The 50,198-nt window shown below is 70.6% G+C and carries 52 protein-coding genes and 1 pseudogene (1 of these 53 running past the window's edge); 31 read left to right on the top strand and 22 right to left on the bottom strand.

Annotated features, from left to right (window positions below; all coding sequences use genetic code 11):
• Together AB0C38_RS25370 and AB0C38_RS25365 are read left to right on the top strand one after the other, a co-directional pair.
• The coding region (locus tag AB0C38_RS25370) for a fasciclin domain-containing protein (protein WP_360677589.1) at positions 1-300 on the top strand (300 nt) is incomplete at its 5' end.
• Between the two features lie 403 nt (positions 301-703).
• Positions 704-1,870 carry a SpoIIE family protein phosphatase gene (locus tag AB0C38_RS25365; RefSeq protein WP_360677587.1) on the top strand — a complete coding sequence of 389 codons (1,167 nt, stop codon included), beginning with the start codon at positions 704-706 and terminating at the stop codon, positions 1,868-1,870.
• A 64-nt stretch (positions 1,871-1,934) separates the two neighbouring features.
• On the opposite strand, the gene AB0C38_RS25360 is transcribed toward AB0C38_RS25365, so the two are convergent.
• Entirely contained in the window at positions 1,935-2,894 is a 960-nt protein-coding gene (locus AB0C38_RS25360; RefSeq protein ID WP_360677585.1) for a ferritin-like domain-containing protein, read from the bottom strand.
• A 307-nt stretch (positions 2,895-3,201) separates the two neighbouring features.
• On the opposite strand from AB0C38_RS25360, the gene AB0C38_RS25355 reads away from it, so the two are divergent.
• From AB0C38_RS25355 to AB0C38_RS25345, 3 genes are all read left to right on the top strand, one after another.
• On the top strand, positions 3,202-4,107 hold the full coding sequence (locus AB0C38_RS25355; protein ID WP_360677583.1) for a hypothetical protein: 906 nt from the start codon (positions 3,202-3,204) through the stop codon (positions 4,105-4,107).
• A 55-nt stretch (positions 4,108-4,162) separates the two neighbouring features.
• A complete protein-coding gene (locus AB0C38_RS25350) occupies positions 4,163-5,875 on the top strand; it encodes a hypothetical protein (protein ID WP_360677581.1) in 1,713 nt (570 codons plus the stop codon).
• Positions 5,876-6,000: 125 nt separating this feature from the next.
• Positions 6,001-6,324, top strand: coding sequence for a hypothetical protein (locus AB0C38_RS25345; protein ID WP_360677579.1), 324 nt, complete (start codon positions 6,001-6,003; stop codon positions 6,322-6,324).
• Positions 6,325-6,388: 64 nt separating this feature from the next.
• Here AB0C38_RS25345 and AB0C38_RS25340 read toward each other — a convergent pair whose 3' ends face one another.
• Both AB0C38_RS25340 and AB0C38_RS25335 read right to left on the bottom strand, forming a co-directional pair.
• Positions 6,389-6,787 (bottom strand): ATP-binding protein, encoded by a 399-nt coding sequence (locus AB0C38_RS25340; RefSeq protein ID WP_360677576.1) that lies wholly within the window; start codon positions 6,785-6,787, stop codon positions 6,389-6,391.
• 187 nt (positions 6,788-6,974) lie between these two features.
• The gene (locus tag AB0C38_RS25335; protein WP_360677574.1) at positions 6,975-7,634 is read right to left on the bottom strand and encodes a TetR family transcriptional regulator; all 660 of its coding nucleotides are present in this window, start codon (positions 7,632-7,634) and stop codon (positions 6,975-6,977) included.
• A 139-nt stretch (positions 7,635-7,773) separates the two neighbouring features.
• Here AB0C38_RS25335 and AB0C38_RS25330 point away from each other — a divergent pair, with 139 nt between their 5' ends.
• The 5 genes and pseudogenes from AB0C38_RS25330 to AB0C38_RS25310 all read left to right on the top strand — a co-directional run.
• Complete coding sequence (locus AB0C38_RS25330; protein ID WP_360677572.1) at positions 7,774-8,532, top strand: SDR family oxidoreductase; 759 nt, start codon at positions 7,774-7,776, stop codon at positions 8,530-8,532.
• Positions 8,533-8,555: 23 nt separating this feature from the next.
• The gene (locus tag AB0C38_RS25325) at positions 8,556-9,734 is read left to right on the top strand and encodes an NAD(P)/FAD-dependent oxidoreductase (RefSeq protein ID WP_360677570.1); all 1,179 of its coding nucleotides are present in this window, start codon (positions 8,556-8,558) and stop codon (positions 9,732-9,734) included.
• Positions 9,731-10,258, top strand: coding sequence for a VOC family protein (locus AB0C38_RS25320; RefSeq protein ID WP_360677568.1), 528 nt, complete (start codon positions 9,731-9,733; stop codon positions 10,256-10,258). Before AB0C38_RS25325 ends, AB0C38_RS25320 begins: the two co-directional genes overlap by 4 nt.
• A gap of 4 nt (positions 10,259-10,262) precedes the next feature.
• On the top strand, positions 10,263-11,303 hold the full coding sequence (locus AB0C38_RS25315) for an alpha/beta hydrolase (RefSeq protein WP_360677566.1): 1,041 nt from the start codon (positions 10,263-10,265) through the stop codon (positions 11,301-11,303).
• 300 nt (positions 11,304-11,603) lie between these two features.
• Positions 11,604-11,852 (top strand): annotated as a pseudogene (locus AB0C38_RS25310) (alpha/beta hydrolase); the annotation flags it as partial.
• Between the two features lies 1 nt (position 11,853).
• Here the strand turns inward: AB0C38_RS25310 and AB0C38_RS25305 are convergent.
• Positions 11,854-14,562 (bottom strand): hypothetical protein, encoded by a 2,709-nt coding sequence (locus AB0C38_RS25305; protein WP_360677564.1) that lies wholly within the window; start codon positions 14,560-14,562, stop codon positions 11,854-11,856.
• 351 nt (positions 14,563-14,913) lie between these two features.
• On the opposite strand from AB0C38_RS25305, the gene AB0C38_RS25300 reads away from it, so the two are divergent.
• Positions 14,914-15,159, top strand: a complete 246-nt coding sequence (locus AB0C38_RS25300; RefSeq protein ID WP_360677562.1) for a hypothetical protein — start codon at positions 14,914-14,916, stop codon at positions 15,157-15,159.
• 21 nt (positions 15,160-15,180) lie between these two features.
• Here AB0C38_RS25300 and AB0C38_RS25295 read toward each other — a convergent pair whose 3' ends face one another.
• Positions 15,181-16,095, bottom strand: coding sequence for an AraC family transcriptional regulator (locus AB0C38_RS25295; RefSeq protein ID WP_360677560.1), 915 nt, complete (start codon positions 16,093-16,095; stop codon positions 15,181-15,183).
• A gap of 83 nt (positions 16,096-16,178) precedes the next feature.
• Between AB0C38_RS25295 and AB0C38_RS25290 the strand changes: the two genes are divergently transcribed.
• Both AB0C38_RS25290 and AB0C38_RS25285 read left to right on the top strand, forming a co-directional pair.
• Entirely contained in the window at positions 16,179-17,042 is an 864-nt protein-coding gene (locus AB0C38_RS25290; protein ID WP_360677558.1) for an NADP-dependent oxidoreductase, read from the top strand.
• A 75-nt stretch (positions 17,043-17,117) separates the two neighbouring features.
• Entirely contained in the window at positions 17,118-20,822 is a 3,705-nt protein-coding gene (locus tag AB0C38_RS25285) for a S8 family serine peptidase (protein WP_360677556.1), read from the top strand.
• Here AB0C38_RS25285 and AB0C38_RS25280 read toward each other — a convergent pair.
• The gene (locus tag AB0C38_RS25280; protein ID WP_360677554.1) at positions 20,809-21,843 is read right to left on the bottom strand and encodes a helix-turn-helix domain-containing protein; all 1,035 of its coding nucleotides are present in this window, start codon (positions 21,841-21,843) and stop codon (positions 20,809-20,811) included. The two genes, AB0C38_RS25285 and AB0C38_RS25280, sit on opposite strands and share 14 nt — an antisense overlap.
• A gap of 144 nt (positions 21,844-21,987) precedes the next feature.
• Between AB0C38_RS25280 and AB0C38_RS25275 the strand changes: the two genes are divergently transcribed.
• Both AB0C38_RS25275 and AB0C38_RS25270 read left to right on the top strand, forming a co-directional pair.
• Entirely contained in the window at positions 21,988-22,788 is an 801-nt protein-coding gene (locus AB0C38_RS25275) for an alpha/beta fold hydrolase (protein WP_360677552.1), read from the top strand.
• A gap of 14 nt (positions 22,789-22,802) precedes the next feature.
• Positions 22,803-23,588, top strand: coding sequence for a MerR family transcriptional regulator (locus AB0C38_RS25270; RefSeq protein WP_360677550.1), 786 nt, complete (start codon positions 22,803-22,805; stop codon positions 23,586-23,588).
• 17 nt (positions 23,589-23,605) lie between these two features.
• On the opposite strand, the gene AB0C38_RS25265 is transcribed toward AB0C38_RS25270, so the two are convergent.
• From AB0C38_RS25265 to AB0C38_RS25250, 4 genes are read right to left on the bottom strand one after another with little or no spacing between them, the layout of a single operon-like run.
• Complete coding sequence (locus AB0C38_RS25265; RefSeq protein ID WP_360677548.1) at positions 23,606-24,754, bottom strand: FAD-binding oxidoreductase; 1,149 nt, start codon at positions 24,752-24,754, stop codon at positions 23,606-23,608.
• A gap of 16 nt (positions 24,755-24,770) precedes the next feature.
• Positions 24,771-25,535, bottom strand: coding sequence for an amino acid ABC transporter ATP-binding protein (locus AB0C38_RS25260; protein ID WP_360677546.1), 765 nt, complete (start codon positions 25,533-25,535; stop codon positions 24,771-24,773).
• The gene (locus AB0C38_RS25255) at positions 25,532-26,377 is read right to left on the bottom strand and encodes an amino acid ABC transporter permease (RefSeq protein ID WP_360677544.1); all 846 of its coding nucleotides are present in this window, start codon (positions 26,375-26,377) and stop codon (positions 25,532-25,534) included. Before AB0C38_RS25255 ends, AB0C38_RS25260 begins: the two co-directional genes overlap by 4 nt.
• Positions 26,378-26,379: 2 nt before the next feature.
• Positions 26,380-27,276 carry a transporter substrate-binding domain-containing protein gene (locus tag AB0C38_RS25250; RefSeq protein WP_360677542.1) on the bottom strand — a complete coding sequence of 299 codons (897 nt, stop codon included), beginning with the start codon at positions 27,274-27,276 and terminating at the stop codon, positions 26,380-26,382.
• Positions 27,277-27,348: 72 nt separating this feature from the next.
• On the opposite strand from AB0C38_RS25250, the gene AB0C38_RS25245 reads away from it, so the two are divergent.
• Together AB0C38_RS25245 and AB0C38_RS25240 are read left to right on the top strand one after the other, a co-directional pair.
• A complete protein-coding gene (locus tag AB0C38_RS25245; RefSeq protein WP_360677540.1) occupies positions 27,349-28,281 on the top strand; it encodes a MurR/RpiR family transcriptional regulator in 933 nt (310 codons plus the stop codon).
• 149 nt (positions 28,282-28,430) lie between these two features.
• Entirely contained in the window at positions 28,431-29,576 is a 1,146-nt protein-coding gene (locus AB0C38_RS25240; RefSeq protein WP_360677538.1) for a M48 family metalloprotease, read from the top strand.
• Positions 29,577-29,809: 233 nt separating this feature from the next.
• On the opposite strand, the gene AB0C38_RS25235 is transcribed toward AB0C38_RS25240, so the two are convergent.
• The 3 genes from AB0C38_RS25235 to AB0C38_RS25225 all read right to left on the bottom strand — a co-directional run bounded on the left by AB0C38_RS25235 (position 29,810) and on the right by AB0C38_RS25225 (position 31,347).
• Positions 29,810-30,076, bottom strand: coding sequence for a hypothetical protein (locus AB0C38_RS25235; protein ID WP_360677536.1), 267 nt, complete (start codon positions 30,074-30,076; stop codon positions 29,810-29,812).
• A gap of 142 nt (positions 30,077-30,218) precedes the next feature.
• Positions 30,219-30,680 carry a hypothetical protein gene (locus AB0C38_RS25230; protein ID WP_360677534.1) on the bottom strand — a complete coding sequence of 154 codons (462 nt, stop codon included), beginning with the start codon at positions 30,678-30,680 and terminating at the stop codon, positions 30,219-30,221.
• An 85-nt stretch (positions 30,681-30,765) separates the two neighbouring features.
• Positions 30,766-31,347, bottom strand: a complete 582-nt coding sequence (locus tag AB0C38_RS25225; protein ID WP_360677532.1) for a TetR/AcrR family transcriptional regulator — start codon at positions 31,345-31,347, stop codon at positions 30,766-30,768.
• 57 nt (positions 31,348-31,404) lie between these two features.
• On the opposite strand from AB0C38_RS25225, the gene AB0C38_RS25220 reads away from it, so the two are divergent.
• The 4 genes from AB0C38_RS25220 (at position 31,405) to AB0C38_RS25205 (ending at position 35,029) form a co-directional block, all read left to right on the top strand.
• The gene (locus tag AB0C38_RS25220; protein WP_360677530.1) at positions 31,405-32,046 is read left to right on the top strand and encodes an NAD(P)H-binding protein; all 642 of its coding nucleotides are present in this window, start codon (positions 31,405-31,407) and stop codon (positions 32,044-32,046) included.
• Positions 32,043-32,969, top strand: a complete 927-nt coding sequence (locus AB0C38_RS25215; RefSeq protein ID WP_360677528.1) for an SDR family NAD(P)-dependent oxidoreductase — start codon at positions 32,043-32,045, stop codon at positions 32,967-32,969. Before AB0C38_RS25220 ends, AB0C38_RS25215 begins: the two co-directional genes overlap by 4 nt.
• 36 nt (positions 32,970-33,005) lie before the next feature.
• The gene (locus AB0C38_RS25210; RefSeq protein ID WP_360677526.1) at positions 33,006-33,782 is read left to right on the top strand and encodes a helix-turn-helix transcriptional regulator; all 777 of its coding nucleotides are present in this window, start codon (positions 33,006-33,008) and stop codon (positions 33,780-33,782) included.
• A 101-nt stretch (positions 33,783-33,883) separates the two neighbouring features.
• A complete protein-coding gene (locus AB0C38_RS25205; RefSeq protein ID WP_360677524.1) occupies positions 33,884-35,029 on the top strand; it encodes a 4-hydroxybenzoate 3-monooxygenase in 1,146 nt (381 codons plus the stop codon).
• Between the two features lie 3 nt (positions 35,030-35,032).
• Here AB0C38_RS25205 and AB0C38_RS25200 read toward each other — a convergent pair whose 3' ends face one another.
• The 3 genes from AB0C38_RS25200 to AB0C38_RS25190 are packed head-to-tail and all read right to left on the bottom strand — an operon-like array spanning position 35,033 to position 37,590.
• Entirely contained in the window at positions 35,033-35,842 is an 810-nt protein-coding gene (locus AB0C38_RS25200) for an ABC transporter permease (protein ID WP_360677522.1), read from the bottom strand.
• Positions 35,839-36,570 carry an ABC transporter permease subunit gene (locus AB0C38_RS25195; protein WP_360677520.1) on the bottom strand — a complete coding sequence of 244 codons (732 nt, stop codon included), beginning with the start codon at positions 36,568-36,570 and terminating at the stop codon, positions 35,839-35,841. The genes AB0C38_RS25200 and AB0C38_RS25195 overlap by 4 nt, the downstream gene beginning before the upstream one ends.
• A gap of 30 nt (positions 36,571-36,600) precedes the next feature.
• On the bottom strand, positions 36,601-37,590 hold the full coding sequence (locus tag AB0C38_RS25190) for an ABC transporter substrate-binding protein (RefSeq protein WP_360677517.1): 990 nt from the start codon (positions 37,588-37,590) through the stop codon (positions 36,601-36,603).
• A 102-nt stretch (positions 37,591-37,692) separates the two neighbouring features.
• Here AB0C38_RS25190 and AB0C38_RS25185 point away from each other — a divergent pair, with 102 nt between their 5' ends.
• Complete coding sequence (locus AB0C38_RS25185) at positions 37,693-38,403, top strand: methyltransferase domain-containing protein (protein WP_360677515.1); 711 nt, start codon at positions 37,693-37,695, stop codon at positions 38,401-38,403.
• Here AB0C38_RS25185 and AB0C38_RS25180 read toward each other — a convergent pair.
• Complete coding sequence (locus AB0C38_RS25180; RefSeq protein WP_360677513.1) at positions 38,400-38,855, bottom strand: VOC family protein; 456 nt, start codon at positions 38,853-38,855, stop codon at positions 38,400-38,402. The genes AB0C38_RS25185 and AB0C38_RS25180 overlap by 4 nt on opposite strands.
• Before the next feature lie 128 nt (positions 38,856-38,983).
• Complete coding sequence (locus AB0C38_RS25175) at positions 38,984-39,265, bottom strand: class I SAM-dependent methyltransferase (protein WP_360677511.1); 282 nt, start codon at positions 39,263-39,265, stop codon at positions 38,984-38,986.
• Positions 39,266-39,431: 166 nt separating this feature from the next.
• Between AB0C38_RS25175 and AB0C38_RS25170 the strand changes: the two genes are divergently transcribed.
• The 3 genes from AB0C38_RS25170 (at position 39,432) to AB0C38_RS25160 (ending at position 41,033) form a co-directional block, all read left to right on the top strand.
• Entirely contained in the window at positions 39,432-40,382 is a 951-nt protein-coding gene (locus tag AB0C38_RS25170; protein ID WP_360677509.1) for a PucR family transcriptional regulator, read from the top strand.
• Positions 40,334-40,576 carry a helix-turn-helix domain-containing protein gene (locus AB0C38_RS25165; protein ID WP_360677507.1) on the top strand — a complete coding sequence of 81 codons (243 nt, stop codon included), beginning with the start codon at positions 40,334-40,336 and terminating at the stop codon, positions 40,574-40,576. Before AB0C38_RS25170 ends, AB0C38_RS25165 begins: the two co-directional genes overlap by 49 nt.
• 130 nt (positions 40,577-40,706) lie before the next feature.
• The gene (locus AB0C38_RS25160) at positions 40,707-41,033 is read left to right on the top strand and encodes a peptidase inhibitor family I36 protein (protein ID WP_360677505.1); all 327 of its coding nucleotides are present in this window, start codon (positions 40,707-40,709) and stop codon (positions 41,031-41,033) included.
• Positions 41,034-41,042: 9 nt separating this feature from the next.
• Here AB0C38_RS25160 and AB0C38_RS25155 read toward each other — a convergent pair whose 3' ends face one another.
• Positions 41,043-41,321: a hypothetical protein gene (locus AB0C38_RS25155; RefSeq protein ID WP_360677503.1), complete on the bottom strand. Its 279-nt coding sequence runs from the start codon at positions 41,319-41,321 to the stop codon at positions 41,043-41,045.
• 108 nt (positions 41,322-41,429) lie between these two features.
• Here AB0C38_RS25155 and AB0C38_RS25150 point away from each other — a divergent pair, with 108 nt between their 5' ends.
• Together AB0C38_RS25150 and AB0C38_RS25145 are read left to right on the top strand one after the other, a co-directional pair.
• The gene (locus AB0C38_RS25150) at positions 41,430-42,032 is read left to right on the top strand and encodes a TetR/AcrR family transcriptional regulator (protein WP_360677501.1); all 603 of its coding nucleotides are present in this window, start codon (positions 41,430-41,432) and stop codon (positions 42,030-42,032) included.
• Positions 42,033-42,188: 156 nt separating this feature from the next.
• Positions 42,189-42,986, top strand: a complete 798-nt coding sequence (locus AB0C38_RS25145; protein ID WP_360677499.1) for an endonuclease — start codon at positions 42,189-42,191, stop codon at positions 42,984-42,986.
• A gap of 135 nt (positions 42,987-43,121) precedes the next feature.
• Here AB0C38_RS25145 and AB0C38_RS25140 read toward each other — a convergent pair whose 3' ends face one another.
• Positions 43,122-43,727, bottom strand: a complete 606-nt coding sequence (locus tag AB0C38_RS25140) for a helix-turn-helix domain-containing protein (protein WP_360677497.1) — start codon at positions 43,725-43,727, stop codon at positions 43,122-43,124.
• A gap of 95 nt (positions 43,728-43,822) precedes the next feature.
• Between AB0C38_RS25140 and AB0C38_RS25135 the strand changes: the two genes are divergently transcribed.
• Positions 43,823-44,440, top strand: coding sequence for a stage II sporulation protein M (locus AB0C38_RS25135; RefSeq protein ID WP_360677495.1), 618 nt, complete (start codon positions 43,823-43,825; stop codon positions 44,438-44,440).
• Between the two features lie 22 nt (positions 44,441-44,462).
• Complete coding sequence (locus AB0C38_RS25130) at positions 44,463-45,116, top strand: hypothetical protein (protein ID WP_360677493.1); 654 nt, start codon at positions 44,463-44,465, stop codon at positions 45,114-45,116.
• Between the two features lie 8 nt (positions 45,117-45,124).
• On the opposite strand, the gene AB0C38_RS25125 is transcribed toward AB0C38_RS25130, so the two are convergent.
• The gene (locus AB0C38_RS25125; protein ID WP_360677491.1) at positions 45,125-45,514 is read right to left on the bottom strand and encodes a helix-turn-helix domain-containing protein; all 390 of its coding nucleotides are present in this window, start codon (positions 45,512-45,514) and stop codon (positions 45,125-45,127) included.
• Positions 45,515-45,566: 52 nt separating this feature from the next.
• Between AB0C38_RS25125 and AB0C38_RS25120 the strand changes: the two genes are divergently transcribed.
• Positions 45,567-46,124 (top strand): hypothetical protein, encoded by a 558-nt coding sequence (locus AB0C38_RS25120; protein ID WP_360677489.1) that lies wholly within the window; start codon positions 45,567-45,569, stop codon positions 46,122-46,124.
• A gap of 18 nt (positions 46,125-46,142) precedes the next feature.
• Here AB0C38_RS25120 and AB0C38_RS25115 read toward each other — a convergent pair whose 3' ends face one another.
• Positions 46,143-48,221, bottom strand: coding sequence for a PQQ-dependent sugar dehydrogenase (locus AB0C38_RS25115; RefSeq protein WP_360677487.1), 2,079 nt, complete (start codon positions 48,219-48,221; stop codon positions 46,143-46,145).
• A gap of 172 nt (positions 48,222-48,393) precedes the next feature.
• On the opposite strand from AB0C38_RS25115, the gene AB0C38_RS25110 reads away from it, so the two are divergent.
• Positions 48,394-50,198, top strand: partial view of a glycoside hydrolase family 2 TIM barrel-domain containing protein gene (locus AB0C38_RS25110; RefSeq protein WP_360677485.1) — the 5' portion only. 994 nt of this gene lie beyond the right edge of the window; only the first 1,805 of its 2,799 coding nucleotides appear in the window; its start codon is at positions 48,394-48,396; its stop codon lies off the right edge, out of view.

The raw sequence follows: 50,198 nt of genomic DNA, 5'->3' as shown, positions 1-50,198 counted from the left end.
CCGGCGGACCCGGCGTTCGCGGCGTTGGGTGACGCGAAGTTCACCGAGCTGGCGGGTAAGCCGGCGGAGCTGTCGCCGATCCTGCAGTACCACGTGGTCGGCAAGCGTTATGACGCCAAGGGGCTGGCTGCGGCGGGTTCGCTGGAGTCGTTGAACACCGCGGGTGGGCCGCTGAAGATCGAGGGGACCGGTGACAACATGACGGTCAACGGCGCGAAGATCCTGTGCGGCAACATCCCCACGAAGAACGCGACGGTCTTCGTGATCGACAAGGTGCTGACCCCCGGCACCAACAAGTAACACCGACCTCCGGGTCATCGAGCCCTCCCTTGCGGGTGACCCGGTAGCAGCTGCCGCCGCGGCTCCACGATCGCTGGAGCCGCGGCGGCTGTGTCGCATCCACGGAGGTTCCCGGGCGGGACCTCCGTGGCTCCGGTCCGGCGGCGGGTAGCAGGGAGATCCGCCGCCGGGGGACGCCCTCAGCGGCGGCGTCCCGCCGGCCGCCGTCACCGCTGGTTCACTCCATGGTCGTGGCGGCGGCCGGCTTCTCCCCGTGCCCGGGTCTGGTGACTCCGGATCCCCGCGGCATAGAGTTTCCCCAGCCGGATCGCCGTCAGCGGCGAGTGCTCGTGCGAGAGGGGGCTCGATGCGGGTGATCGCTCCTCCGATCGGTTCCGCGCGGCTATCCGTGCCTTCGCCGCCCTTGACGGTCGACCGGCTGTCGGTGCTGCTGGTCGAAGACGACGACGGGGACGCGCTGCTGGTCGAGGAGATGCTCGCCGACCTCCCCGCCGAGGCCGAGCGGATCACGCTGCTGCGGGTGGCGACGCTGGCCGCCGCGCTGCCCCACATCGCGGGCGTCGACTGCGTGCTGCTCGACCTGCAGCTGCCCGACGCGTCCGGCCTGAGCGCCCTCACGACGTTGCGGCAGCGCAGCCCGGCGAGCGCCATCGTGGTCCTGACCGGGCAGAACGACACCGCCACCGGCGTGGCCGCGGTCGCCGCCGGCGCCCAGGACTACCTCGGCAAGGACCAGGTCGACGGCCCGCTGCTGATGCGTGCGATGCGGTACGCCTGGGAACGGCGAAGGGCCGAGGACGCGGAACAGCGGCTCATGGAGCAGCAGCTGTTCGCGGGGGAGAACGCGCGTCTCGAACGCGGCCTGCTGCCCACCCCGCTGCTCGGTGACGGCGACCTGGGCCTGGCGGTCCGCTACCGCCCGGGCCGGGACGGCGCGCTGCTGGGCGGCGACTTCTACGACACCGTCGAGCAGGCTGACGGCACCGTCGAGGTGATCATCGGGGACGTCTGCGGCCACGGCCCGGACGAAGCCGCGCTGGGCGTGGCGCTGCGGATCGCGTGGCGGGCCCTGGTGCTCGCCGGGCTGCCGGCGGTCGACGTCCTGACCACGGTCGAGCGGGTCCTGGTCAACGAGCAGATCGAGCCGCTGTTCGCCACGGCCTGCATGCTCACCGTCGCCCCGGACCGGGCATCCGCGCGGATGGTGCTCGCCGGGCACCCGCCGCCGTTGCTGCTCCCGCGAGCCGGACCGGCCACGTTCCTGCCGTCGGACGCGCTGGGCCCGCCGCTGGGCATCCCGCTACGCAGGCCGCGCCGGCAGGCCGAAGTCACCCTGGCACCGGGCTGGTCCCTGCTGCTCTACACCGACGGGATCTTCGAAGGCCGCTCCGGCGCGAGCGAGCGGCTCGGCCGCGCGCGGATGGCCGCGCTGGCGGAAGGGCTCCTTGTCGGGCCGGGTGACCGCGGCGAGGCGCTGGACGCCCTGATCGGCCGCGTCCAGCAGCTGAACGACGGCCCGCTGGACGACGACGTCGCGCTGGTTCTGCTCACCCGGAAGCCTGAGCTTTGACCTCCTGGCCCGAGACCCCGGGTACCGGGCCGCCCGAGGACGGTCCGGTACCCGCGATCGGAGCTCAGTTGGCGGCGCTGGTGTTCACTTCGCCGTTGACGCCCTTGGGGAAGAAGCCGCCGGACGTGGCGGCCTTGTTCGTCAGGTAGACGATGTTGAGGACCTGGCCGGGCGAGCGGCTGTAGGCGATGCCGTTCGCGTCGGTGGGCACGATGTTGGCGTTGCCGTGGCTGTCGACGACGCCCTGGTCGTCGTCGGCGGGGCCGTCGAGGCTGTCGCGGGCGGCCGACAGCTTGACCGTGGCCTTGGCGTCGCCGCGCAGGTAGAGGGCGCTGCGGATGTTGGCGGCGTGGTACGCCTCGACGGCGAGGATGCCGGCGGCGGCTTCGAGGTAGGTCTTGTTGGTGATCAGCGGGGCGGCACCCTTGTAGGCCGTCACGCCGACGTCTTCGAACAGGAACGCCGCCAGCAGGAAGTTCTCCTCGCAGGAGAACGCGTCGAAGCTCTGACCGCGTTTGACCAGGCCCGCGGCCTGGGCCGCGGCGGTGAAGCTGGACTGCAGGTCGATCGCCGGGCGGCTGACCGCGGCCGAGCCCAGCGCCGAGCGCAGGAACTGGACGTGGGCCTTCTCGTCGCCGGCGATCTCCTGGGCGTACTGCTTGGCGGCCTTGGTCTGGAACCGGACGGCGCGCCCGCCGGTGACGCCGCCGCGCGTGCCCGTGCCGGTCGTCATGGCGTCGGCGAGGCCCTTGCCGGTGACGGCGTGCAGGTAGAACTCGGCTTCGAGGTACTCGAGGTTGAGCGCGAAGTTCAAGACGGCGCCGTCACTGACCCCGCCCGGGGCGGCCGCGGCGGCGGGTCGTGCGGTGGCCGCGGCGGCGGGCCCGGCGACGAGACCGCCGAGGGCGCCGGCGCCGACGACACCCAGGCCGGTCATGCCGGCTGCCTTGAGGAAACGGCGGCGGTCCTGGTCGTTTTCGGCACTGCGGTTGATCATCGCTGCGGCATAGCGTTTGCCAAACACGGACGAACTCCTCCCCGCCCGCGCGCGTACGGCGGGCGACACCCACTCGACGGGTCTTCCCGCGGTGGGACGGATCCTTCGTGGACCTTTCCCTTTCGGGGCTGTCCCCGCCGCGGATGGGGGTGATCCACCGTGTGGGTGTCAGGTGGGCTTCGAGGCAGGAAAATTCGGCGGTTTACCCGCTACTCAGTGGTAGCAAACCCGTTAGAGGGAAAGAAAAAACTTCGATCTACACCCAATCCGGTGATGGTCTTCGCCTCGAAACCCCACTGACGGTGAAGTCCAGACCCGAAGGGGGGTGAGATGGATGGATACTTCCCAGACGGACTCCGCGCTGGTCCGGCACCCACTGGTACTCCGGGTGCTCGTCGTGGCCGGCGCGTTGTTCGGATTCACCCTGCTGGCGCTGGCCGTGTCGGGGGCCGCGAACGCTTCCGAAGGTTCGCCCCCGCCCGATCGGTCCGGCCTGCTCGATCGAGCAGGGCAAACCGTGCACGGCGTGCTCGAACCCGTCGAACCGGTGCTGAAGCCGGTCACAGGCACTGTGCACGCGGTGACCTCGCAGGTGGCTCCGGTGGTGAAGCCGGTGACGAGCGGGCTCGAGCCCGTGCTCGCGCCGCTGACCCGACCGGTGCTGCGCACGGCGGAGCCGGTGCTGTCGGCCTTGCGGCCGGTCACCGAGCCCGTTTTGCACGCGCTGTCGCCGGTGACCTCGCCGGTCCTGCAGGCCACGGCCCCGGTGACCAAGCCGGTGGTGCGGGCGATCGGGGCCGAGAACGTGGCTCCGGCGCTGACCGGGCAACCGGCCGAGCCCGCGCCTCGCGGAGACACCAGTGCCCCGCCTGTGGCGGCGGCACCGGTCGAGCGGATCGCTCAAGCCGGCTGGAACGCTCCGGCCGTCGTCAAGCAGGGTGACGCTCAGCGTCGTCAGGACGCTCAGGCCGGTTCCCGGCACATCGCCGGGGAAGCGGTTCCGGATTCGGCCGGCGTTGCCGGTCCGATGTCCGGATCCGGCGGCGGCGGACTGCCCGCCGACGTGTCCGGCATGAGCGGTTCGATGTCGGCGGGTTCCGGCGGTCAGCACGGTGGCGAGTACGCCGTGACCGCGGCCGGGACCGGCGAGCCGGGGACCGATCGATCCTGGCGGGCGCCACCCGCGGGCTCGTGGTCGTTGCACTGGCTGCAGTTCTACGGCAACGACCATCCGAGCTGACGTTCCCTTTCCACCCTCAAAATCCACAATGGACAGAGAGTAGGAAAGGGAAGTCATGCACAAGTACGTGCGACGCGGCCTGACCGCCGCATTCATCTCCGGCGGGTTCGTCCTGCTGGGATCAGCGGTGGCCAGTGCGGACACCGGGAACTCGGGCCCGCTGGGCGGGCTCGGCACCACGCTGCACTCGGTCGTGTCCGGCACCGCCACCGGCGGTAACGGCGGGACCTCGGGCGACGGCGGGAACGCGAACAGCAGCAACACCGCTGTCAGCGGGAACTCCGGCAACTCGGGCAACTCCGGCTCCACCGGCGGCAACAGCGCCTACGGCGTCTGCGTGCTGGCCAAGTGCACCACCTCGGTGTCCTCGGGCAACTCCGGGAACACGGGCGCGACCGGCTCGACCGGGAACGCCTCGAACACCAGCACCACCACCGGTGGCCACTCCGGGAACGCCGGCGACGGCGGCTCCGGGACGGCGGCGGCGTCGGGCAAGAACACCGCGGACTCGCGGGGCGCCCGCGGCGTCGGCAAGGTGCTCGGAACCGTCACGGGCACGGCGACGGGTGGTAAGGGTGGCAACTCCGGCGACGCCGGGAACGCCACCAGCGGCAACTCCGCGGTGTCGGGCAACTCCGGCAACTCGGGGAACTCCGGGTCCACCGGGGGCAACAGCGCCTACGGCCTCTGCCTGCTGGCGCAGTGCAGCACCACCGTGTCCTCGGGCGACTCCGGGAACACCGGCGCCACCGGCTCGACCGGTGACGCGACCAACACCAGCACGACCACCGGCGGGAACTCCGGCAACGCGGGCAACGGTGGCGACGCCACCGCGGCCGGCACCACCTGGAACTCCGCGAAGAACAACGGTGGGCACGGCTGGGGCTGGAACCGGCACGACCAGGGCGGCAAGACGGGCGTCCTGGGCTCGGTCACCGGCACCGCCACGGGTGGCAACGGTGGCAACTCCGGCGACGCCGGGAACGCCACCAGTCACGACAACGCGGTGACGGGCAACTCCGGCAACTCGGGTGACTCGGGTTCCACCGGTGGCAACTCCGCCATCGTGTGGACCGTGGGTGGCCAGGACAACGGCCGTGGACACCACCGCGGCTGTGGCTGGAACAACGGTGGCTGGAAGCACGAGAGCGGCACGAAGTCGGCCACCACGGTGACTTCGGGCAACTCGGGTGACACCGGCGCCACCGGCTCGACCGGTGACGCGTGGAACTCCAGCAGCACCACCGGCGGGAACTCCGGCTGGGCGGGCAACGGCGGCGACGCCACCGTCGTCAGCACCGGTCACAACTCCGCCACGAACAACGGTGGGCACCACGGGAACCAGGGCGGCAAGAGCAGCGTCCTGGGCCAGGTCACCGGCACCGCGACCGGCGGCAAGGGCGGCAACTCCGGCGACGCCGGGAACGCCACCAGCGACAACAACGCGGTGAGCGGCACGTCCGGCACCTCGGGTGACTCGGGCTCGACCGGCGGCAACACCGCCGTCACGTCGACCCGCGGGCACGAGCAGCAGGGCCGCCACCACGGTCACCGGAACAACGGTGGCTGGAAGCACGAAGGCACGAAGTCGGCCACCACGGTGACTTCGGGCAACTCGGGTGACACCGGCGCCACCGGCTGGACCGGCGACGCGGGCAACACCAGCAGCACCACCGGCGGGAACTCCGGCTGGGCGGGCAACGGCGGCGACGCCGGCGTCATCGCCACGGGCTGGAACACCGTCGCGCACAGCCCGCACACCGTCTGACGGTCAAGGGGTAGGAGAGCGGGGGCACCGATTCGGTGCCCCCGCTTTTCGTTGCGGATGTCCCACCGGACCGGCCGTCCACAGTGGTCAGTCGACGTAACCCTCAGGTAAGGATCATCGGCGACGTGACGTGGGACACTCGGTGGGCAACCGAAACCGGGCGCGACACCATGGACCGGGACTACGCGAAGCCGTTGGACGTGGCCGCCTTGGCCAGGGTCGCGCACGTCTCGCCGGTGCATTTCATCCGGACCTTCCGCGCGACGTTCGGGAAACCCCGCATCGTTGCCTGCAACGCCGGCGAGTGGAGCGGGCCCGCGACATCGTCGGCGAGCCGCCGACGGCGTACCGGCGGCGGACGTGCCGACCTGTTTCGCCATGGCCTGGACGCGGCCGAGGAGCTGACCGGGACGATGGACGAGGCGCTCGACTTCTACGTCGGCAAGTGACCCGTTCGGCAACAGCATCCGGTTCAACCAGCCGCTGTCCGGTTCCTGAAACGGCCATCCGGGGTTACGCGGTTCCTCGAACCGCGCGGTCGAGAGCAAGCTCCGCCCAGACGGTCTTGCCGTCGAGGCGTTGCTGCTGGCCCCAGGCGATGCTGCCCTGCTCGACGAGCGACATGCCGCGCCCGCCACCGGACGTCGGTGGCCGGTGGCGGGCTGCCTTGGTGCAACCGTCGTCGATTTCGATCCGCAACGACCGGCGGCTGCGGCGCAGGCGGACCCGGACGGGCGGGGCCGCGTGGCGGAGAGCGTTGGAGACGAGTTCGTCGAGAACCATCACGACATCGGTGAGGCGATCGGCTGTCAGGTCGGCCAGGAGCGCTCGTGCCCAGCCGCGGACCCTCGCCAGCTCCGTCAAGTCGGCCTTGACGGCGGTTTCGCCGCCACCGGCGTCACTGAGGTTCACGATCGCTCTCCTCAGAAAGAAACGGTTGCGAACCAGGAGGATTCCCTGATCCGGCCGGTCTCAACCGCCCGTGCCGGCCGGCTGTAGCCGAGTCGACTGAAAATCGTCCGGACCGGGGTCCGCCGTGACTTCCCGCATCAACCGGGTGGGGGACCTGGGCGCACCGCTGGTTGCCCGGCGCGGTAACTCAGCCTGCGCGCTTGGCGTAGTCGGCGATGCCCTCGCCGGTCATCTTCCGCGCCACGCCCAGCCAGTCGCTGAAGGCCTTGCGCCGGCGGTTCTCGGGGTGTGCTCCGATGTAGGCCGCCACTTCGGGCGAGGCCATGGTGCGGTAGATCGTCACGAGCTGCGCCGCGGCGATGCGGGGGCGGGGTGCGTACGGGGGCTCGCCGGTCTCCTCGGCGAGTTCGGCGGCGACAGCCAGTTCGAAGTGTTCCCACATCAACCGCATCCGCGCCTGGAGCCCGGCGCTGTCGCCGACCGTGCGGTGCAGGCGGTCCAGCTCGGTGACCGCACCGTCGGGGCTGGTGGTCATCGCCTCGCCGAGCATGTCCGCCACGGCGTCGAGCGGGGTGTGGCCGGCGGGCCGGTTCCGGATGCGCTCCACCAGGGTGCCCAGCACCTCGTCTTCGCCGTGGAAGACCAGGTCCTCCTTGGTGGGGAAGTAGACGAAGACGGTCTTGGCAGCCACGTTGGCCGCGTCGGCGATCTCGGCGACGGTGACCTTGTCGAAGCCTCGCTCGGCGAACATCTCCTCGGCCGCGCCGATCAGGGCTTGGCGGGTGAGCAGCTTCTTGCGCTCTCGCAGGCTCAGCCGCGTGCCGTCCCCGTCCTGATCGTCGCTCACGCGGGCCAGGGTACACCGCGACTCTCACGATGACGTTCGTGTGTCTTGGACTACATGTCACTCTCTAAAAAAGGTAACTGACTTACATTAGTTTCTCAGTGGCGCTATGGTGGCGGGGAAGCCAAGGGAGGAACACGTGATGGCACAGGACGGGAACGGCCGGGTCGCGGTGGTGACCGGGGGAAGCAGCGGGATCGGTCTCGCGACCGCCGTAGAGCTGGCGAAGGACGGGTACGCGCTGGTGATCGCCGGCCGCGACGCCGGCAAGCTGGCGGCGGCCGCGGACCGGATCGGCGGGAGCGGGCCGGTGCACACGGTGGCCGCGGATCTCGCGACCCTGGCCGGGGTCGAGCAGCTTGCCGAGCAGGTCCGGGCCCGGTACGAGCAGGTCGACCTGCTGTTCGCGAACGCCGGCCGGTCCGACGCCCCGCCTCTGCTCGACACCCGTGAGCAGGACTTCGACCTGATGATGGGCACCAACGTCAAGAGCGTGTTCTTCGCCGTGGTCAAGCTGCTGCCGCTGCTGCGCCGTGGTGGTTCGGTGGTGGTGACCAGCTCGGTCTCCGAAGCCAAGGGCCGTCCCGGCGACCCGTTGTACTCGGCCGGCAAGGCCGCGGTGCGCAGCCTCGTCCGCACGCTCGCGCTGGACGAAGAGGTGCTGGGACGAGGCGTGCGGGTCAACGCGGTCACGCCCGGGTGCATCGCGACGCCGCTGACCGCGCAAACGGACCCGGCGATGCAAACGGCGATCGACGACTACGTCACCAGCACCGTACCGCTGGCCCGCTGGGGGCAGCCGGAGGACGTCGCACACGCGGTCGTCTTCCTCGCAGGCGAAAACGCCCAGTACATCACCGGCTCGGAAATCGTCGTCGACGGCGGCCTCGCCCAGATCTGACCACAAAGGACAGGAGATCGACCATGAGTGAGTTTTCTTCGGCCGAGCAGGCTGTCCGCGCCGCCGGCATCGTCATCCTCGGCGGTGGCCCGGCCGGGCTCGCGGCGGCCCGGTTGCTGCACCAGCGCGGGCTGGCGCCGCGCGTTCTCGAACGGGACGCGAGCCCGCACGCCCGATCCCAGGGCGGCAGCCTCGATCTCGCCGAGCAGGGTGGGCAGCTGGCCCTGCGGGAGATGGGGCTCGGCGAGAAGTTCGACGAGCTGGCCCGGCCGCTGGGGCAGCGGCTGTGCCTGATGGACCCGGACGGGACCGTCCGGCTCGACGTGGACGAGTCAGCCGACGAGTACCGGCCCGAGATCGACCGGGTCCAGCTGCGGCAGCTGCTGATCGACTCCCTGCCGCCGGAGACGATCAGCTGGGGCGCCGAGGTCGGCGGCGTCACGCCGCTGCCCGGCGGCCGGCACCGCGTGCGCCTCGCCGACGGCACGCACGTCGACGCCGATCTGGTCATCGCCGCCGACGGGATCCGTTCCCACGCCCGCCGGCTGGTCACCACCGAGCAGCCGGCCTACAGCGGCATCACCTTCATCCACGGTGACCTCCACGACCCGGGACCAGAGTCGTTCGTCGCCCGGCACACCGGCGAGGGCATCCTGCACGCCCTCGGCGACAACAAGGCGATCCTCGCCCAGCGGGCCGCCGACCGCTCGGTGCGCGTCTACTTCGCGGTCCGCACCGCCGAGGACCCGACCCGGACCCAGGGCGACCGGTTCGGCAACTCCGCCGCGGTCCGGGAGCAGCTGCGCGAGACCTTCGCCGGCTGGAGCTCGGACCTGCTGAGCGTGCTCGACGAGATCGACAGCGACTTCGCCTACTGGCCCCTCTACGGGATGCCCGTGCGCCAGCAGTGGGCACCCCACTCCGGGGTCACCCTGCTCGGCGACGCGGCCCACGTGATGCCGCCGTTCGGTGGGGAGGGCGTGAACATGGCCCTGCTCGACGCCGTGACTCTCGTCCACGCTTTGTTCTCCCCGCGGCACCTCACGATCGATGACGCGATCGCGGCGTTCGAGCAGACCATGCTCGACCGCATGGCCGGAGCGATTCTCGACACGAACGCGGGTGGCGAACTGCTGCTGAGCCCGGCGGGGACTGCGCCCCTCATGAGCCACTTCATCGCTGCGGAGGCAAAGCCGGCATGAGCACACCGGGAGTCACGATCAGCCAGGTCGCCATCGTCGTCCACGACCTGGAGGCCACGATGGCCGCCTACCACCGGATCTTCGGCTGGGGGCCGTGGCAGGTCATCGACTACACCAAGCTGCCGCACCACGGCACGACAGTGCGCGGCACACCCACGGACTACACCATGCGGACCGCGGTCGCCGACGTCGGCGGCATCCAGTTCGAGATCGTCGAACCCGGCCCGGGCGCCAGCCAGTACCGCGAGTTCCTCGACTCGAAGGGCGAAGGGCTGCACCACATCCTGCTCGAAACTCCGGATGGACAGGCGGCGACGATGAACGAACTCCTGCGTGCCCAGGGCATCCCGGTGCTGATGGGCGGTGCCATCGGAAACCTGCTCGACTACGCCTACCACGACGCGGCCGACGAGCTGAAGGTCACGATCGAAACCACTGACGTCCACCCCGGCGGCGACGTCGGCATCCTCACGCACGCCATGTCCGAGTACCCGCCCTCGCACGGCGTCGACCCCGAGGAGTGAAACCGTGACCTCCCAGCACATTTCCGTCGGGTCCCGCCTGGGTGCCCGGCTCCTGCGCGGCTCGTTCCCGCTGCTCGGTTCCGTGCCGAAGGAACTGCGGAACCTCAGCCCCGACGTCGGGGACCCGGCCGAGATCCACGTCCCGACCCGGCACGGGGACGTCCGCTGCCTCGTCTACCGGCCGCCGCGGGCCGGCGAGGACACTGCGCCGGTGTACGTCGAGTTCCACGGCGGTGCCTTCATCGTCCGCGCGCCGGAGCAGGACGATCACCTCTGCCGCTACCTCGCCGCCCACACCGGCGCCGTGGTGCTCAGCGTCGACTACGACACGGCTCCCTCGGTGCGTTACCCCGTCGCCGAGCAGCAGGCCTACGACGTCGCCGAATGGGCCGCGACCCACGGTGACGAGCACGGCTGGGACGGCGAGCGCCTCGCGGCCGGCGGGATGAGCGCCGGCTCCAAGCTGGCGATCAACGTGTGCCAGCAGGCGCGGGAAAGTGGCGTCTTCCGCCCCGTCGCCCTGGTGAGCGGGTACGGGGCCATGGACATGACACTGACGCCACCGGACCGCACGTCGCCGAAGAAGCACCCGGCCGTCGCGCCGTGGCTGCTGAACCTGATGTACGCGACCTATTTCCCGGACGTCCCGCGCCGGCGCGAGTGCCTCGCCTCGCCGTCGCTCGATGATGATCTGGCCGGCTTCCCGCCGACGCTGATCATGACCGCGGAGCTGGACGTCATGGCCGCCGAAAGTGACCGTTTCGCGGCGAAGCTGAGCTCGGCCGGGGTCACGGTGACGCACGAGCGGTTTCCCGGCGTCGACCACGGGTTCACCCACGACAAGCCGGTCGAAGTCGCCGTCGCCGCACTCGATGCGGTGGTGGCCCACCTGCGGACGGCGTTCGCGCCGGTCATCCTGGCCGGGTCAACGTCGGCCGACCGTCCCGACCATGGCTTCTCGTCGCCCGACGTGGTTGGCGAGGACGTTCAGCAAGAACACCTCTCCGGCGAGGGTCAGCAAGCCGATGAGTGCGGTGGTCAGTGAACCGCGCATCATGAATGCCGTGTGCGACACGAGGATGCCGCCGAAGAGCCAGATCCGGTGCCGGTCGCTCCAGCCGGCCGCCGCTCGCCAGCGCAGCACCAGCAAGCCGAACGGTACCGCGGTCATGGCGGCGATGAACAGCCGGGTACCCGGGGTCCTGGGGCGCGGAAATGAGGTAGCGGAGCCCCAGAACACCCACGATCGCCAGTACGCGATCCTCTTGGTCGAGCCGCCTTCTCACGCGAAAAGGTAACCGGTCCCGGCGCCTGTCCCGAGCCGGCGGAGTTCAGAGCCAGCCGTTGGTCTCGGCCAGCCGACCGGGGCCGGCCACGGTCGGTGATGCTGCAGAACCTCCGCGACCCGGCCACGCCCCTGCCCGGAGCGCTCCGGCTCCGCGCGGCGCTCGGCGACCGCGCCCGGTTGGTGACGGCCGACCTGAGCGGTCACGTGGCCTACCTCAACGGCGCGAACCGGTGCGGCAACCAGGCGGTGAGCGACTACCTCGCGACCGGCCGCCGCCCGGCCCACGACACGTTCTGCCCGGCCTGAGTCAGGTGACGCGGAAGGCGTCGATCATGCCGACGGACGTGCTGCGGTTGACGATCCGGACCGTGTGCTGCCCCGAGGCGAGGCCGCTCTTCTGCCAGACGACCTGCTGCACCTGCCGGGCGCCGTCGGCGTGCAGGTCGACCGTCGCCTGGAACGTGTTGTCCAGGTAGACGTCGACCGTGCCCATGTCGCCGTTGCGTTCCGACAGGTACTGGAGGCTCGTTCCGGTGAAGGTGTAGTTCGCCGTGGCGCCGACGGTCGTCGAGTGGTGGGTGTCGTCGTTGTAGTCGCCGTAGCCGCGGTTGGTGGTCGGGAACCAGTTGCTGTCGTAACCGACGTCGGTGTCGTTGACGAGGCCGCCGCCGTTCGCGTCGAGGCCGAGGGTGGAGGCCGTGCCGCTCAGCGTTTTGGCGCCCTGGTTCGGGCTGCCCGTCAGCCGGGTGGTCGAGTAGGACGTCAGCGGTTTCGCGGTGCGTTCGACGATGTACGTGGCGCCCGAGGTGGTCGGGACGTCGAACTCCGCGGCGGTGGTGGTCAGGACGATCGTGTTGTCCGACGCGCGCCGCACGCGCACCTGCTGTCCGCTCCACGGGTTGACGAGGTGGGCGGTCGCGCCCCACTGGCTGCGCAGGCCGACGTACTTCGTCTCGTTCGCCTCGCGCTCGGAGCTGACGAGGAAACCGTTCTTCGCCAGCAGCGTGAACTTGCCGACGAACGACGAGTTCGCCGGTGCCGCCGGGAAGACGCGGATCTTGTCGTTGTAGGACTGCAGCAGGGCTTCGTTCATCGCGGAGAGGTTGACGCCGTGGTATTCGAAGACACCGTTGGTGTTGCTCGTGAACCCGTTCGGGTAGTTCTGGTACTGCTGCAGCATCCGCTTCAGGCCGGTGAAGGTCTGGTCGCCGAGGCCGAGCCGCGCGGCCTGCACGGCGTCATTGGCCCAGACGTTGCCGTAGGGGAACGGCCGGCTGTTCCACGTGGTCAGCGCGGTCTGGTAGTCGGCGGCGCCGATCCCGGTGACGTTGTACGGCCAGATCAGCTCCGACGCGACGTTCTCGCCGTTGCGGGTCTGGGAAAGCGGCGGCTGGTGCGGCTGGTAAGCGCCGTTCTGCTGCGGGTAGGCGACGAGGTTGCCGAGGACCCGCTGCCACTCCGTGCGCAGGTTTGCGTCGGCGCCGAGCTGCTGGGAGACCTGGATGGCGATGGGGAAGACGCTGCGCACGGCGGCGAGGTCGGTGATGGCGTTCGGGACGTTCCAGTACGTCTCGTGCGCGTTCGAGTTTGCCATGGAGTACTTGCCGTTGCTGTCGACCGAAAGCATCCGCGAGTAGAACTTGGCGGTCTCCCGGAGGAACGGGTACGCGACGTTGCGCAGGTAGTTGTCGTCGTTGGTGTAGCGGTACTGCAGGTACATGTTGTACGCGGCTTCGTACCCGGTGGACAGGATGTTCTTGGTGTAGTCGCTGTTCACCGTGCCGCGGGCGTTGCCGTCCCAGCCCATGGTTTCCGGCACCCACAACCCGTCCACGCCGTAGCGCGTCTGCGTGTACGACTTCAGCGCGGTGTAGTTGCGGCTGTAGAGGTTGTTGAAGGTGGTCATCAGGTCGACGTGGTTCGAGGCGAGGAACGAGTTGTAGACGTCGCGCTGGTTCCAGTACCAGTAGGCGTTGCTCCACTTCGTCTGGTCGCCGGTCGCGCGGAAGACGCCGTTGATGAAGTGGTACGGGTAGTTGCCGTAACCGCCGGCGGCGATCAGGTAGGTCGAGAGGTAGTAGACGTTCTCGAGGTAGTCGGCGTCCCCGCCGAGCCCGCCGTACTGGACGAAGGACTTGTTCCAGAAGCTGTGCCACCAGTTCCGGTAGGCGGTGTAGGTGTTCTGGTAGCCGGTGGCCTTGACCGCGTTCAGGGCGTTCTTGGCCTGGCCGACCGAGTTGTTGCCGGCGGCGTTGAGCCGGGTGCTCGCGGTGAACCACACGGTGTAGCTCGAGGTCGGGGTGATGCTGAGGCGCACCCGGCTGTTGTTCACGACGGAGGCGCTGTAGTTCGCGCCCTCGACGGTCGCGGCGAGGGTGTAGCCGAACTTCTGCGGGTCGGCCTGGCCGCGGCTGATCCCGGCGCCGGACGCGTCGGCGTAGCTCGACACCTGGCGCCAGGTGGTGATGTCGGGGACGTCGCCGCTGTTGCCGAGGTTCGCGACGTCCCACAGCGAGAGCTCCAGGGTCACGCTGCCGACCCCGCCGCGGGTGTCGTCGACGTGGATGCCCATGACCTCGGAGCCGGGCTGGCCCATGACGGTGACGGTGCGGTTGCTGTCGTACTTCGTGGTCAGCGTCCCGTCGTAGAGCGACAGCCGCTGCTGGTAGGCGCTGTACCCGGAGTCCATCGCGGGCGTGGTGGCCAGGTTGACCAGGCCGGCGCCGAAGGCGGTCTGCTGCGAGGCGTCGACGTTCGACACCTGCATGGTCAGGCCGTTCTGCTGCCAGGCCATCGCCCCGGTGCGGCCGTTGCCGACGGTCAGCCCGTAGTTCGGGTTGGTGTTCGGCCGGTTGTAGACGATGTCGTGCTTGGCCAGGTAGCCGGCGTAGTCCACGTCGAGCCGCCCGGCGGCGGGGGAGAAGGCGGCATCGCCCGGGGCGGCGAGCGCCGGGGAGGCGACGGTGAGGGCGGCACCCAGCAGCACCGCGACGGGGAGCAGGCGGATCGACCTCATGGAGCACCTTCCACGGTGAGGGTGTCGGGTCGGACGGGGCCGTGCTGGTCCGGTGGTCGAGGCTGCCGCTGCGGTAGGCGCCGGACGTTCTCCGTCAGACGTATGATGAATGATCGAGTTTTTACTCGGCAGTCGCGCGGGGACTCTGGTTATTCCCTATTGGGGCACCGCGAACCAGTTGTAGCAGACTTGTGACTCCTGGTAAAGAACTGATGTTTAGACCTTTACGGGCGGCTCTGCGGATGCCCTCATGGTCGAAAGGTCTGTTTTGTCTGTATGGTGACGAGTATCGCCGCTCTCCGCTACCTCGTGATCACGCGGGGTCGCTCGAGCTGAACAGAAAGGCACTTGATGAGCCTGTTCGACATGATCAAGGACAAGGCCACCGAACTGCTGGGCGGTGCGAGCGAGAAGGTCAGCGAAGTGACCGGCATCGACTTGCCGGTCGGTGACGCTGCCGGTCAGGTCTCCGAGTCCGCCGCCGGCTTGACCGAGTCCGGGCAGAACGTCGTCGACACGGCGAGCGCGCAGGGGACGGAAGCCCTCGGTGCCATGGGCCCGGTCGGCGACGCGATCGATCCGAACGCCCGGAGCTGAGCGAAGGAGCGCGCGCCCGGTTCAGGCCCGCCGGAGCCGGCCGGGTGCTACGCCGTGGTGTCGTTTGAAGGCCTTGGCGAAGGCGAATTCCGAGGTGTAGCCGCTCTTTCCCGCGATCACGCGCAGCGGGGCGTCCGTGTCGCGCAGCAGCCGGGCCGCGAGGGTCAGCCGCCACCAGGTCAGGTAGGTGAGGGGTGGCCGGCCGACCTTCTCGGTGAACCTGCGTGCGAACGGCGCCCGGGACAGCCCCGCCCGGGCCGCGAGGCTCGCGACCGTCCACGGGTGGGCCGGGTCGCTGTGGATCGCGTGCAACGCGGCGGTGATCGCGGGGTCGCGCAACGCGGCGGCCCAGCCGGTCTCGGCGGTCGAGGCGCGCTCGTCGAACCAGGCTCGCAGGATGTACAGCAGCAGCGCGTCCAGCAGGGCCGGGATCAGCGCGTCCGTGCCGAGCCGCGGGCGTTCCAGCTCCGCGCAGAGCAGTTCGACCACGGCCCGCAGATCACGGTCCAGCCGGGCGGGCAGGTGCACGACTTCGGGCAGGCTCGACAGCAACGGGTGCGTCCGCGCCGGATCCAGCCGGTACGCGCCGCAGAGCGTCACGGTCTTCGGGCCCGTGCCCGTCGCCGGTCGGTCCGCGTACCGCTCGGCGAACGCGGGATCGTCCGGGTCGCACGCTTGCGTGTCGATCGGCGTCGCCGGGCTGTCGGCCAGTGCGTGACCCTGTCCGTGGGGCAGGAAGACCACGTCGCCGGCGGTCAGCGGCACCGGTTCCGCGTCCGCCCGGATGAGCCAGCAGGTCCCGTGCACGACGACCTGGAACCCCGCGGCACCCGGCACCGGCGCGAACCACTGCGCCCAGGGCGCGTTCCACTCCACCCGGGCCGAGCGCGGCTCGCCCGTGCGCATCACGGCGAGCACGTCGCTCAAGACATCCATGGTCTCTCCCGCGAGACGATCGAACAGAAAAAGAGGACTCACGCGCATGGAGCGTCTCCCGGTTCGATCCTAGGGTGCTTTTCATGAGAAGCGCACGGATCCACCGTCACGGCAGTCCCTCCGTCATCCGGATCGACGACGTCCCGCGGCCGGTCCCCGGCGACGGTGAGGTCTCGGTCGAGGTCGCGGCGACGTCGTTCAACCCGACCGAAACCGCCCTGCGGTCCGGCGTCCTGCGGTCCGTGTTCCCGATCGAACTGCCCGCCACCCTCGGCTGGGACGTCGCGGGCACGGTGGCCGGCCGCCCGGTCATCGGCTGGCTCGAGCGGGGAGCGGCCGCGGAGTACGCCGTCGCGCCGGCCGGGCGGCTCGTCCCGGCCCCCACCGGCATCCCGCTCGCCGACGCCGCGGCCATCCCGCTCGCCGGGCTCACCGCGTGGCAGGTCGTCTTCCCGCACGTCTCCGCCGGGCAGCGCGTCCTGGTCAACGGCGCCGGCGGCGGGATCGGCGGGTTCGCCGTCCAATTCGCGAAACGCGCCGGCGCCCACGTCATCGCCACCGCGAGCGCGCGCAGCGCCGACGCCGTCCGGCGGCACGGCGCCGACGAGATCATCGACTACACCAGCGAGTCCGTCGCGTCCGCGGTCGAGCCCGTCGACGTGCTGATCCACCTGGTCGGCGCGCCGCCGCCGTGGACCCCGCCCGTCCGGCGGTCCGGCGCGATCATCTCAGCGGCGGCGCCCGTGCCCGCGCCGCCCGGGGTGACTTCGACGCACGTGGTCGTCCGCTACGACCCCGCCCAGCTGACCGAACTGGTGAACCTCGTGGACGCGGGCGTCGTGACCGTCGACGTCACCGAGACGCACACCCTCGACGGGCTCGCCGACGTGCACCGCCGGAGCGAGGCGGGCGACCTCCGCGGGAAGGTCGTGATCCTGGCCCGGTGACGAAGATGCGACGTGTCGTGATTCGGACGCGGCCGCCCTAGTGACGGATGAGGGCTGCGGCGCGAGCCTGGTGCGATGCACTGGAGATCACGTGTTCTGGTCCTGGCCTGCGCCGGCACCCTGGCCGCGGGCACCGCCGGAGTCGCGGACGCGGCCCCCGGCCCGGAAGCGGCGCCGTCACCCGCGGGCGTCGAACGTCATTCGGTCACCCTGCTCACCGGGGACGTCGTCCAGGTCGAACGGCAGCCCGGCGGCAAGCAGGCCGCCACCATCCAGCCCGCGCCGGGCCGGGAGAAGATCCGGTTCCACCAGCAGGAGATCGACGGCCACCTGAGCGTCTTCCCCGAGGACGTCACGCCGCGGCTGGGCTCGAAGCAGGTGGACCGGACCCTGTTCGACGTCACCGAGCTGATCGCCGAAGGGTACGCCGACGAGCAGTCGGCGACCCTCCCGCTGATCCTCACCTACCGCAAGGGCGCGGACCTTCGCACCGCCGAGGCCGCCCCGGCGGCGGCCGAACTGGGCGTGACGCTGACCAGCGTCAACGGCCGTTCCGCGCGGGCCAGCAAGGCGAACGCCACCGCGTTCTGGACTTCGTCGGCGGGCAACGCGATCGAGCGGATCTCCTTGGACCGCAAGGTTCGCGCCTCCCTCGACCGCAGCGTCCCGCAGATCGGTGCTCCCGAGGCGTGGGCCGCGGGCTACGACGGCACCGGCACCACGGTCGCGGTGCTCGACACCGGTTACGACCCCACGCATCCCGACCTGGCCGGTCGCGTGCAGGAGGCGGTCAACTTCACGACCAGCCCCGACACCACCGACCACTTCGGCCACGGCACGCACGTCGCCTCGACGATCGCGGGCTCCGGCGCCGCGTCGGGCGGCCGGCTCAAGGGCGCCGCGCCGGGCGCGAAACTGCTCGTCGGCAAGGTGCTCGACGACGACGGCTTCGGCTACGAGTCCTGGGTCCTCGCCGGGATGGAGTGGGCGGCGCACTCCGGCGCCAAGGCGGTCAACATGAGCCTCGGCGGCGGCCCGACCGACGGCACCGACGAGCTCAGCCTCGGTCTCGAAGCGCTCAGCGCGCAGACCGGCACGCTCTTCGTGGTGGCCGGCGGCAACGACGGCGAACTGGGCGCGTACACGATCGGCTCGCCGGGCACCGCCGAAGCCGCGCTGACCGTCGGCGCGGTCGGCCGTGACGAGAGCCTGGCGTCGTTCTCCAGCCGCGGCCCGCGGTTGGGGGACAACGCCGTCAAGCCCGACATCACCGCGCCCGGCGTCGGCATCGTCGCCGCGCGCGCCGCGGGAACCGCCATGGGCGACGTCGTCGACGACCACTACACCGCCGCCTCCGGCACCTCGATGGCGACGCCACACGTCGCCGGCGCGGTGGCGATCCTCGCCCAGCAGCACCCGGACTGGACGGGCAGCCGGCTGAAGGACGCGTTGTCCAGCACTTCGCTGACCGCCAACGGACTCTCGGTGTTCGAGCAGGGCGGCGGTCGCGTCGACGTGGCGCGCGCGGTGAAGCAGAAGGTCTTCGCCACGGGCACGCTCAACCTCGGCGCGGTCGAGGACGGCCGGGCACCGGTGTCCAAAGTGGTCACCTACACCAACGCCGGCACCACGCCGGTCTCGCTGAAGGTCGCCCTCGACGCCAAGTCCCTCGCCGGCGTCCCCGCCGCCGACGGGATCCGGATCGACAAATCCACTGTGGACGTCCCGGCCGGTGGCCAGGCCACCGTCACGATCACCGGCGACCCGGCGAAACTGGCGGCGGGCACCTACAGCGGCCGGCTCACCGCGACCGCGGCCGGGGTGGTCGTCCACACCGCGCTCGGCGCGGACAAGACCGCGCCGAAGCACAAGGTCACGCTCACCGCACTCGACCTGCAAGGCAAACCGGCCCTCGTGCCGTGGCTGCTGATGTACGGCGAGGACTACCGCTTCGACGTGAACACCGCGATGGCGGGCAGCATGACCACCGAGCTCGGCGCGGGCGTGTACTACCTGACCGCACAGGTCAACGGCGTCGAGAGCAGTGACTACGTCTACCAGGTCGTCCAGCCGGAGATCCGGGTCACCGGCGACACGACCATCGTGCTGGACGCCCGCAAGGCGGTGAAGGTGGAGATCGAGACCCCGAAACCGTCGGAACAGGCCGGGATCTTCAGCTACTACACCTACCGGGAGCTCGGCTCGCGCAAGATCGCGAACTACGCCATGCAGTTCGACTACACCCGCGAACTCCGGGTCACCCCGACGCCGAAGGTGACGACCGGGGCCTTCGAGTTCGGCTCGCGCTGGTCGCGGATCGCGCCGCCGTTGACGGCGAACGTCCTGGGCGGCCGTGATCCGCTCACGACCCGCTACCTCGCCGGCTCGCCCAAACTGGACGGCTGGCGGCTGCTGCAAGCCGTCTCCGCGGGGGCGGGCAAACCGGCGGACTTCAAGAAGGCGAACGTGCGCGGGAAGGCCGCGATCGTCGACCCGGACCCGGCGGATTACAACCGCGACGAGGTCTCCCGCGCCGCCGCGGAGGCCGGGGCGGCGATGGTCTTCATCACCGTGCCGGACGGCTGGGGCACCGCCTCGGTGCCGTCGGTCAGCGCGGCGCCGAACCTGGCGATCCCGACCGTCCAGCTCGACCGCGACGAAGGGCTGGCCCTCCTCGCCAAGATCAAGCGCTTCCCGACTTTCCTGACCCTGCAGGGGATCGCGGTCAGCCCGTACCTCTACGACGTGGTGCAGACCGAGCACGACCGGATCCCGGAGAAGCTCGTCCACCGGGTCACCGCGGCGAACACCGCGACCGTCACCACCCATTACCGCCAGACCGGCAGCGGCGGTGAGGCCAAGGAACAGCGGTTCGCGTGGAAGCCGTGGCAGGACTTCGCCGTCAACGAGTACCAGCGGTACGTGACGACGCCCTCGACCCGGGAGGAGTACGTCAGCTCCGGGGACGTCCAGTGGCAGCACCGGGTCAAGCACGGCCTGGTCTGGGACGAGATGTCGCCGCTCGACGGCGGCATGACCGCGGCACCGCGCACCTACACGGGCACGGAAAACCTGACCGAGGACTGGTTCGCCCCGGTCGTGCGGCCCGCCATCCCGCGGGGCGTGCCCGGCATGGACTCGACCCGTGAGGGCGACAACCTGCACATTCAAATCCCGGAGTTCGTCGACAGCCAGGCCGGGCACTACGGCTTCAACGAAGGCGACGACCAGGCCGCCCCGGCCACCACGTCGGCGAAGCTGTTCCGCGACGGCAAACTCGTGTCGGAGCAGCCGTACGCGTTCGGCACCTTCCCCGCCGGCGCGGACCCGGCGACCTACCGGCTCGACCTGGCGGTGCGGCGCGATTCGCCGGAGTGGCTGTTCGGCACCGGCACGCAGACGTCGTGGACGTTCCGCTCGGCCCGATCGGCGGCACCGGCGCTGCTTCCGTTGCTGCAGCTGGACTACGCGGTGGACGCCGACGCCGGCAACCGGCTCCCGGCCGGGCGCAAGGCGAAGATCGGCCTGACCGCGCGGTTCCAGGACGGGATGGCCGCGCCGGACGTGCGGTCGATGAAGGCCTGGGCGTCCTACGACGACGGCAAGACCTGGCGCGCGGTCGACGTCAAGCGCACCGGGAAGTCCTACGAGGCCACGATCGACCACCCGTCGCTCGGCGCCACGAACAAGTACGTCGCGGTGCGGGTGCAGGCCACCGACAACGCGGGCAACTCCGTCGACCAGACGGTGATCCGGGCGTACGGGCTCAGCCAGAAATAGCGTCGCTCAAGGGCCCCGGGTGCCTTCCGCCGTCACGCGGCAGGAGGCGTCCGGGGCTCGGCTCGTCCAGCCAGCCGAGCTGGCTCGCCTGCCAGGCCAGCTGCATCCGGGTGCGGACGTTGACCCGGCGCATCAGGTCCTGCAGGCGCCGCTGGACGGTCCGGTAGCTGACGTCGAGCTGCGTCGCGATCGACTTGTCGCTGACCCCGCCGATGAGCAGGGACAACAGCCGTCGCTCGTCCGGATCGAGATGACTGGTGGGCGCGGTGTCGCCGATCCGCAGCGGCGACGCGCGTTCCCAGTAGACCTCGAACAACGCGACCAGCGCGGACAGCAGGCTGCTTTCCCGGACGAGCGCGGCGGTGGGCTCGCCCGTGCTGTCGTGGCTGACCAGCGGGCACAGCGCCACCGAACGGTCGGAGATGGCCAGGCGCACCGGCAGCTTCGAGATCGAGCGGGCGATCTCACCGCCCTCGATGCCTTCGAGGACGTTGACGATCCGGCCGGGTTCTTCGAGCAGGCCGGTCTCGTAGATCACGCGGTAGGTCACGCCCCGGGCCTGCGCCAGCGCCTCCTCGACGTTCTCCGACGCCGCCATCGCGACGTTGCCCTCCAGGCAGAACCACAGGGACTCTTCGCGGGCCCCGCGCTGGATGCTGAGGGCCTGCCGGCGGATCGCGTCCACGCCGGTGATGACCTCGACGAGCTGCGCGGAGTCCCGCCGCCGCGCGCTGCCGCGGTACTCCTCGGCGAGCTGGGTCACCGCGGCCCGGGCGGCCTCCAGCTGCTCCTGGCCGTGCACCAGCAGCGGGCCGAGCGAGACGTCCGGCGGTGCGGACACGTAGTGTTCGTCGATCCTGCTGACGAGCCCCTTCGCCAGCAGGACGTCCAGGATCGGGTCCACGTCGCCGCGGCTCACGCCCGCCTTGCCCGCGATCTCGCCGGGAGCGGTCCGGTACCCGCCGACGATCGCGCGGTAGACCCGTTCTTCGTCGGGGGTCATGCCCAGCGCTTCCAGCACAATGCCTCCTGGCCACGCGTGGCGAAGGGTGTCCCATCGGCGCTGACGGCTTGAGCACAACGTACAACGCGGGGGCAAACGGGTGAACGGGTCAGGCCGCCTCCGCCTTGACCTTGACCCGAGGTCAGGGTCGACGCTGGCCGCATGACCAGTTCAGCCACGACATCCGGGGCCCGCACGGTGCCGGTCGACGACACAGTCCTCGCGGTGACCGACACCGGTGGCTCCGGCCGTCCGGTCCTCTACCTCAACGGCGCCTACGCCAGCCGGCGGTCTTGGCGCCGCGTCATCACCGAGCTCGGCCCCGGCTGGCGGCACGTCACCTACGACGAGCGGGCCCGCGGCGCGTCGAAACGGTCCGCGGACTATTCCTTCGAGGCGTGCCTTCGCGACGTCGACGCGGTCGTCGAAGCGACGGGCGTGGACCGGCCGCTGCTGGTCGGCTGGTCCTACGGCGCGGCCCTCGCCGTGCACTGGGCCCAGCGGCACCCGGACCGCGTCTCGGGGGTCGTCCCGGTCGACGGCGGCGTCCCGTGGGGACTGACCGGCGAGGAGAACCGGGAACGGATCCGGCTCGCGTTCCACAAGATGCGGTTCTTCCTGCCGCTCGCCCGTCCGCTGGGCCTGGCCGCCGCCATGACCGCCGCCGAGCACGCCGAGGTGGGCATCGAGATCAACGAGGTCTGCGCGGCCATCGAGCCGGTCCTGGACGGCCTGACCTGCCCGGTGCGCTACGTCCTGGCCACGGGGGCGAACCTCGGGGGCGGCCGGGAGGAGATGGAGCGGATGCGGGCCTCCCTGGATCCGCTGCTGCGCCGGAAACCGAACTTCCGGGTCAGCGCGAAGGTGGCGAGCAACCACACGCAGATCGTGCGCAAGGACTTCCGGGCCATCGCCGCGGCCGTGCGGGAAGCCGCCGCGGCTGGTGGCCGGGAAGCCCGCTGAGGCAGGCTGGGCCGATGATGATCGGAGTCACGATCGGGCAGGCGGCGGCGTTCGCCGGGGTCACGGTCAAGACGGTCCGCCACTACCACAAGCTCGGCCTGGTGGCGGAGCCCGAGCGTGACAGCTCGGGCTACCGGCGGTACGGATCGGCCGCGCTGTCCCGGCTGGTGGGGGTCCGGGCGCTGGCCGCCGCCGGGGTGCCGCTGGCCGAAATCGGTCGCTTGCCCGACTCCGGCACCGCGTCGTTCGCCGCCTCGCTCGCCGACGTCGAGCGGCACCTCACCGACCGGATCGACGAGCTGACCGCGCAACGGGACACGTTGCGCCGGCTCGCCCGCGGTGACCACGCCCTGCTCCCCGCGCGTGCGGTGGCGCTGCTGGAAGGCATGCCCGGCCTCGGCTTCAGCGCGGACGACGTGACCGCCGCCCAGGAGTCCTTCGTCCTGGCCAAAGTCCTGGTGCCGGAAGGCTTCGACGACTACCTGGACAACGTCGAAAGCGCCCTGAAGGACCCTCGGTTCCTCGCCTTGGTGCAGCGCTCCGCCGAAGTGGGGGGCTGGGAACCGGACGATCCCCGGGTCGCCGAACTGGCCGCCGACCTGGCCGGCCACTACCTCGCCCACCCCGCGCAGCTGAAGATCGTGACCGGCCTGCAGGCTCGCACCGAGACAGCGACCCGCTACCGGCTGATCGCCCACCACAGCGAAGGGCCGGGCACGGCCGCGGCCCGTCTCGCCGCACTCGTGGAGGCCAAGCTCCGGGCCGCCGGGGTCCAGCTTCCCCGGCCGGGCTCACCGTGAGGTGCCGTCACTGGGCATCACACCCGGCCCACGCCCAGCCGGTCGAAGGTGAAGGGCCGCAGCGCTTCCGGGCGCTCTCCGTCGAGGGCCCAGTCCGCCAGCGCCTCGCCGACCGCCGGGGCCGGCGCGAACCCGTGGCCGCTCCACCCGGTGGCGGCGAACACCGAGCGGCGGCCGGGCACGGTGTCGATCACCGGGATCAGGTCGATGGTGCTGGTGTCGGCGCGGCTGTTGTCGACGGCGAGCACCTCGGCGCCGCCCAGGGCCGGGATGGTCGCCGCCACGTCGGCCAGGCTGGCCCGCAGGACCTCCGGATCGGGGGTGCCGACGCCGCTCGCCGCGTCCCAGCCGCCCGGCCGCCCGCCGGAGAGCATCACCTGGCCCTCGTCGGTCAGCTTCACCGAAAGCGAGCGCCGGGTGTGGCCGACCTGGTGGTTGAGGGCAAAGCCTTTCGGCGGCGCGACGAACGTGACCTGCGTGGCCTTCTCCCACACCGGCAGGCTCAGGCCGAACGACTCCGCGAGCAACCGCGGCACCGCGCGGTTGGCCGCGAGGACCACCCCGCGGGTGACGCGCAGTTCGTCGCCCTCGGCCAGGCGCAGCGTGACCGAGCCGTCGGGGTGCGGGACCAGCCCGGTGACCGCGGTGTGCTCGAGGACGCGGGCGCCCAGTTCGCCGGCGGCCTTGGCGAACGCCCTCGTCGTCGCCGGGTGGTCGCCCGTGCCGTCTTCGGGGGTGAAGAGCGCGACCCGGATGTCGCCGGCCAGGCCCGGCTGCCGGTCGTCCAGCTCTTCGCGGCCGACGATCGAACACGGGATCCCGGCCGCCTGCTGCGCCTGCGCCCGGGCGGGCAGGCTCTGCCAGCCCGAAACGCCGGCGACCTCGACGTCGTAGACGCTGAGGAGGCCGTTGCGCCGGTAGCCCGTCGGCGCCCCGAGCGCCGAGTCCAGCTCCGGCCAGAGCTCCATCGCGCGCCGCACCAGCGGCAGTTCCCGCAGGTCCCGGCCGCCGGCGCGGACCCCCCGGCGACCGGGGCCGCCCGACGCGCCGGACGCGAGCTCGTCCGCTTCCAGCAGAACGGCCTCCGCGCCGCGGCGGGCGAGGTTCCACGCGGTGGCGGTGCCCACGACACCACCTCCGATGACGGCGTACTCGACGGATCGCACGTGCGTTTCCTCCCTTTCAGCTGACCCGCTCGAGGAAACGGCGGGTGCGGTCCTCGCGCGGGGCGTCGAGGACCTGGCTTGCCGGTCCGCGTTCGACGATCCGGCCCTGGTCCATGAAGACGATCGTGTCCGCGACCTGGCGGGCGAACCCCATTTCGTGCGTGACGATGACCATGGTCAGGTCGTCCTCGGCCAGGTCGCGCAGGACGTCGAGGACCTCGCCGACCAGCTCGGGGTCCAGTGCGCTGGTGGGCTCGTCGAACAGCATGAGCTTCGGTTTCATGCACAGGGCGCGGGCGATGGCGACGCGCTGCTGCTGTCCGCCCGACAGCTGCGCCGGGTAGCTCGCGTGCTTGTCGGACAACCCCACCTTCGCCAGCAGTTCTTCGGCGCGCTCGACGGCCTCGCGCCGCGGCACGCCGAGGACGCGGACCGGCGCCTCGATCAGGTTCTGCACCACCGTGAAGTGGGAGAACAGGTTGAACTGCTGGAACACCATCCCGATGTCCCGGCGGGCGCGGCGGGCTTGGCGCGGCGTCGCCTCCTGCAGGTCGTCGCCGGCCCACCGGTAGCCGACCAGGCCGCCGTCCACGAGGATCGAGCCCGCCTGGATCTTCTCCAGGTTGTTGATGCAGCGCAGCAACGTGCTCTTCCCGGACCCCGAAGGTCCGATCAGGCAGACGACCTCGCCGGGCCGGACGACCAGGTCGACCTCGTGCAGGACGTGCAGGGCGCCGTACTGCTTGTGCACGCTCCGGATCTCGATCGCCGACGTGGTCACAGGCCCGCCTCCCCGCGGTTGAAGTGCCGTTCGATGCGTCGCTGGGCGACGGTGAGCAGGGCGGTGATGACGAGGTACCAGAACGTCACGACCAGGAGCAGCGGGATCGTCTCGTAGGTCCGCGCGTAGATGATCTGGGCGCTGTAGAGGAGTTCCGGCATCGCGATGACGCTGACGATCGACGTCGTCTTCACCACGTTGACGAACTGGTTGGTCAACGGCGGGACGATCGCCCGCATGGCCTGCGGCAGCACGATGCGGCGCAGGGCCAGCATTCCCGGCATCCCCAGCGCCTCGGCCGCTTCGCGCTGACCACGCCCCACGGAGATCAGCCCGGCGCGGAAGATCTCCGCGCAGTACGCCGACTCGTGCAGGGTGAGCCCGATGATCGCGGCTCCCGCCACCGTGATGACGGTGTTCGTGTCCACCGAGACCAGGGTCCCGAGCGAAAGCTTCGGGTACAGCGCGGCCAAGTTGTAGAGCAACAGCAGCAGCACGAGCAGCGGCGTCGCGCGGAAGACCCAGATGTACGCGCCCGCCGCCGTCGTCAGCACCTTGTTCGCCGACTGGCGCATCATGGCCAGGGCGACCCCGAGGACGATCGACAGCGCCATCGAGATCACCGCCAGCTCGACGGTGTGGCCCAGCCCGAGCAGGAGCGACGGGCTGAAGAGGTAGTGCCCGAACGCCGGCCAGGAGAAGTTCTCGTTCGTGAAGGCGGAGGCGAGGACCAGCGCGGCGACCACCGCGGCGAGCGCGCCGGCGATCCACGTGCCGTACTTCTTCCGGCCGAGGATGCGGGCCGGGAGCCGCGTTTCCGTGCCGCGGTCGAGGGAAACCATGCTCAGGACCGTCCTTTCAGGATCTCCGTCGTGTCGAGGTGGTTCTCCTGGAGGCCCCACTTGTCCAGGATCGTGCGGTAGGTGCCGTCGGCCATCAGGCGGCGCACGGCTTCGTGGACGGCATCGGTCAGCGGCGAGTCCCGCTTGAGCCCGAGCGCCACGATGGCCCGCTTGTACCGCCCGGCCAGGCGGAACAGGTCCGGCGCCCGGCTCGCGACGTACTGCGTCAGCGAGATCGAGAAGTACAGGACGTCGATGCGGCTGCTGCGCAGGGCCAGCACCGCCGCGTTGCCGTTGGGGAACAGGCTGAGCCGCCAGGCGGGCCGCCCGGCCTCGGCGCAGGTGCCGGCCGCCTGGTCCAGCTGTCCCTGCTGGACCGACCCGACCACGACGCCGACGGTGCGGCCGCACAGGTCCGCGTAGGTGGTCACCGCGAAGTTCGTGCGGTGGCTCGCGAGGAAGCCCTGCCCGCCGTTGTAGTAGGTGACGAAGTCGGCTTTCTTCCGGCGCTCGTCGGTCGGGCTGAGCGAGGCGAGCACCAGGTCGTAGCGCCCGGCCGCGAGCCCGGGCACGACCGCGTCGATGTTGGTGGGAACCGGTTCGGTGCCGACGCAGAACACGTCGGCGATGGCCTGGCTCAGGTCGCGGTCGAAGCCGACGATCGTCGCGTCGTCCTCGGCGTAGTAGGCCATCGGCGGCGTGTCCGGCACCATCGCGACCTGGAACGCGCCGCGCTGGCGGACGGGCGCGGGCAGGGCCGCGGTCATCGCCGGGTCGCACCGGCCGTGGGGCCGGGTCACCAGCCCGGGGTCGGCGGCACCCGCCGACCCGAGCCCGCAGCCGGTCAAGGTCAAGATCGGGACCAGCGCCGCCGCGAGCAACCGGGGTGTCCGTGGCATGTCACTTACCTCCGCCCATCAGGGTGATGTAGTGTGTACTTCATGAAATCGAGAATGTCTAGTGGGGACTAGATGGAACCCACGCTCACGAAACGCATCGCGCAGGTCCGTGACCAGCTGAGCGCCGGCGGCCTCCGGGTGGTCGACTTCTTCGCCCGCCACCCCGCCGAAGCGTCGGTCTTCTCGGCGCAGGAGATCGCCCGGCGCGCGGAGGTCAGCGACGCGACGGTCATCCGGACGGTCAAGCAGCTGGGCTTCGGCGGCCTCGGCGAACTGCGCCGCGCGGCCGCGGCGATGCTCAACCCGGTCCGCGACCCGGAGCAGACCCTCGCCGACCACCTGACCCGCTCCGACGACGGTGGCGAGCTCCTGGCGAAGATCAGCCTGGACGCGGCCGAGCTCGTCCGGGCGCTCCCGCGATCGGTGCCCCCGGAGACGTTCGAGGCGGCGGCCACCACCCTCGCCGGGGCGGCGAACACGCTCGTCGTCGGCTACGGATCGGCGCTGCCGGTGGCCGATTCGCTGGCGCTGGGCCTGCGTCGCATCGGCCGGATCGCGGCGGTGACCGGCCTGACCGGATACAACTTCGCCGACGAGCTCGGCCAGCTGAGGCCGGACTCCGCGCTGGTGCTGGTGGCACCGCTGCGCCACGTGCGCGAACACGACGTGGCGATCAGCGAAGCCCTCCGGATCGGCTGCCCGATCGTCGTGATCACGGAGATGCTGGCCAGTCACTTCGCGGACCGGGTGGACACGATCCTCGTGACGCCGTCCACGGAGAACTCGCTGCCCAGCGGCCTGGTGTGCCAGCTGCTCCTGGTGGACGCGCTGCTCCTGGCGGTTTCGGCCGCCGACCCGGCCCGGGCGCTGGACGGCTGGAAGGCCACGAACCGGCTGCGGACGGAGCTCGTCGAAGGAAGTCTCGATGTCCCGCTCACGCCGTCGATCGCGGCGAAGTTCTCCTTGCCGGGCAACGGGTTCGACTCCGGGGAAAACGGTTTCTAGTACTTTCGGCCGATGTCCGCCCGCGGAAACCCTCCGAAAGACGTGGGCCATTCCGGGGTTCTCCGTCCGGCGCCGGTTTCGCCGCCAAGCACCGTCCTAATGTGGCGGTGCTTGGTGATCTTGAACCGGAACAGAAGAGGGGAACCACCTTGCCCGACCGGACCGGACTTTTCGGCAGAACGCTCGCAGCAGCGGGCACCGCGGCGGCACTCGCGCTCGCCATGGCCGTTCCCGCGGCGGCCGCACCATCCACCGTGGAGCAGGACGTCGCGCAGCTGTACCAGGACGTCACCGACCTCTACAACGGCTTGCCCGCGGACGCGCTGCGCGGCGTCGACCGGCTCATCGAGTCGCCGATCCCGAAGATCGGGCCCCGGAGCCGGGCCGCGCAGGGCCCGATCCCGGGCTGCACCGAGGGTTCGCTGCTGACGTACGCGAACCAGCTCGCGGCCCAGCTCACCCCGCTCGAGAACCAGGCGTTCGACGCGTTGTCGGGGCTCAGCCAGCTCTACGTCCAGGGCGTCGCGTCCGACAAGACCCCGCAGGTCTTCGGCACCGACGGCCAGTACACCCCGCGCGCCACCGAAACCATCGACAAGCTGCGCGGCTTCTGGGACATCGAGAGCTGGAACATCCAGCTCGTCGCCTGGAAGGGCACCGATCTCGGCAGCCAGGCGAAGATGGCGCAGACCTTCAGCCTCGGCCTCGCGCCGGCGAAGGTGAAGGACGCCGCCGCGCTGGCCACCAAGGTGCTCTACGAAGTGCCGGCGCTGCAGGGCGGCCGCCACCCGCTGCTCACCCTGAACGCGTTCTCCGCCCCGGCCGGCAGCCTCGGCGGCAAGCGCGTGGCGCTGGGCGACGGCCTGCTCGACACGGTGAACCTCCTCGGGTTCGACGACGTCTCGGTGGAGTCCGTGGTCGGCCACGAGTACGGCCACCAGGTCGACTTCGCCCACGAAAACCACCCGCGCAACGAGTCGTCCGAAATGGGCCCCGACGCCTATGGCGGCTACTTCGTCGCGCACGCCAAGGGCTTCGCGTGGAACTCCCGCACCCAGCAGGAGGTCACCTACCTCGATGCGTCCATCGGTGACTGCTTCCACAGCCACGGCACCCCCGACCAGCGCAAGGCCGCGGGCGCCTGGGGCGAGAAGCAGGCGACGAGCCAGGGCAACCCGAACCGGATCGTCCCGTCCGCCACGATGATCGAGAAGTTCCAGAAGGAATACCCGAAGCTGATGCCGCCGGCGACCGACCAGCCGGCCGTCGCCGCGGTGGCCGCCGCTCGCGGCTGAGTTCCGTTTCTGTCAGCGGGTCGTCTCCCCGGAACTGGGGAGACGACCCGCTTTTCCGGGCCGGGCCCGCTCAGCTGAGCACGAACGAGCTGGCCCGGTCCGACCAGTTCGCCGCGAGGCATTTGGTCAAATCGGTGCACCGGTCGATGAACGCCGACGCGGCACCGGTCAGGTTGGTCGGCCGCGACCGCCCGGTGTGCCTTCAGCTTCGACATCGAGTCGAAGCAGACACGTCAACCGCGAACGCGGAGCCGCCGCCGCTGCGCCGCATTCGTGACGTCCGGCCAGATCGGCCCCAGCGCGTCCGGCAGGGTCGTGGTCCGCAACTGTTCCAGCGCAACCATGTCAAGGAGGTCGGTCGTCTCCGGCTCACGGTCGCGAGCTCGCCGGATCATCGGGGCACCCGCACCGGAGAACGCGCGGATGCCGGCCAGGAAGAGCAGGTTGGCGACGATCGACCACCGGCTGTCCACGTCACGCAGGGGTGGTGCGAACTCCACAGTGTGGTCGTGGACAGATCCGCGCTCGCGGAGACGCGGGCCAGCGCGTTCATCTCCGCGTGGGCGATCGGGCTGCCCTGCAACCGGCGTCATCCCAGGCGGAGTTCGAATCCACAGTCACAGCGCGACATCATGGCACAACCTACGCGCCGCCGTGCTTCACCTGCGTGACGTAGGCATTGGACGGCGGCAGGTAGGACAGCACCAGCGCGAGCACCGAGATCGCCGTGCTCACGTAGTTGACGGCGGTTCCCGACGTCGCCAGGAGAGAAGCCACCTGCAGCAGCGTGACGATCGTGAGCACGATCCTCGCCCAGTTCCGGCCGGCCTTCAATTTGAAGCTCAGGAACAGGTACAGCAGCGCGAGCACCACCAAGACCGCGATGCCGAAGGCCTGCGCGATCGTCGCCGAATGCTGGATCTGGTCTTCGGTGAGGCGCGTCCCGCTGGTGTTTCCGGCTGTGCGCAACGCTTCGGCCAGTTCGTCGCGGTAACCGAGCAGGAGTCCGGCGCCCACGAGGGCCGAGAGGGTGGAGACGAGGTAGCCGAAGAACGCCGCCACCAGCGTTCCGGGAGGATTTCCGTGTACCGTTCGCGTTTCCATGCCGCGACGGTAAGCCGTGCCGCGGTGGTGGCACCGGGTGAGCGAGCGGATTTCGGCCTGGGGCATGAGGGGAACGCGGGCGTTCTCATACCGGGGTATGAGCGGAACCGGTCCAGGTGCCCAGCGTGTCCACCAGTCGGTCGATCATCGCCTCGGAGACCGGGCCGAGTTCCAGCATCGAGCGGTAGAAGAGCGGTCCGACGACCAGCGCGGCCGCGTCCCGGGCATCGACGGCGAGCCGGAGCTCACCCGACTCCTGCGCCGACGCCAGCGCGGCGCGGAGCCGGCGGCCGATGGCCTCGGCGGGCTGCTCCGGGCCGTCGGTGGTCCCGGCGTCCACCACCCCCTGGACGAGCGCCGCGGTCACCGCCCGGACATCGGGCAGGTCCAGTTCGTCGGCGAGCGACCGCAGCTGCTGCCTGAGCCACGTGCGCACGGGTGGGACGGGCTCCCGGAAGAACGGCAGCCGGACCCCGGCCATCGCGTCGCCGAGCAGCGTGCCCGGCTGCGGCCAGTGGCGGTACACGGTCGCGCGCCCGACTCCCGCGCGCGCGGCGACGTGCTGGTGGGTGACGGCGGCCGGGCCCTCCTGCAGGAGGAGTTCGCGGGCCGCGGCGAGGATCGCCTCGCGGCTGCGGGTCACGCGGGGGTCCGGGGAGTCGGCCATGCGGACATCTTATGAGACAGCTTGACTCAGAAGTAGTCGAGGGTGCACAGTCGAACTGTGAGACAAAGTGACTCAAAACTTTCCCGCCTGGTCGTCCTCGGCGCCACCGGCGGAACCGGCCGGGCCGCCGTCGACGTGGCCTTGCGAGCCGGGCACGAGGTGACCGCCGTCGTGCGCCGGGAAGGCGCGCTGCCGCCGGCCCCCGGCTTGACCGTCGTCCTGATCCCCGACTTCACCGAAGCCGACCGGCTCGCCGCCGCCATCGCCGGTCACGACGCCGTCATCAGCGCGCTGGGGACCACCGCGCGGGGACCGGTCACGGTGTGCACCGTCGGGGTCCGCGCGGCCTTGCTCGCGATGAGCCGGACCGGCGTGCGGCGGCTCGTGGCCGTCAGTGCCCACGGCGCCGCCGAAAGCCGGGATCGCTCGTGGTATTCGCTGCTCCTGTGGGCGAGCGTCGGGCACAAGATGCGGGACAAGGAGTCCATGGAGGCGCTGATCCGGGCCTCCGGCAGCGACTGGACCATCGTCCGCCCGCCCGCGCTGAAGGACACGGCACCGACCGGCCGCTACCGCACCGGCTCCGATTCCGTCGTCCGGCTGACTTCGGCCGTCTCGCGCGCCGATCTCGCCGACTTCCTCGTGCGCGAGGCCGTCGAACCGGCGTACCTCCACCAGACCCCGCGGATCCTCGCGTGAGCGCCGCAGCGGTCCCGGTGGACCTGCGTGGCCGGGTCGCGCTCGTCACCGGCGGGACCGGGGGAATGGGCCGGGTCATCACCGCGGAACTGGCCCGGGCCGGTGCGCACGTCGTCACCACCAGCCGGGACCCCCGGCGCGGCGAAGTCCTGCGGCAGCAGGTCGCGGCCGAGATCGGCGACGACCGGGTGGAGGTCCTCACCGGCGACCTCGCCGTCCGTCGCGATCTGCACCGGCTCGCCGCCGAGTTCGCGGAGCGCCACGACGCCTTGCACCTGCTGATCAACAACGCCGGCGCGCACTACCGGCACCGGTGGCTGACCCCCGACGGGGTCGAGGCGCACCTGGCGGTCAACCACCTCACCGCGTTCAGCCTCACCTACCTGCTTCGCGAGCAGCTGTTCGCGGCAGCGCCCGCGCGCGTGGTCAACGTCGTCTCGGCGACGATGTCCGACGTGCGCCCGGTTCCCCTGCCCGGCCGGCCGCGCCCGGTCTCCCTCGACCTCTCGGAGGTCACCGACGTGCGGCAGCTCAACCCGGAGTCGGGGTTCGCGCCGTTCGCCGCGTACGCCCGGGCGAAGCTGCTGACCACGATCTGCGGGTACGCGTTCGCCGACCGGTGGCGCGAGAAGGGTGTGAGCGTCAACGCGGTGCACCCCGGCATCGTCAGCACGGGCATCGTCGACGACATCACGCCCAAGGTCCTCGCGCCGTTCCGGTCGCTGATCCACCGGCGGCTGCTGACTCCCGAGCAAGGCGCCTCGGCGGCGCTGCGCCTGGCGGTCGACGCCGACCTCGCGGCGACGACCGGTCAGTACTACGTGCGGGAAACGCCGGCGCGCTCGCCGGAAATCTCCTACGACGCCGCTACTCGCGCCGCGGCTTGGCGGCTCAGCGAGGACTGGGTGACGTCGCCGGCCTGATCGCCGCCCTCGGCATCGGCGGTAATCTGGTCCCCGATGCAGGAAACCCGCCGGCTGTCGTCCGCTGAATCCGGGGAGACGACGCCTCGGGGTGGGGGCTGGCTTCCGCACGGCTACCACCTCGACACGCACTCGCACCCCGACGGCCAGCTCGTGTACGCGGCCGCCGGGGTCTTGGCGACCACCACCGCGCGGGGGACCTGGGTGGCGCCCGCCAGCCGGGTGACCTGGACGCCGCCGGGGTTCGCGCACTCCCACCGGTTCTACGGGCCGACCGATGCCCGGCTCGTCGCCGTTCCGGCGGGGGAGTGCGGCGCGCTCGGGGCGTATCCCGGCGTGTTCGGCGTCAGCCCGCTCCTGCGGGAAGCTCTCCTGGCCCTGACCGGCGGGCACGGGCGTGGGCCGGACGCCGAGCGGCGGCTGCGCGCGGTGGTGCTCGACGAGCTCGGCGAGACCCCCGATCAGTCCCTGCACCTGCCCGAGCCCCGCGACGACCGGCTGCGCGTCGTCACCGAGCTGCTGCGCGCCGATCCCGGCCGGGCCGCGACGCTGGCGGAGCTGGGCCGCGCCGCGGGGGCGAGCGAGCGCACCCTCAGCCGGCTCTTCCACGCCGACCTCGGCATGAGCTTCCACCGGTGGCGCACCATCCTGCGCATCCACCACGCCTTGGCCCACCTCGCCGACGGGCAGTCGGTCACCGACACCGCGGTCGTGTGCGGGTGGTCCAACCCCTCGACCTTCATCGAGGCGTTCACCGCCGTCGTCGGCCAGACTCCGGGCCGCTACCAGGCCGGCCTCCGCGGAGAAGACTGACTTGGCGGGTTTCCGGTGTCCGCTGACCGGATACCGGTGGTCGGCACCCCCTCCCCGAAGCCACTGTGGTGAGCACAGTCCTTCGAGGAGTACGGGAACACATGAACCAGACAGCCGAAGACACCACCGTGGTCATCGTCGGCGGCGGCGTCGCCGGGCTCGCGCTCGGCAACTTCCTGCTGCGTAGCGGAATCGCTTGCGTCATCCTGGAAAAACACCGGCGCGAGCACGTCGAACACCGGCAACGAGCAGGCTCCCTCGACCCCCGCGGGGTGCTCGTGCTGCGGGAGTGGGGGCTGGGCGAAGTCGTGGAAGGGAGTGTCGGCCACGATTCTTCCGACGCGGGGATGCCGCTGCTGATCGACGGGCAACGGCACTTCTGGAAGATGACCGAAGACGACGTCGACGGCGCCTTCTGTCCGCAGCAGATCCTCGTCCGGAACCTCATCGAGGTGTTCCTCCGCGACGGCGGCGACCTCCGCTTCGAAGCCGAAGACGTGGCACTGCAGGGGATCGGCACCGAACGCCCGCAGGTGAGCTACCGCGACGCCGCGGGGGAGAGGCGGGTGCTCGGCTGCGACTTCGTCGCCGGTGCCGACGGCTACCACGGGGTCAGCCGGACGGCCGTGCCCGCCGACGTCCTCACCTGCGACACCCACGAGTTCGGGTATGCCTGGCTGACCGTCATGGCCGAGGTCCCGGCGGATCCCCCGGCGGTGCTGGCCGTGCACTCCCGCGGCTTCGCCGCGCAGATCACCCGGGGCCCGAACGCGAGCCGGTTCTACCTGCAGTGCCCGGTGACCGACACCGTCGGGCACTGGCCGGACGAACGCGTCTGGACCGAACTGGGAACCCGGTTCGGCGCACCCGTGGCCCGGGAAGGGCCGATCACGAGCAAGCAGGTCGTGCCGCTGCGCGGGGTGGTGTTCAGCCCCATGCGGCACGACCGGCTCTTCCTCCTCGGGGACGCCGCGCACCTCATCTCCCCGATGAGCGCGGAGGGGATGAGCCTGGCGCTCCACGACGCCGAGGTGTTCGCCCGTGCGGTCGTCCGCCAGGTCGAGAACGGCGATCCCGGTCTGCTCGACAGCTATTCCGACACCTGCCTCGGCCACACCTGGGAGCGGCAGGCCGCCGCGGTCTGGATGACCGACACGATGCACGACTCCGGTGACGCCTCCTACGCGGGCGGGTTCCGCAAGCGGATCGCCCGGAGGAACCTGGAGAGCATGGTGGCGGACGGCTGAGGGCTACCCCACCGACGCGCGGTGCCGGCCCAGGGCGCGGTTCTCCACGACCAGGAACAGCCAGTTCAACAGGTTGCCGAGGATGCCGACCAGCGCGATCCACGCCCACACCGCGGACAGGTCGAAGCTCTGGCTGGCGAGCTGGAACTGGTAGCCGATCCCGTTCGTGGCGCCCACCAGCTCGGAGATCACCATGAGCACGAGGGACAGGCCGAGCGCGATCCGCATGCCGGAGAAGATCTTGGGCAGCGACGCCGGGAGGACGACGGTGACCAGCAGCCGCGTCGGTGAAGTGCCGTACACCCGCGCCGTGTCGACCATGACCGGCTCCACCGACTGCGCGCCCTGCACGGTGTTCAGCAGCACTGGCCAGATCACGCCGAACACGATCGTCGCCAGCTGGACCGGGGTGCCGATCTTGAACAGCACCAGGAAGACCGGGAGCAGGGCGGGGGCCGGCAGCGCGCGGCCGAAGTTGATGATGGCGTCGGCGTAGTCGAGTCCGGCGCGGGACCGGCCCAGCACGAGACCGAGCGTGACGCCGGTCGCGCCGCCGATGAGCCAGCCGGCCAGCAGCCGGCCCAGGCTCGGCACGATGTTCTCGATGGCCACCGTCGTCAGGAACAGGTGGCTCGCCGGGCCGGAGAACCACAGTTCGTGCATCTTCCCGGCGATCTCGACCGGGGTCGGGAAGTACGTGTCGTCGAAGTACGCGGTCAGCGCCTGCCACACGAGCAGGCACCCGGCGAACACCGCCCACCGCTGGACGGCCCCGGCCACGAGCCGGGCCGGTGCCTCGGTCCGCCCGGTCATCGCGGCTCCCCGGGCGCCCACATGACGAACTTCCGTTGCAGCGCCGAGAACACGCTGTTGCTCAGGTACCCGACGACCCCGGCGACCACGGCGCCGGCCAGCACGATGTCCAAGCGGCCGCTCTCCTCGCCGTAGCGGATGAGGTAGATCCCGATGCCCCGGTCACCGCCGAACACCAGCTCCGTCGAAACCACCACCAGCAACGCGAACGTCGCCGCGATGCGCAGGCTGGTGATCGCGAACGGCACCACGTCGGGCAGCTTGACCCGCAGGAGGATCGCCAGCCGGCCGAGCCCGAAGGACCGCGCGGTTTCGATGTACCCGCGCTCGACTTCGCCGAGCGCGTAGACGATGTTGAACAGGATGGGCCAGGCCGCCGCGTAGGCGGCGAGCATGATCTTGGTTTCCGGCCCGTCCATGAGGATGACGGAGAACAGCGGGAACCACATGATCGCCGGGATCGGCCGCAGGAACTCGATCACCGCGCCGACCGCCGTGCGCACCGGCGGGATGCTGCCGAGCAGCAGGCCGGCCGGGACGGCGACCAGCACGGCGAGGCCCACCGCGATCAGCCAGGCGAGGAGCGTCGCGACCAGGTCGAGCAGGAACTCGCGCTCGCCCAGCATCCGGACCAGCGCGACGACGACCTCGGACGGGGGCGGGAAGTACTCCCGCGCGATCACGCCGGAGCGGCTGAACCCCTCCCAGCCGAGGAGGAGCACCGCCACTCCGGCGAGGCGACGGAGGAACCGGCGCACCTACGACGCCGGCGCCTGGTAGATCATCGGCCCGACGTCGAACTTCTGCTTGAGGTCGCCGTAGGTCAGCATCAGGTCGGCGACCTTCTGCAGCCGGGCCTGGTCGACCGAGGTCGGGAAGACGCCGGCGCCGACCGCGTTCGCGACGCCCGGCTCGAGCTTGGCGTAGTCCTGCAGGGTCTTCCGGACGGTCTGCTGGTCGGCGAGGTCCCCCTGGCCCTTGGCCATGGCGCGGGCGAAGGCGGCGGTCGTCTTCGGGTTGTCCTTGACGAAGTTCGCCGGCGCGACGTAGCCACTGATCGAGAAGTCCGCGACCGGCCCGATCGCCCGGTCGGCCACGACCTTGACGCCGAGCTTCTGCTTGGCCATGGTCAGGTTCGGTTCCTGCAGCGACATGACGTCGATCTGCCCGGTCTGCAGCGCGTTGAGCGCGTTCGCGGTCGGGATGACCTTGAACTGGACCTGAGCGGGGTCGGCCCCGTCGGCCTTGATGACCGCCTTGCTCGTGAGCGTCACGTTGCCGACCAGCGCGTTGACGCCGACCGACTTGCCCGGCAGGTCCTTCGGCGAGGTGATCGGGGACTGCGGCATCGCGACCAGGGCGGTCATCCCCGGCTTGGCCTGCAGGCCGTCCGCGACCGTCCGGATGTCGGCCGCCCCCTCCGCCTGGGCCGCGATGAACGACGACCAGTTGCCGAAGGCGAAGTCCAGCTCGCCCGTCTTGAGCTTGGGCACCGCCTCGGTGGCGCTCTTGATGGTGACCAGCTCGACCTGCAGGCCCTCGGCGCCGAAGTAGCCCGCGCTGCGGGCCCGCTCGAAGCCGGCGATGTCGAGCAGCTGCGGGATGATGCCGACCTTGACGGTGGCCTTCTCGACCTTGTCGTTGCTGCCGGCGTCGTCGTCCGACCCGCCGAGCAGGCCGCACCCGCCCAGCGCGGTGACGGCGACAACGGTGACCGTGGCGGTGATCCACCGCTGGAATGTGCGCATGACAATCCCTCCCTCGATCCCGAGAGGGGAGAATACCGGTTTGTTGTCGCCCGACTCGGCGAAAATGCGAAAATAACCGACCTGACCGAGGAGGGGACAGCAATGCCCAAAACGGACGAATTTCGCCCGGAGAACAGAATCGGCGCGGTCCTCGTCAGCTCGCGCTCGCTCGACGAGTACCGGAGGATGTTCGCTCTCACCGACGCCGACCTCGCCGGGCGCGTCCTCGACTGCCCCGGCGGCGCGGCGAGCCTGACCGCGGAGGTCACCGCGGCCGGCGGGAACGCGCTGGCGTGCGACCCGGTGTACGAGCGTCCGGTCGAGCAGGTGCGGGAGGCGGCGCTGGAGAGCCTGGGCCGCGGGTACGCCTACCACCAGGCCAACCCGGACGAGTACGTGTGGACGTACTTCCGCGACCCGGACCACTACCTCCAGGCGCGGACCCGGTCGGTGGAGCTGTTCGCGGCCGACCGGGCCGCGCGCCCGGAGAACTACGTCCAGGCCTCGCTGCCCGCGCTGCCGTTCGCGGACGCGCAGTTCGACCTGGTGCTGAGCTCGCACCTGCTGTTCAGCTACGCCGACCGGCTCGACCGCGAGTTCCACGTGGCGAGCCTGCGCGAGCTGGCGAGGGTCGGCCGCGAGGTCCGCGTGTTCCCCTTGGTGCCGATGGGCCTGGCCGAAAACCCGGAGCTGGCACCGGTGCGCGCCGAGCTGACGGCCGCCGGGCTGCGCACGACCGTCCGGCCCGTGGACTACGAGTTCCAGCGCGGCGGCGACGCCATGATGACGATCAGCCAGGCCGGTCGGGATTAGCGCGCCGCGACGTCGACGATCCAGGTGACGCCGAAGCGGTCGGCCAGCATCCCGAAGGCGGGCGCCCACGGGGCCGGGCCGAACTCTTCGATGACGGTGGCGCCCTCGGCGAGGCCCTTCCACACCGGGGAGACCTCGTCGACGGTCTGCCCGCGGACGGAGAGGAAGAACGGCTCCCGGGTGATCGTGGTGCCGTTCTCACGGCGGGTGGTGGGGGCGGCCGGGGTGGCCGGGCCGTCCGAGCCGGGGACGTCGTAGGCCATGACGCTGAAGCCGTTGCCGGCGGTGACCTGGCCGAACACGACCTTGCCGGCGTCGGGCAGCTCGGCGGGCATTCCGAAGTCGCCGTAGGTGACGATGGTGGCCTCGCCGCCGAAGACCGACCGGTAGAACTCGAGGGCTTCACGGGCCTGGCCGGTGAAGTTGAGGTGGGCGACAGCGTTGAGCGACATGTGGTCCGGTCTTTCTCGAGAGATTCCGCGGCCGGAGGTTTCCGGCGACAGGACCTACGATGTCGGCAGTAGCGGTCAGGGAAAGTCCGCTTCTCGTGGCACCCCTCGAATTCATGCCGGCCGGTTCGTCAGAACCGGAACCGCACGATGCGGGTCGACCGGGTCATGCCCGGCAACAGGTTCGGGAGGCGATACACGCGCCGGACGTTCACGGGCGCCTTGGCCATCAGCACCGGTGAATCGTTCATCGGTGTCTCGTCGACGTAGCCGAGCCGCGGGTGCTCCCGCGGCGGCAGGAACCGTTGCCGCAGCTCGATGATCCCGGGGTAGTCGAGGTCGTACCAGCCGACGGTGGCGGGCGGGTCGATCCGGTACACCCGGGCGTCGAGGCCGCAGCCCAGGTGCAGCACCGCTGCGTCGGGGTGCTCCGCGAGGAAGCCCCGGGCCGCTCGGCGTACTCGTCGCCGAGGATCGGGTCCGGCAGGCGGTGCGGCACTACTCTCGGTTCGGGGCTCCGCGAGGTCAGGCGCGTGACTGGGAGGACGGATCGCTATGGGTGGCCTGCTGGAACAACTGATGAGACGAGCCGACGCCAACGCGCGCGCCGAGCTGGAAGCCTACGAACGCGAGCTGCCGGAATACCGGGTCCGCGCCGGGGATCCGCGGTCCCGGGCGGAGATGCTGGACTACGCGGTGTGGTTTCGCCGCCACACGGTCGAGCTGGTCCGGGAAAGCCGCCGGCTTTCCGAGGAAGACCTTTCCTTCATCGGGGACATCGGCCGGAAACGCGCCGAGGAAGGGCTCTCGACCGGGGCGGCGCAACAGGTCCTCGCCTTGCACGCCACTTTGATGCTGCGCGAGATCAACGAAGTCGCCGAAGGGGACGACCTGGAGGAGCTGCTGCGCCTCACCGCCTGGTTCGGCGAGCAGGGTGCCCGGGGCAGTGGCCGCTACCTCGACGGGTACCTGGCCGCGCAGCGGCTCCGGCTCTCGGTGGGAAAGCGGTTGCGCGATCTCGTCGACCTGCTGCTGGCCGGCGACCTCGCGGCGGCCGGCGTCGCGCGGGACCTCGGTGTCTGCCTGCACGACCACTACTTCGTGGTGGTGATGGTCTTCCCCGGCCGCCCGCCCGGCCGCGCCGACGACACCGACGACCTCGTCGAGTCGGCATTCAAGCTGCACGCCGTGCCGATCGCTTGGCGAGGGCCCGAGGAGCTGCTGGCGCTGCTGCCGGCGTGCGCTCCGCAGGAGACGACGGCGGACGACGCGCTGCTCGTGGTGCGCGACATCGCCGAGGCGGTGGCGGGATCCTGCCGCGTCGGTGTCGCGACCGGGCCGGCGGGCCGGCTGCCCGAGACCGTGGCCGTGGCCCGCCAGGTGGCCGAAGTCGCGCCGGTGCAGCGGATTCCGCGCGCGTTGCCCGGAATCGAGGATGTTTTCGTCGAGATCGGCGTCGGCCGGGTGCCCGAGGTGGACCAGTGCTTCGCGACGTCGCGCGGCGGCTGGCGAACGGCCCGGACCTCGTGACGACGCTCGATGTCTATTACCGCAACGACATGAACCGGCTCCGCTCCGCCGTCGCGCTGCACATCCACCCCCGCACCCTCGACTACCGCCTCCGGCGGGTGCGAGAGAGCACCGGGGTCGATCCCGCGTCGACGAAGGGAATCCGCATCCTCACCGCGGCGGTCGCCCGCCTGCTGGCCGGCGCGTGGGCCTGATTGCGCATCGTGTCAACCGGCCGGTCGGCGCGACGCGCGGATTTGCGCTCTGTGCCAACGAATTTCTCCGGGGGCGATCGTTAGGCTCACGGGGATCGCCGCGGCCGGGCCGGTCGCATTGCCGGCCAGCGTGCTGGCGTCCTGTCCGGCGAATTCGGTGTGCCTGTACGAACACAAGGACTTCGGGGGAACCGTGCTGGCCATCCCGGCCGGTGCGGCCTACGCGGACCTCCGCGCCTTCGCCTGTCCGGGATGCCGCAGCTCCAAGCACAACAACAACGACGGAACCTGGTCCGACCAGTTGAGCTCGTGGGTCAACAACACGGCACAGGTGTACTGCTGGTACTGGGACGAGAACTACGTCGGCCGCAACAGCACGGTCATGAGCGCGGGCACCGCTCTCGCCTACGTCGAGAAGAACCCGAACGACCAGGCTTCCTCCATCGGTCCCTGCTGAACCACCGCTTCACGAGATCGCCACCACGCACCGGCAGGCGCCGGCCGCGTGGCTGACGTGGACCGGGTCGGCCGGCGAAAGCTCCTCGTGGCCCTCGTTCCCGAAATCTATCGTGATGATGTCGGGCGAAGGTGGGGCGAGCACGGTTCCCCGCCGGACCCGGCGGCTGCCGGTCGCCGGGTCCGGCTCGCCGAACACCAGCACCCGGTCGCCCTCGGCGAAATGGTCCCAGTAGCCGCCTTTCGGGGTGCACGCGAAGAGTTCCGCGCTGCGCGACTCGGACTGCACGACTCCTCCTGACGACGGGTGGGGGATACCGGGCACGGATCCGCCTGCTTGGCCGATGGTACACATACTTGCTGAGTAACACGCAAGTTAGTTTGGTAGGCTCGGCCCATGACGACCGTCCGCCGCACCCAGCAGGAACGCCGGGACCAGGCCGAGGCCGCGTTGCTCGCCGCGGCCGCCGAACTGGTCGTCGAACAGGGCGTGCGCTCGCTGACCTTGGCGCGGGTCGGGGAACGCGCCGGCTACAGCCGCGGCATCGTCACGCACCACTTCGGCGCCAAGCAGGCGCTGATCGAGCGGCTCGCCCGGGCCACGCAGGCCGGGTTCGTGCCGGGCCTGGACGACCTGCCTCCCGGGCTCGACCGCCTACTGCGGCTGATCGACGGCTACCTCGGTGAGCTCCGTCGGCTCGGCGTCTTCAACCAGGCTTTCCTGCTGTTGTGGGCCGAGGCCGCCACGCAACCCGACCTGGCCCCGATCTTCCGTGAGCGGGACGACGCCTTCCGTGCCGACCTGCGCGAAGACGTCGCGGCCGGCATCGAGGCCGGCGTCATCGATCCCGGCCTCGACCCGGACGACGTGGCGATCGCCGTCGTCGGGCAGCTGCGCGGGATCGCCTTGCAGCGGCTGCTGGATCCTCGCGGTGTCGATGTCGAGCGGGTGCGCCGCAGCGTCACCGGCTGCTGGCGCCGGGCGCTCGCCCCGGCGTAGGCGCTGACGACGTCGTCCCGCGGTGCTGCTCGCAGGGCGAGCAAAAGTGACAGAAGGCTCCCTATTGACACGTATGACAGTCTTTTTCCAACTAGATGTCCATCGTGTTGCCTTGGTTGCCGGTGGGCAGCGGTCTCCCTGGGGAAGGACTCGTTCATGCGCGCAGCTCGCCGTGCCGCGGTCATCGTGTTCGGCGCCGTCGTCGGCGCCACCTGTCTCGCACCCGCGGCGCCGGCGGCTCCCGCCGCGCCCTGGGTGTCGGTGGACGCGGACGACTACTACCAGGACGCGGCCGGCAAGACCGGCGCCGAGCTCAAGACCGCGCTGCACGACATCATCAGCACCAACACCAAGCTGACCTACGACCAGGTGTGGGACGGGATCAAGGCCGCCGACGAAGACCCGGCGAACCCGGCGAACGTCGTCCTCCTCTACAGCGGCCGCTCCCAGGCGAAGACCGCCAACGGCGGTGAGCCCGACGACTGGAACCGTGAGCACGTCTGGGCCAAGTCCCACGGCGACTTCGGCACCGCCACCGGACCGGGCACGGACCTGCACCACCTGCGCGCCGAAGACGTCTCGGTCAACGCCGAGCGGGGGAACAAGGACTTCGACGCCGGCGGCTCGCCGGTCGACCAGGCGCCCGGGAACCTCACCGACGACGACTCCTTCGAGCCGCGCGACGCGGTCAAGGGCGATGTGGCCCGGATGGTGCTCTACATGGCGGTCCGCTACGACGGCACCGAGGGCTACCCCGACCTCGAACCCAACGACAGCGTCGACAACGGATCGGCGCCCCACATCGGCCGCCTGTCGGTGCTGCTGACGTGGAACGCCCAGGACCCGCCGGACGCCGCCGAGCAGCACCGCAACCAGGTCGTCTACGACCAGTTCCAGCACAACCGCAACCCGTTCATCGACCACCCCGAATGGGCCGCTTCGATCTACGGTTAAGCCGCCGCGGTCTTGACCTCGATCCCGGTCGAGGTTCGCCGTGGGCATCGCGACGCCGTCGATGCCGCCTGCCGCGCCAAGTGCGGGCGCTTCGGTCACGCAACGGTGGGAACCAGGTGAACGCCTTGGCTGCCGTCAGAATCGGGAACCGAGAACGTGATCCACGGCCGCGTGCAGGGTCTCGGTTTCGGTGGCCAGGATCGACTCCTCGGAGGGCAGGGCCCGCGCGATGGAGAGTCCATTGAGGACGGTCATGAGGAACCGGGCACGCCGGCCGTTGTCGCCCTCGGCGAGCGCGCCTTCGGTGCTCAGGACGGTCAGCCAGTACTCGACGCGGCGTTGCCCTTCCCGCTCGATGGCGAGGTACGCCGCGCGGGTCTCGTCGGTCGGTTCGGGCGCGATGTAGGTCTTGAAGATCTCGCCCCAGCCCGCTCGTGCTTGTTCGCCCACGCCGGCGAGAGCGAGCACCTGCCGGAGGCAGTCGATCAGCCGGTCGCGCGCCGTCGCCGATCGGTCGTGGATCCGGTCGCCGGGGGCGACCACGTCGTAGATGCCGGCGAGCACGGCGTCCTGCAGCGCGCGCTGCGTCGGGAAGTGATGCCTGAGCGAGCCGGTGCTCACCCCGGCGCGGGCCGCCACCGCCCGCACGCTGAGCCGCGCGCCCGGATCCTCCCCGAACATCGCCATGGCCGCCCGAAGGACCATGTCCCGGCTGCTGAGACCCGTCTCCTGGTCCGCCATCGACACCTCTCTAACACGCTGTACTAATACACTGTGCTACGGTCACGGCCGACCGCACTAGCACAGTGTATTAGAAGCGAAATGGACGTGCGCCCATGCACCGCCTCCGCAGGCCGTTCCAGCTCATCCGCGCCGACCTCCGGGCGTATCTCCTGGTCAACGCCATCGTCTACGGAGTGCTGCTCCTCGGCATGGCGCTGGGGACGCTCTTCCCGGACCTGCACGCCGCGCGGGTCGCCTCGTTCGCGGGCGGCGAGCAGGGCGCGCTCGTCAACGCGGTGATCGGCAACGGGTGGGTGTTCGGCGTGGTCATCTTCCTCGTCAACGTGTTCCCGACCGCGCTGCTGCTCATCACCCTCCCGTCGCTCGTGGTCCCCTTCGCCGGGCTCGTGGTCTTCGCGATCAAGACGATCGACCTGGGTGTCACGCTCGCTCCCGTCGACGCGACCTCGCGGCTGACCCTGATCCCGCACTCCCTCACGCTGCTCATCGAGTTCCAGGCCTACGCGCTCGTGATGTTCGGCGCCTACCTGCTCGGCAGGTCGTGGCTCCGGCCCGCGACAGCCGACGCTCCCACTCGCCGGCAGGGGTATGTGCGGGGCCTGACCCGGCTCGCCTGGCTCTGGCTCCCGGCGCTCGCCCTCTTCGTCATCGGCGCCGGGTACGAGGCCGTCGAGATCTACTTCCTCGTGCCCCTGGTGCTCGGATCCTGATACCCCGTTAGGAGAAACTGTCATGCACGAATGGAACCGACGTCGCGCGGCGAAGCGGGTGAAGCCCGGTACCGGGCGGGAACTCAAGCCGTTTCGCTGGTGGCAACCGTTTTCGCGATCCCTGTACTCGCTCGCACCCAGGCGTGATGACGGGCAGCAGCCGAAGTACGTCGTCGACGTGCACCATCGGCGGCGGATCTTCGCGACCGACGGCAAGGGCACCGCCGACCTCTACCTCGACGGCCGTCATCGGGCCGAATCCAAGCTCCCGGCCGTCTTTCCCGTCCCGGGTGGCGCGATCGAGGTCGCGGAGTCCCGGTTCGGGCTGAAGCGCTGCCACTACGTCGCGGCGGGCGGGGAGGAGCGTCCGCTGATTCCGGAGCGCACCTCGGCCGAAGGACGCCGTGCGCACCTCGCCCGCGCGCATCCCGCGCTGAGCCGCGTCATCAGTGCCACGTCGGTGACCCTGCTGGTGATCTCGGTGCTCCTGCTCATCCCTCAGCTCATCGAGGTCGCCTTCAAGCTGCCGCCGGTCGCGGCGCGCCTCGGGACCTTTGTCTCGCCTGTTTCGCTTCCGGCGTGGCTCAACTCCGTGGTCGGCGCCGGCGCCGTGCTGGCCAGTGCCGAACGCGCACTTCGTCTGCGCCACAACCGGTTCCTGGACACCGTCGGGTAGCTCTCGGCCTACGCGACCGCGTCGGCGCAGCTCATCGCCGAGTCCGGTGCGGTGCGCCGGAGGTGGGCATCACCCCAGACCCGGACGCCTTCGACGACGGGCAGGAGCGTCGTCCCGTAGGGAGTGAGCCGGTAGATGACAGGGGCCGGGACCGGTCCGGTCACCACGCGTTCGACGAGTCCGTCGGCTTCGAGCTCGCGCAGCTGTTCGGCCAGCACCTTGGGCGTGATCGGTGTGCCTCTGCGGCGGAGGCCGGCGAAGTGGGTCTCTCCGTGGGCGAGCCAGTAGAGCAGGGTCAGCTTCCACTTCCCGCCGATCGCGGCGAACGCCGCGGCCATCGGGCAGCCGGGCAGCGGGTTGGGGCGCGAGGGGTTACCTGCAGGTGCCTTCTTGTCCATGGCGGTGCTCCACTCGGATAGTCGGACCATGACCGTGCCACACAGACGAATCATGATCGCATGCCTTTCCGCCCTCCTGCTGGTCGCGACGGCGGCGTCGGGCGATGCCTCGACGCCGCCCGCGTCGTCGACAAGTGCCGACGGCCAACGAGACTTCGAGTGGGAGATCGGCACCTGGCGCAGCACGGTGCGGGTCCTCGCCGAGCCGCTCTCGGAATCCGCGGACCAGTGGCTCCAGTTCGCGGGCACCAGCACCGTGCGTCCCCTCCTGGACGGGCGGGCGAACGTCCTGGAGTTCGAGGTCTCGGGCCCGAACGGGAGCATCAACGCCCTCAACATGCGGTTGTACGAGCCGCAGGCGCAGCGGTGGAGCCTGACCTTCGTCAACATCCGCGACGGTCTCCTCACCCCGGCGGTGTACGGCGGGTTCCGCAACGGAACGGGCGAGTTCTACGGCGACGACCAGCTCGACGGCCGCCCGATCAAGGTGCGGTTCCTCATCTCCCGCCCGGGCCCCGACGAGGCGAGGTTCGAGCAGGCGTTCTCGGCCGACGGCGGAAGGACGTGGGAAACGAACTGGCTGGCCGTGGATCGCCGAATCCGCCGATGAAGCGAAACGCCGCGACGGTCATCCGCCCAGTGCGACGTGGAAGATCTTCTCGTTGCTGTTGTCGGGGATGCTGTCCTTGTCCCCGTTGTTGGTCGTCGTCAGCCACAGGCCGCCGTCGGGGGCGGGTTCCACCGTGCGCAACCGCCCGTAGGTGCCGTTGAAGTAGGCCTGGACGTTCGTCAGGTCGCTGCCGCTGATCACTTCGCGGTACATCCGGGTTCCGCGTTCGCAGGCGACGTAGAGCACGTCGCGGACGATGGCGATGCCCGAGCAGGAACCGTCCGCCGTGGAGTACGTCCGCTTGGGCGCGATGAAACCCGCGGTGCCACACGTCCCGGAGGTGCCTTCGCACGCCGGCCAGCCGTAGTTGCCGCCCTTGGTGATCAGGTTGGTCTCGTCCAGCACCGCGTTGCCGAACTCCTGCTCCCACAACCGGCCCTGGGAGTCGAACGCCAGGCCCTGCGGGTTGCGGTGGCCGTAGCTCCACACCTGGTTGCCGAAGGGGTTGTCCGACGGCACGCTGCCGTCCGGGTTCAACCGCAGGACCTTGCCGTTGAGGCTCGCCTTGTTCTGCGCGTTGTCGCCGTTCTGCGCGTCGCCGGTGCTGGCGTAGAGCTTGCCGTCGGGGCCGAAGCGCAGCCGGCCGCCGTTGTGGAACTTGTTGCGCAGCAACCCGCTGAGCAGGACCTGTTCCGACGCCGTGTCGAGCTTGTCGTCCGCCAGCTTGATCCGCACGATCCGGTTGTCGGACGGCGAGGTGTGCATGATGTAGAGCCAGTGGTCACTGGCGAAGGTGGTTGCGACGGCCAGGCCGAGCAGCCCGCCTTCGCCGTCGGTGTTGTCCACCCCGGGGACCGTCCCCACGCTGGTCTTGGCCCCGGTGGCGGGGTTCAGGTGGACGATGTCGTGGGCGTCGCGCCGGGTGTAGAGGATCGTGCCGTCCGGCAGGGTCACCAGGCCCCACGGGATGTCGGTGTCGGTGGCGATCTGCGTCACCGCGCACACCGAGTCGCCGCAAGCCGCGCCGGTGGTCACGGTCGTGGTCGCGCTGGGCGAAGACACGTTCGCCTGGGCGTCGCGGGCCACCACGTAGTACGAGTAGGCCGTGTTCGCAGCCAGCCCGCTGTCCACGAAAGTGGTCGCGGGCGGCGCGGTGGCGGTCCCGGTGACAGCACCGACCTTGGCGCCGCCACGATAGACGTCGTAGGCCCGGACGCCGATGTTGTCCGTGGCGGCGGTCCAGTTCAGGGTCACCGTCGTGCCGGACGCGCTGCCGGTCAGCTTCGTGGGCGCGCTCGGCGCCTGGGTGTCCGGCTGGCACTGCGGCGGCGTGATCGGCACCGTGGCACTGGCCTGCGAGACGTTGCCCGCGGCGTCCCGCGCGTTGACGTACAGACCCCAGGTCACGCCGCCGACCACGGTCAGGCTCGTCGACAGCGTGCTCCCGTTCACCGACTTCATCTGCTGGCCGTCGTGGTAGACGTCGTAGAACGCCACGCCCACGTTGTCGGTGGCGGCGTTCCACGAGAACGTCACGGCGTCGCAGACCAGGTCGCTCACCCGCGGGTTGCCCGGCACGCTCGGCGGCTGGGTGTCGGCGCCGAGGGAGGTCCGCCACTTCTGGTTGCCGCCGCCGTTGCACGTCCACAACCCGACCAGGGTGCTGTTCGCGGTGCCCGCCGCGGTGACGTCGAGGCAAAGGCCCGACTGCACGCCGGTGATGGAGCCGTCGGCGGTGATCCGCCACTTCTGGTTGGCGCCGCCGTTGCAGGTGTAGATCTGCGCGTCGGCCGGGGAAGTGGTGCTCGCGCCGGCGACGTCGAGGCACATGGTGCCGTCGTACACCCGCAGCTCGCCCGCCGACGTGAACGTCCAGCCCTGGTTGGCCTGCCCGTTGCAGTCGTAGATGTTCACGCGCGTCTTCGCCGCGGTGCTGTTGCCGACGACGTCCAGGCACCGCCCGGAGGCCACGCCGACCACGGTCGAGCCGGCGGCGGCGGTCGCGGTGGTGGCGGTGGGCGCGACCAGTGCGGCGGCGGCGATCACCGCGGTCAGGACACCGAGGCGCAGTCGCCGGCGGATGCTCGAGGAGACCATTCTCCTACCTTTCACGGTGGATCGGCCGGAGACCACGGGACGGGGCGGAGTGCCGCACCACTGTGGGGGGACCGCGACCGGACGTCAAGACTTGTCCGGCTGCTTGTCCGCTCGGTCGGTGAATTGCCGTTGTACGGTGTGTCATATATCAGATCGGACTGCGGGAGGTCTGGTGGAACTCACCCGTCGTCAGGCACTGGCGATCAGCGCGGCCGGCGTGGCCGCAGCGGGATTGCCGGCGCCCGGAATCGCTTCGGCGGCCGAAGCGGCTCCGGTGACCGAGACGATGCTGCTCACCGGCAGCGACGCCGACCACACCGTCGACTGGGACTTCCAGGTCACGGCCGGCCGGCGCGCGGGGGAGCAGGCCACGATCCCGACCCCGTCGAACTGGGAGTGCCACGGCTTCGGCAGCTACCACTACGGCGGGGACCTCGTCCCGGCGGAGAAGGGCAACTACCGGCACTCGTTCACGCCGCCGGCGTCCTGGGCCGGGCGCCGGATCTTCCTGGTGTTCGAGGCCGCCATGACCGACGCCGACGTGCGGGTCAACGGCGTCTCGGCGGGTCCGGTGCACCAGGGCGGCTTCTACCGCTTCCGCTACGACGTGACGGCCCTGCTGCGGCTCGGCGAGCCGAACCTGCTCGAGGTGACCGTCAGCAAGGAGTCGGCCGACAACTCGGTGAACGACGCCGAGCGCCGCGGCGACTTCTGGAACTTCGGCGGGCTCTTCCGGCCGGTGTTCCTGGAGGCCCACCCGGCCGCGCGGATCGACCGCGTCGCGCTCGACGCCCGCGCGGACGGGACCTTCACGGCCCAGATCGCCCTCGCCGGGGTGACCGCGGCGGCCCGGCTGACCGCGCAGCTGCGCAAGCTCGACGGCACGGCCGTCGGCGGGGCCTTTTCGGTCGCCGTGGCGAGCGGGGCCACCGGCGCGACCCTGACCACCACCGCGGCGCAACCATCGTTGTGGACAGCCGAAACGCCGAACCTTCACCAGGTCGAGCTGACGCTCGCGAGCGCGGCCGGTGTGCCGTGGCACAGCACCGTCGAGCGCTTCGGGTTCCGCACGATCGAGGTCCGGACCGGTGACGGCGTCTACGTCAACGGGAAGCGGATCGTCCTCAAAGGAGCGAACCGGCACACCTTCTGGCCGACGTCCGGCCGGGCGTCCAGTCCTCGCCTCGCCCGGCTGGACATCGGGCTGATGAAGGACATGAACATGAACGCGGTCCGGATGTCGCACTACCCGCCGGACGCGTTCTTCCTCGACCTCTGCGACGAGCTCGGCCTCTACGTCCTGGACGAGCTGACCGGCTGGCAGCGCGACTACGACGAGGGTGTCGGCGCGCCGCTGGTCAAGGCGCTGGTGGAGCGTGACGTCAACCACCCGTCGATCCTGTTCTGGGAACACGGGAACGAAGGCGGCTGGAACACCGCGCTGGACGACGACTTCGGGAAGTACGACCCGCAGCGGCGGGCGGTGCTGCACCCGTGGACGACGTTCGGCGGCATCGACACCAGCCACTACCAGACCTACAGCAGCACGGCGAGCAAGGCCGCCGCCGGCACGATCTTCATGCCGACCGAGTTCCTGCACGGGCTCTACGACGGCGGCGCCGGGGCCGGCCTGAACGACTACTGGAAGCTCATGGGCGGCGCCCAGCGCTCGGCGGGCGGGTTCATCTGGGCGCTCGTCGACGAAAGCGTCGCGCGCGACGACCGCGGCGGGGCCCTCGACACGAACGGCAGCCGGGCCCCCGACGGCATCCTCGGCCCGTACCGCGAAAAGGAAGGCAGCTTCTTCACGATCAAGGACATCTGGTCGCCGGTCCAGCTGGCCAGCCCCGCCTACTACGACTCGGTCTTCCCAGCATCGTTCGACAAGACCGTGAAGCTCGTCAACCGGTACGACTTCACGAACCTCCGCACGTGCCGGTTCGGCTGGCAGCTGCTCGCGTTCCCCGCGCCCGGCGC

The sequence above is a fragment of the Amycolatopsis sp. NPDC048633 genome, from assembly GCF_040650695.1.
Taxonomy (GTDB): domain Bacteria; phylum Actinomycetota; class Actinomycetes; order Mycobacteriales; family Pseudonocardiaceae; genus Amycolatopsis.
Note: the sequence above shows the minus strand (reverse complement) of the source record. Positions and strands in the feature narration are given on the sequence as shown.

Excerpts from the sequence above, each read along its gene's own strand:
- AB0C38_RS25355 (WP_360677583.1), top strand. The coding sequence starts at position 3,202 with ATGGATACTTCCCAGACGGACTCCGCGCTGGTCCGGCACCCACTGGTA.
- AB0C38_RS25350 (WP_360677581.1), top strand. The coding sequence starts at position 4,163 with ATGCACAAGTACGTGCGACGCGGCCTGACCGCCGCATTCATCTCCGGC.
- AB0C38_RS25330 (WP_360677572.1), top strand. The coding sequence starts at position 7,774 with ATGGCACAGGACGGGAACGGCCGGGTCGCGGTGGTGACCGGGGGAAGC.
- AB0C38_RS25325 (WP_360677570.1), top strand. The coding sequence starts at position 8,556 with ATGAGTGAGTTTTCTTCGGCCGAGCAGGCTGTCCGCGCCGCCGGCATC.
- AB0C38_RS25320 (WP_360677568.1), top strand. The coding sequence starts at position 9,731 with ATGAGCACACCGGGAGTCACGATCAGCCAGGTCGCCATCGTCGTCCAC.
- AB0C38_RS25305 (WP_360677564.1), bottom strand. The coding sequence starts at position 14,562 with ATGAGGTCGATCCGCCTGCTCCCCGTCGCGGTGCTGCTGGGTGCCGCC.
- AB0C38_RS25300 (WP_360677562.1), top strand. The coding sequence starts at position 14,914 with ATGAGCCTGTTCGACATGATCAAGGACAAGGCCACCGAACTGCTGGGC.
- AB0C38_RS25295 (WP_360677560.1), bottom strand. The coding sequence starts at position 16,095 with ATGGATGTCTTGAGCGACGTGCTCGCCGTGATGCGCACGGGCGAGCCG.
- AB0C38_RS25290 (WP_360677558.1), top strand. The coding sequence starts at position 16,179 with ATGAGAAGCGCACGGATCCACCGTCACGGCAGTCCCTCCGTCATCCGG.
- AB0C38_RS25285 (WP_360677556.1), top strand. The coding sequence starts at position 17,118 with ATGCACTGGAGATCACGTGTTCTGGTCCTGGCCTGCGCCGGCACCCTG.
- AB0C38_RS25275 (WP_360677552.1), top strand. The coding sequence starts at position 21,988 with ATGACCAGTTCAGCCACGACATCCGGGGCCCGCACGGTGCCGGTCGAC.
- AB0C38_RS25270 (WP_360677550.1), top strand. The coding sequence starts at position 22,803 with ATGATGATCGGAGTCACGATCGGGCAGGCGGCGGCGTTCGCCGGGGTC.
- AB0C38_RS25255 (WP_360677544.1), bottom strand. The coding sequence starts at position 26,377 with ATGGTTTCCCTCGACCGCGGCACGGAAACGCGGCTCCCGGCCCGCATC.
- AB0C38_RS25250 (WP_360677542.1), bottom strand. The coding sequence starts at position 27,276 with ATGCCACGGACACCCCGGTTGCTCGCGGCGGCGCTGGTCCCGATCTTG.
- AB0C38_RS25245 (WP_360677540.1), top strand. The coding sequence starts at position 27,349 with ATGGAACCCACGCTCACGAAACGCATCGCGCAGGTCCGTGACCAGCTG.
- AB0C38_RS25230 (WP_360677534.1), bottom strand. The coding sequence starts at position 30,680 with ATGGAAACGCGAACGGTACACGGAAATCCTCCCGGAACGCTGGTGGCG.
- AB0C38_RS25225 (WP_360677532.1), bottom strand. The coding sequence starts at position 31,347 with ATGGCCGACTCCCCGGACCCCCGCGTGACCCGCAGCCGCGAGGCGATC.
- AB0C38_RS25210 (WP_360677526.1), top strand. The coding sequence starts at position 33,006 with ATGCAGGAAACCCGCCGGCTGTCGTCCGCTGAATCCGGGGAGACGACG.
- AB0C38_RS25205 (WP_360677524.1), top strand. The coding sequence starts at position 33,884 with ATGAACCAGACAGCCGAAGACACCACCGTGGTCATCGTCGGCGGCGGC.
- AB0C38_RS25200 (WP_360677522.1), bottom strand. The coding sequence starts at position 35,842 with ATGACCGGGCGGACCGAGGCACCGGCCCGGCTCGTGGCCGGGGCCGTC.
- AB0C38_RS25190 (WP_360677517.1), bottom strand. The coding sequence starts at position 37,590 with ATGCGCACATTCCAGCGGTGGATCACCGCCACGGTCACCGTTGTCGCC.
- AB0C38_RS25185 (WP_360677515.1), top strand. The coding sequence starts at position 37,693 with ATGCCCAAAACGGACGAATTTCGCCCGGAGAACAGAATCGGCGCGGTC.
- AB0C38_RS25180 (WP_360677513.1), bottom strand. The coding sequence starts at position 38,855 with ATGTCGCTCAACGCTGTCGCCCACCTCAACTTCACCGGCCAGGCCCGT.
- AB0C38_RS25170 (WP_360677509.1), top strand. The coding sequence starts at position 39,432 with ATGAGACGAGCCGACGCCAACGCGCGCGCCGAGCTGGAAGCCTACGAA.
- AB0C38_RS25150 (WP_360677501.1), top strand. The coding sequence starts at position 41,430 with ATGACGACCGTCCGCCGCACCCAGCAGGAACGCCGGGACCAGGCCGAG.
- AB0C38_RS25145 (WP_360677499.1), top strand. The coding sequence starts at position 42,189 with ATGCGCGCAGCTCGCCGTGCCGCGGTCATCGTGTTCGGCGCCGTCGTC.
- AB0C38_RS25140 (WP_360677497.1), bottom strand. The coding sequence starts at position 43,727 with ATGGCGGACCAGGAGACGGGTCTCAGCAGCCGGGACATGGTCCTTCGG.
- AB0C38_RS25135 (WP_360677495.1), top strand. The coding sequence starts at position 43,823 with ATGCACCGCCTCCGCAGGCCGTTCCAGCTCATCCGCGCCGACCTCCGG.
- AB0C38_RS25130 (WP_360677493.1), top strand. The coding sequence starts at position 44,463 with ATGCACGAATGGAACCGACGTCGCGCGGCGAAGCGGGTGAAGCCCGGT.
- AB0C38_RS25125 (WP_360677491.1), bottom strand. The coding sequence starts at position 45,514 with ATGGACAAGAAGGCACCTGCAGGTAACCCCTCGCGCCCCAACCCGCTG.
- AB0C38_RS25120 (WP_360677489.1), top strand. The coding sequence starts at position 45,567 with ATGATCGCATGCCTTTCCGCCCTCCTGCTGGTCGCGACGGCGGCGTCG.
- AB0C38_RS25115 (WP_360677487.1), bottom strand. The coding sequence starts at position 48,221 with ATGGTCTCCTCGAGCATCCGCCGGCGACTGCGCCTCGGTGTCCTGACC.